This is a genomic window from Scandinavium sp. M-37, from assembly GCF_043558715.1.
Taxonomy (GTDB): Bacteria; Pseudomonadota; Gammaproteobacteria; order Enterobacterales; family Enterobacteriaceae; genus Scandinavium; species Scandinavium vulneris_A.
Genome location: NZ_JBIGIN010000037.1, coordinates 1 through 41,590, shown reverse-complemented (window position 1 = coordinate 41,590; position 41,590 = coordinate 1). Strand labels below are relative to the sequence as shown.

Annotated in this window: 40 protein-coding genes and 3 tRNA genes; 25 read left to right on the top strand and 18 right to left on the bottom strand. The window is 51.0% G+C overall.

The annotated features are described in order from the left end of the window. On the top strand, positions 1-1,625 hold a 1,625-nt coding region (locus tag ACG0Z5_RS20370), incomplete at its 5' end, for an Ig-like domain-containing protein (protein ID WP_394450643.1). Positions 1,626-1,872: 247 nt separating this feature from the next. Here ACG0Z5_RS20370 and ACG0Z5_RS20365 read toward each other — a convergent pair. The 6 genes from ACG0Z5_RS20365 to aspA all read right to left on the bottom strand — a co-directional run bounded on the left by ACG0Z5_RS20365 (position 1,873) and on the right by aspA (position 7,662). Continuing rightward, a tRNA-Phe gene (locus tag ACG0Z5_RS20365) sits at positions 1,873-1,948 on the bottom strand. A gap of 124 nt (positions 1,949-2,072) precedes the next feature. Further along, positions 2,073-2,648, bottom strand: a complete 576-nt coding sequence (locus tag ACG0Z5_RS20360; RefSeq protein WP_394450641.1) for a transcriptional regulator — start codon at positions 2,646-2,648, stop codon at positions 2,073-2,075. Positions 2,649-2,684: 36 nt separating this feature from the next. Then, on the bottom strand, positions 2,685-4,397 hold the full coding sequence (locus ACG0Z5_RS20355) for a protein-disulfide reductase DsbD (protein WP_394450639.1): 1,713 nt from the start codon (positions 4,395-4,397) through the stop codon (positions 2,685-2,687). Further along, positions 4,373-4,696 (bottom strand): divalent cation tolerance protein CutA, encoded by a 324-nt coding sequence (gene cutA / locus ACG0Z5_RS20350; protein WP_394450637.1) that lies wholly within the window; start codon positions 4,694-4,696, stop codon positions 4,373-4,375. Before cutA ends, ACG0Z5_RS20355 begins: the two co-directional genes overlap by 25 nt. A gap of 112 nt (positions 4,697-4,808) precedes the next feature. Then, entirely contained in the window at positions 4,809-6,110 is a 1,302-nt protein-coding gene (locus ACG0Z5_RS20345) for an anaerobic C4-dicarboxylate transporter (RefSeq protein ID WP_394450635.1), read from the bottom strand. 115 nt (positions 6,111-6,225) lie between these two features. Beyond that, positions 6,226-7,662 carry an aspartate ammonia-lyase gene (gene aspA, locus ACG0Z5_RS20340; RefSeq protein ID WP_394450634.1) on the bottom strand — a complete coding sequence of 479 codons (1,437 nt, stop codon included), beginning with the start codon at positions 7,660-7,662 and terminating at the stop codon, positions 6,226-6,228. A gap of 336 nt (positions 7,663-7,998) precedes the next feature. Here aspA and ACG0Z5_RS20335 point away from each other — a divergent pair, with 336 nt between their 5' ends. After that, complete coding sequence (locus tag ACG0Z5_RS20335; RefSeq protein ID WP_394450633.1) at positions 7,999-8,469, top strand: FxsA family protein; 471 nt, start codon at positions 7,999-8,001, stop codon at positions 8,467-8,469. 40 nt (positions 8,470-8,509) lie between these two features. Here the strand turns inward: ACG0Z5_RS20335 and yjeH are convergent, their stop codons facing one another. Next, positions 8,510-9,754 carry an L-methionine/branched-chain amino acid transporter gene (gene yjeH / locus ACG0Z5_RS20330; RefSeq protein ID WP_394450632.1) on the bottom strand — a complete coding sequence of 415 codons (1,245 nt, stop codon included), beginning with the start codon at positions 9,752-9,754 and terminating at the stop codon, positions 8,510-8,512. Between the two features lie 207 nt (positions 9,755-9,961). Between yjeH and ACG0Z5_RS20325 the strand changes: the two genes are divergently transcribed. The 15 genes from ACG0Z5_RS20325 (at position 9,962) to ACG0Z5_RS20255 (ending at position 25,302) form a co-directional block, all read left to right on the top strand. Then, complete coding sequence (locus ACG0Z5_RS20325) at positions 9,962-10,255, top strand: co-chaperone GroES (protein ID WP_013367964.1); 294 nt, start codon at positions 9,962-9,964, stop codon at positions 10,253-10,255. A 38-nt stretch (positions 10,256-10,293) separates the two neighbouring features. Continuing rightward, positions 10,294-11,937 carry a chaperonin GroEL gene (gene groL / locus ACG0Z5_RS20320; protein WP_319629185.1) on the top strand — a complete coding sequence of 548 codons (1,644 nt, stop codon included), beginning with the start codon at positions 10,294-10,296 and terminating at the stop codon, positions 11,935-11,937. A gap of 522 nt (positions 11,938-12,459) precedes the next feature. Then, on the top strand, positions 12,460-13,191 hold the full coding sequence (locus tag ACG0Z5_RS20315) for a type IV pilus major pilin (RefSeq protein ID WP_394450627.1): 732 nt from the start codon (positions 12,460-12,462) through the stop codon (positions 13,189-13,191). A gap of 75 nt (positions 13,192-13,266) precedes the next feature. Beyond that, positions 13,267-14,997, top strand: a complete 1,731-nt coding sequence (locus ACG0Z5_RS20310; RefSeq protein ID WP_394450625.1) for a prepilin-type N-terminal cleavage/methylation domain-containing protein — start codon at positions 13,267-13,269, stop codon at positions 14,995-14,997. A gap of 48 nt (positions 14,998-15,045) precedes the next feature. Next, positions 15,046-15,837: a TcpQ domain-containing protein gene (locus ACG0Z5_RS20305; RefSeq protein WP_394450623.1), complete on the top strand. Its 792-nt coding sequence runs from the start codon at positions 15,046-15,048 to the stop codon at positions 15,835-15,837. Between the two features lie 24 nt (positions 15,838-15,861). Next, on the top strand, positions 15,862-17,307 hold the full coding sequence (locus ACG0Z5_RS20300; protein ID WP_394450620.1) for a type II and III secretion system protein: 1,446 nt from the start codon (positions 15,862-15,864) through the stop codon (positions 17,305-17,307). Positions 17,308-17,323: 16 nt separating this feature from the next. After that, a complete protein-coding gene (locus tag ACG0Z5_RS20295; protein WP_394450618.1) occupies positions 17,324-17,890 on the top strand; it encodes a pilus assembly protein in 567 nt (188 codons plus the stop codon). 3 nt (positions 17,891-17,893) lie between these two features. Then, positions 17,894-18,748: a hypothetical protein gene (locus ACG0Z5_RS20290; protein ID WP_394450616.1), complete on the top strand. Its 855-nt coding sequence runs from the start codon at positions 17,894-17,896 to the stop codon at positions 18,746-18,748. Beyond that, complete coding sequence (locus ACG0Z5_RS20285; protein ID WP_394450614.1) at positions 18,730-19,245, top strand: hypothetical protein; 516 nt, start codon at positions 18,730-18,732, stop codon at positions 19,243-19,245. The genes ACG0Z5_RS20290 and ACG0Z5_RS20285 overlap by 19 nt, the downstream gene beginning before the upstream one ends. Beyond that, entirely contained in the window at positions 19,242-20,771 is a 1,530-nt protein-coding gene (locus tag ACG0Z5_RS20280; protein ID WP_394450612.1) for an ATPase, T2SS/T4P/T4SS family, read from the top strand. Before ACG0Z5_RS20285 ends, ACG0Z5_RS20280 begins: the two co-directional genes overlap by 4 nt. Then, complete coding sequence (locus tag ACG0Z5_RS20275; RefSeq protein WP_394450610.1) at positions 20,755-21,801, top strand: type II secretion system F family protein; 1,047 nt, start codon at positions 20,755-20,757, stop codon at positions 21,799-21,801. Before ACG0Z5_RS20280 ends, ACG0Z5_RS20275 begins: the two co-directional genes overlap by 17 nt. Before the next feature lie 12 nt (positions 21,802-21,813). Beyond that, a complete protein-coding gene (locus ACG0Z5_RS20270) occupies positions 21,814-23,178 on the top strand; it encodes a hypothetical protein (RefSeq protein ID WP_394450608.1) in 1,365 nt (454 codons plus the stop codon). A gap of 49 nt (positions 23,179-23,227) precedes the next feature. Continuing rightward, entirely contained in the window at positions 23,228-24,052 is an 825-nt protein-coding gene (locus tag ACG0Z5_RS20265; RefSeq protein WP_394450606.1) for a prepilin peptidase, read from the top strand. A gap of 3 nt (positions 24,053-24,055) precedes the next feature. Beyond that, complete coding sequence (locus ACG0Z5_RS20260) at positions 24,056-24,871, top strand: M23 family metallopeptidase (RefSeq protein ID WP_394450604.1); 816 nt, start codon at positions 24,056-24,058, stop codon at positions 24,869-24,871. Positions 24,872-24,930: 59 nt separating this feature from the next. After that, positions 24,931-25,302, top strand: a complete 372-nt coding sequence (locus ACG0Z5_RS20255; RefSeq protein ID WP_374941308.1) for a DUF4156 domain-containing protein — start codon at positions 24,931-24,933, stop codon at positions 25,300-25,302. A gap of 42 nt (positions 25,303-25,344) precedes the next feature. Here the strand turns inward: ACG0Z5_RS20255 and yjeJ are convergent, their stop codons facing one another. Together yjeJ and epmB are read right to left on the bottom strand one after the other, a co-directional pair. Continuing rightward, positions 25,345-26,178 carry a YjeJ family protein gene (gene yjeJ, locus ACG0Z5_RS20250; RefSeq protein ID WP_394450601.1) on the bottom strand — a complete coding sequence of 278 codons (834 nt, stop codon included), beginning with the start codon at positions 26,176-26,178 and terminating at the stop codon, positions 25,345-25,347. 115 nt (positions 26,179-26,293) lie between these two features. Then, complete coding sequence (epmB, locus tag ACG0Z5_RS20245) at positions 26,294-27,322, bottom strand: EF-P beta-lysylation protein EpmB (protein ID WP_394450599.1); 1,029 nt, start codon at positions 27,320-27,322, stop codon at positions 26,294-26,296. A 40-nt stretch (positions 27,323-27,362) separates the two neighbouring features. On the opposite strand from epmB, the gene efp reads away from it, so the two are divergent. The 3 genes from efp (at position 27,363) to ecnB (ending at position 28,381) form a co-directional block, all read left to right on the top strand. Continuing rightward, positions 27,363-27,929: an elongation factor P gene (gene efp, locus ACG0Z5_RS20240; RefSeq protein ID WP_319629202.1), complete on the top strand. Its 567-nt coding sequence runs from the start codon at positions 27,363-27,365 to the stop codon at positions 27,927-27,929. 65 nt (positions 27,930-27,994) lie between these two features. Then, the gene (locus ACG0Z5_RS20235) at positions 27,995-28,126 is read left to right on the top strand and encodes an entericidin A/B family lipoprotein (protein WP_373422901.1); all 132 of its coding nucleotides are present in this window, start codon (positions 27,995-27,997) and stop codon (positions 28,124-28,126) included. A gap of 108 nt (positions 28,127-28,234) precedes the next feature. Continuing rightward, complete coding sequence (ecnB, locus tag ACG0Z5_RS20230) at positions 28,235-28,381, top strand: lipoprotein toxin entericidin B (protein ID WP_319785788.1); 147 nt, start codon at positions 28,235-28,237, stop codon at positions 28,379-28,381. Positions 28,382-28,412: 31 nt separating this feature from the next. On the opposite strand, the gene ACG0Z5_RS20225 is transcribed toward ecnB, so the two are convergent. Next, positions 28,413-29,003 carry a LuxR C-terminal-related transcriptional regulator gene (locus ACG0Z5_RS20225; protein WP_394450596.1) on the bottom strand — a complete coding sequence of 197 codons (591 nt, stop codon included), beginning with the start codon at positions 29,001-29,003 and terminating at the stop codon, positions 28,413-28,415. A gap of 257 nt (positions 29,004-29,260) precedes the next feature. Between ACG0Z5_RS20225 and sugE the strand changes: the two genes are divergently transcribed. Beyond that, a complete protein-coding gene (gene sugE, locus ACG0Z5_RS20220) occupies positions 29,261-29,578 on the top strand; it encodes a quaternary ammonium compound efflux SMR transporter SugE (RefSeq protein ID WP_319629206.1) in 318 nt (105 codons plus the stop codon). Here sugE and blc read toward each other — a convergent pair. The 5 genes from blc to frdA form a co-directional block, all read right to left on the bottom strand. Continuing rightward, positions 29,575-30,105 (bottom strand): outer membrane lipoprotein Blc, encoded by a 531-nt coding sequence (gene blc / locus ACG0Z5_RS20215; protein ID WP_394450594.1) that lies wholly within the window; start codon positions 30,103-30,105, stop codon positions 29,575-29,577. The genes sugE and blc overlap by 4 nt on opposite strands. Positions 30,106-30,206: 101 nt before the next feature. Then, positions 30,207-30,566, bottom strand: coding sequence for a fumarate reductase subunit FrdD (gene frdD, locus ACG0Z5_RS20210; protein ID WP_319785790.1), 360 nt, complete (start codon positions 30,564-30,566; stop codon positions 30,207-30,209). Positions 30,567-30,579: 13 nt separating this feature from the next. After that, positions 30,580-30,975, bottom strand: a complete 396-nt coding sequence (frdC, locus tag ACG0Z5_RS20205) for a fumarate reductase subunit FrdC (protein ID WP_394450591.1) — start codon at positions 30,973-30,975, stop codon at positions 30,580-30,582. A gap of 10 nt (positions 30,976-30,985) precedes the next feature. Further along, positions 30,986-31,720, bottom strand: coding sequence for a succinate dehydrogenase/fumarate reductase iron-sulfur subunit (locus tag ACG0Z5_RS20200; RefSeq protein ID WP_394450589.1), 735 nt, complete (start codon positions 31,718-31,720; stop codon positions 30,986-30,988). Further along, entirely contained in the window at positions 31,713-33,503 is a 1,791-nt protein-coding gene (gene frdA / locus ACG0Z5_RS20195; RefSeq protein ID WP_394450587.1) for a fumarate reductase (quinol) flavoprotein subunit, read from the bottom strand. The genes ACG0Z5_RS20200 and frdA overlap by 8 nt, the downstream gene beginning before the upstream one ends. Before the next feature lie 312 nt (positions 33,504-33,815). Between frdA and epmA the strand changes: the two genes are divergently transcribed. After that, a complete protein-coding gene (gene epmA / locus ACG0Z5_RS20190) occupies positions 33,816-34,793 on the top strand; it encodes an elongation factor P--(R)-beta-lysine ligase (protein ID WP_319785792.1) in 978 nt (325 codons plus the stop codon). 58 nt (positions 34,794-34,851) lie between these two features. On the opposite strand, the gene mscM is transcribed toward epmA, so the two are convergent. The 3 genes from mscM to rsgA form a co-directional block, all read right to left on the bottom strand. Then, positions 34,852-38,166 (bottom strand): miniconductance mechanosensitive channel MscM, encoded by a 3,315-nt coding sequence (gene mscM / locus ACG0Z5_RS20185; protein WP_394450585.1) that lies wholly within the window; start codon positions 38,164-38,166, stop codon positions 34,852-34,854. 19 nt (positions 38,167-38,185) lie between these two features. Then, a complete protein-coding gene (gene asd / locus ACG0Z5_RS20180) occupies positions 38,186-39,154 on the bottom strand; it encodes an archaetidylserine decarboxylase (RefSeq protein ID WP_394450583.1) in 969 nt (322 codons plus the stop codon). A gap of 89 nt (positions 39,155-39,243) precedes the next feature. Continuing rightward, positions 39,244-40,296, bottom strand: coding sequence for a small ribosomal subunit biogenesis GTPase RsgA (gene rsgA / locus ACG0Z5_RS20175; RefSeq protein ID WP_394450581.1), 1,053 nt, complete (start codon positions 40,294-40,296; stop codon positions 39,244-39,246). A 106-nt stretch (positions 40,297-40,402) separates the two neighbouring features. Here rsgA and orn point away from each other — a divergent pair, with 106 nt between their 5' ends. The 3 genes from orn to ACG0Z5_RS20160 all read left to right on the top strand — a co-directional run bounded on the left by orn (position 40,403) and on the right by ACG0Z5_RS20160 (position 41,581). Further along, entirely contained in the window at positions 40,403-40,948 is a 546-nt protein-coding gene (orn, locus tag ACG0Z5_RS20170; RefSeq protein ID WP_394450579.1) for an oligoribonuclease, read from the top strand. Between the two features lie 322 nt (positions 40,949-41,270). Next, a tRNA-Gly gene (locus ACG0Z5_RS20165) sits at positions 41,271-41,346 on the top strand. Between the two features lie 159 nt (positions 41,347-41,505). Then, positions 41,506-41,581, top strand: a tRNA-Gly gene (locus ACG0Z5_RS20160). The last annotated feature ends 9 nt before the right edge of the window (positions 41,582-41,590 follow it).

Here is a 41,590-nt window from a genome sequence, read left to right as displayed (position 1 = left end):
CGGTAAAACGTGCTTTTTTCATAGAAATCTCCCCGATTCAGATTACGAGAAATTCTACTTATAAACACACCGTTTTTTCGGGGGGATTACCGCACCATATAACGGTAACTGAGGTCGTCAACGGCATTGAAAGCGCACCTTCGGATCCGTTTATCGTCAACATTGATACCAAGTTTGCCAGACCGATTCTGGACAGTGTCATCGTGCATCAGGGCGGTGACGAAATCGCACTGCTAGACGACGGGAAAACGTATGACAGTCGCCCGGTGCTGCACGGTCATGCCGAAGCCAATAGCATGGTAACTATTCGCCTCGCGACAATGGGTTCCAATGAGACTATCTATACTGGAAGTGTCATTGCCGGAGAGGATGGAAACTGGGTTTATCAGTTGAATACCCTGGAAGCCCAGAATAGCTATTCAATTACTCTCGGTGGTAAGGATGCTGCCGGGAATACTCTCGGCACCAACTCGGGGGACGAATATCATTTTCAATTCCTTTCGGGTGAACCAGTAATCTACTATTGCATTGATAATGACGCCGCAACTATACATGTTGATAATGGCGGCACTACTGATGACCGCACGCCTAAACTGGGTGGCGGCGGTATTCCCGATGCCACGGTAACTATCTACGACGGAAATAACGTTATTGGCACGACAAAGTCGGGAAGCGATGGATCGTGGTCTTTCACTCCTCCTTCCCGGCTTGGGCTGGGTGAGCATGATTTCACCATCACAATGACCGACGCCTCGGGTCACACCAGCGCGCATTCTGGTATATATGAAATTAATGTTGTGCAGGGAGGAACCCCAACACCTGAGCCAACACCTGACCCAACACCAGACCCGACGCCGAACCCGGCACCCTCAGTGCCATTGGTTATCACAACCGAAAACGGTCAGGCTTTAAGCGGTAATATAGATATTTATAATGGTGCGGTAACGTTGGCCGGAACCGGCAACCCTTCATACCCTGGTAATTCTTCCTGGCAGGCTAATGTATACTTTAATATTAATGGGCAAGAAGTACGCTACTCAACGCCAATTGATGCAAATGGTCACTGGTCAATGAGTATTACGGGCCTCAATCTCCCTAATGATGCGATACAGAGCGTTCACTTAACAGCAAGTACAGACAATGCAGGAGTGGACGGTGGTTTTTACAGCCTGACTGTTCATGAGGGGGGCCTACAGACTTTACTCGCAGTAGAGGACCTTTCTTCAACACATCACGTTATTGACGAGCACTCAGTTTCCTTACATTCAGATGCTAATCATGACGCTGCACCTTCAGCAGATACTCTGGCGCAGCCTGAACCCGGTGAGACGCAGCCTGGTCAATCTATTCACGATGCTGGGCAGGAGCCTGTTACTCTGACACTGGATCAGATCCTGAGTGAAGCGCATGACAACCTGTTTATTCAGGATGGTCATAAGCAGTTGGCGGTGACGGGTGATGCGGGTGACGTGGTTGAACTGAAAGTTGAAGATCTTGCGCATAACGCCTGGCAGGATGTTGGCCAGGTTACGGCGGGTGGTGTTCAGTATGAGGTTTACCAGCATACTGGCAGCCATGTTGAGTTACTGGTACAGCACGGTGTAGAGCTTCATCAGGTTTCATAATCTGCTGATACTCTTCAGAGACCGTCTCATTCCCGGCTCCGGTCGGAGTTAATGAAATCAATCCACACCCTGAAGGCGTAAGCTGACAGGGTGTTTTTACTTGTCGTGGATCAGTATGTCGGAAGGTCTCTAAAAGTGAATGGTTCGGTTAAGCAGGATACTTACACATCAGCGAGCATCTCGACCAGAAATCTACCGGAACCCCAGAAAGCAAAAAACCAGCCCTTAGGCTGGTTTCTTTAAATAGTGGTGCCCGGACTCGGAATCGAACCAAGGACACGGGGATTTTCAATCCCCTGCTCTACCGACTGAGCTATCCGGGCAACGGGGCGAATTAAACCCTAATCAGCGATTGGCGTCAACCCAAATCACGGAAAACTGACGCGTTTGCTTAACTTTACGGCAGTTTGCGCAGTTTCGCTGCGATTAGTCTCAGGGGGTCGCCTGTCAGGTTAATGCACCACCCGAACGGCACTGGGCAAAGCGCAAAATATCTTCAGCCAGACGCTGCGCGGTGTCCACATCCTGTTGACTGCGCTTGACCAGCAAACGGCTAAGACAGCCTTCCAGCACCAGCTCCATCTGCTTTGCAACCATCGTTGGGTCATCAATTTCAAGCTGGGTCAGCAGGTCATGAGTGAATTCATGAGCGGCACGTTTTTGCCGTTCCGCCATCTGATGAATCGGGTGCTCAGGATCCGGATAAAAGGTACAGGCAGCGATAAACAGACAGCCGGGATAGCGATGGTTGCTCACACATTCGGTTAGCGCGTTATAGCGGGCCATCAGCTTTTGTTCGCTGCTCAGTTCCTCATTCAGCATAAGCTGACGACGCCAGATATCGACTTGCTGACTCAGATAGCGCAGGACGTCATACAGAAGCGCTTCTTTATCGGGCCAGAAACGCTTCAGGGCATCGAGCTGCGTGTCGGTCGCATCGGCAACCATCTCCAGCGTTGTGTCAGCAATCCCTTTGAGTTCAAGTAATTGCAGGGCTTTTCCCAATACTTCTTCGCGTTGCACGGCTTTGTCCTCCGTTAATCCCTTTAAAAGTGTCGTTTACCGGGCCAGTTTCTGCAAATGCGCGTGAAACGCGGCGGCATCCATAAACCCGGCAACCCGCATGGCTGGGATCTCTTTTCCTGCGGGATCAAAAAACAGAATGGTCGGCAGGCCAGGAACTTGCAACTCTTTAAGCAGGGCAGCATCCTGGGCTGTGTTGCGCGTCACGTCGGCTTGCAGCAAAACGCTGTTTTTCAGCGCCTGCTGGACCTGCGGATCGCTAAAGGTGTATTTCTCAAATTCTTTACAGGCCACGCACCAGTCGGCGTACAGGTCGAGCATTACCGGTTTACCGTTCGCCCTGGCCAGCGCCTGGTTCAGCTCATCGACATTGGCGATGCGTGTGAAATTTAAGTGTGCTTGTTGCTGGGTTTGCACCCCGCCAAAAGCCCAATCCTGCAATGGGCGCACGCTAACCAGCGCCGCTGCCAGCAGAATGATTTGCACCACTCGCATCCACGGTTTGCTGGCCGTCAGACTGGTGATAAATGCCCAGCCAAAGAAGGCGATGCCGAGCATCGACCACAGCCGTAGCCCCCACACATCGCCAATAATCCGCTCAAGCAGGAACACTGGCAGGGCGAGGATCACAAAGCCAAAGGCAATTTTAACCTGCGCCATCCACGGGCCGCTTTTCGGCAACAGGCGGTTACCGAAGACGGTGACCAGAATCAGCGGTAAACCCATGCCCAGCGCGTACAAATAGAGCGTGCCGCCACCGAGCCAGAGGTTACCACTTTGCGCGATATACAGCAGGATGGCGCTGAGCGGGGCGGTGGTGCAGGGCGAGCAGATCAATCCGGCGATCGCCCCCATCACAAATACACCGCCCGCCGAACCGCCTTGCTGACGGTTGCTCATCAACGTCAGACGCGTTTGCAGCGATGAAGGCAGTTGCAGGCTGAACAAACCAAACATCGACAGCGCCAGCAGGATAAATACCGCAGAGAGGCCAATCAGCACGTAAGGATGCTGGAGCGCAGCCTGGAATTTTAGCCCAGCCGCCGCCACCACCAAACCCAGCGCGGTATAGGTCAGCGCCATGCCCTGAACATAGATAAACGCCAGCAGCAGTGCACGTCCGGTAGAAAGGCGCTGTTGACCACCGAGGACAATCCCGGAAATCAGCGGATACATCGGCAACACGCAGGGCGTAAAGGCGATGCCGATGCCGATCAGCAGTGCCCATAATGCTGAAAATGGCAGGGATGTGGTCTCAGCGGCGGTGTCGTCTTTCACCTCGGTTTGCTGTTGTGCAGCAGGCGCAGGAATGGCCTCTGAGGCTACTACTTCGCTCAGTGGCACCACTTTGGTTTCCGGCGGATAGCAGAATCCAGCCTCGGCGCAGCCTTGATAGGTAACGGTCAGGGTTGCCCCTTTGCTGGCTTCGGTAACCGTGACCGGCAGTGTGAGCTGATGGCGATAAATTTCACTTTTGCCAAAGAACTCGTCTTCATGCCACTCGCCGTCAGGCAGCTGTAAGGGGGCGACTGAGGCCTGTGCCGGGGTTACCGCTATCTGTTTGCGATAAAGATAGTAGCCGTCTTTAATTTGCCAGCTGAGGTTCAGGTCATGCGCATTCTGCTGAAAATCAAAAGCAAATGCCTGGTCGGCAGGAATAAAATTGGAGCGGCCGGGCGCGTCAAACAGCCCGGCAAAGGCCGATGTGCTGCACAGCAGCAGGATCAGCGTAATGAATCGTTGAGCCATGAGAGGTATGTGTTGTCTCCGTGGGTAACGGGTAAAACCAGCAGTTCTGGCGTTTGATACGGGTGATGTGACTTCAGGCACTCCAGCAGCTTCTGCTGATGTTCCGTGTCGGATTTCAGCAGCATCTGCACTTCATACTCTTGCTCCAGCTTGCCCTCCCAGTAGTAGAGCGACGTGGCACCCGGCAGGAGAGTGACGCAGGCGGCAAGCTTTTCAGCCAGCACTTTGGCGGCCAGATCCTGGGCCGTAGCTTCATCCGGGGCGGTACAGAGTACAACAACTGCATCAGGCAGGGTCATCTTCAACCTCGTATCGGCGAAAAAAGGCACTATAGCATGATGCGGGGGAGGGGGATGAATGCGTCGGGCCGCTGAGCAGCCCGACTTTAACTAATTTTACACCCTGGAGGGTTTAGAGGATGAAGCTGCCCAGCAGGAAGCCGAAACAGACGGCGAAGACCACGCCCATGGTGCCCGGAATAAAGAACGGATGGTTAAACACGAAGCGGCCAATGCGCGTGGTGCCGGTGTCGTCCATCTGTACCGCGGCGACAAGCGTTGGGTAGGTCGGCAGAATAAACAGGCCCGAGACGGCAGCAAACGAGGCCACGGCGGTCAGCGGCGTGACGTTCAGTGCCAATGCCATCGGCATCAATGCTTTCGCGGTGGCGGCCTGGGAATAGAGCAGCGCGGATGCGAAGAAGAAAATGACCGCCAGCAGCCACGGATGGCCCTGAATCACGGTGCCCGCGGTCTCTTTGATCCAATCGATGTTTGCCGAAACGAAGGTATCGCCCAGCCAGGCCACGCCCAAAATACAGATACAGGCGCTCATCCCGGCCTTAAAGGTGCTGGAACTGAGGATGCTGTCGGTTTCCACGTCACACAGAATGGTGGTCAGGGTGGCGACGCTGAGCATGATAATCAGGATGGCGTTGGTGGTGTTCATTAGCGGTGTGGCGACCAGCCCCAGGCTTGGGCTGTTGATGATGGCATACGCCACCACGCAGAGTACTCCGAGCAGGAACATCAGCACCGACAGTTTTGCCCGCGGTTTGATTTCCATCTGGCGTTCGCCACGCAGTTCAACCAGGCCTTCTTCCAGACGCTTGAGGTACACCGGGTCATCGGAAAGCTTAGAGTTAAACAGCATGGTAACGAGGAACGACATCAGCAACACCGCCAGCAGCGTCGATGGGATAACCACCGACAGCAGATGAATGTAGCTCACGCCGTGGCCTTCCAGCACCGAAGACATGTACACCACCGCAGCGGAGATCGGGGATGCGGTAATGGCAATCTGGGCTGCCACGACGGCGGTGGAGAGTGGACGGCAGGGCTTAATACCCTGTTCTTTTGCCACTTCGGCAATCACGGGCAGCGTCGCCAGCGAAATGTTACCGGTGCCAGCAAAAATGGTCAGGAAGTAGGTGACGACAGGCGCAAGGATGGTGATGTATTTCGGGTTCTTACGCAGCAGTTTTTCCGTTTGATTGACGAGATAGTCCAGGCCACCGGCAATTTGCATCGCCGAGATAGCCGCGATGACCGCCATGATGATGGAAATAACGTCAAACGGGATATGTCCCGGCTTGACGCCAATGATGGCCAGTACCAATACGCCTAATCCACCGGCGTAACCGATGCCAATCCCTCCGAGTCGGGCGCCAAGAAAAATCGCCGCTAATACAATGATAAGTTCGATGACTATCATGATCGCTTCCCTTGATTGTTAGATGTTGGATACTTAAATGTTATTTTTTTGATGTTCTATATAAAAAAAAGGCACGTCACTGCTGACGTGCCTCGCATGATTTTAACCTGAATTATTACTGTTCGCTTTCATCGGTAAAACGCTTCGCTTTATAGGCCGGGTGCATCAGGTTTTGTGGAGAGAAGATATCGTCCAGCTCTGCTTCGGTCAGCAGACCACGCTCCAGGACGACTTCACGCACGCTCTTCCCGGTTTCCGCACAAATTTTGCCGACGATATCGCCGTTGTGGTGACCAATAAACGGGTTGAGGTAGGTGACGATGCCGATGGAGTTATAGACGTAGCTCTCGCACACTTCTTTGTTGGCGGTAATGCCGTTGATGCATTTTTCCAGCAGGTTGTAGCAGGCGTTGGTCAGGATGTGGATAGATTCAAACATCGCCTGGCCAATCACTGGCTCCATCACGTTCAGCTGCAGCTGTCCCGCTTCAGAAGCCATGGTCACGGTGGTGTCGTTACCGATCACTTTAAAGCACACCTGGTTGACGACTTCCGGCACGACCGGGTTCACTTTGGCTGGCATGATAGACGAACCGGCCTGCAGTTCTGGCAGGTTGATTTCGTTCAGGCCAGCGCGCGGGCCGGAGGAGAGCAGGCGCAGGTCGTTACAGATTTTCGACAGTTTCACCGCCAGACGTTTCAGGGCACTGTGAACCATCACGTATGCGCCACAGTCGGAGGTGGCTTCAATCAGGTCTTCGGCAGGCACTACCGGCATGTTGGCTACTTCAGCCAGTTTCTGCACCGCCAACTGCTGATAGCCATCCGGCGTGTTCAGACGCGTCCCGATGGCGGTTGCGCCCAGGTTCACTTCGAGCAGCAGTTCGGCAGTGCGCAGCAGGTTTTTGGTTTCCTCATTCAACAGCACGTTAAACGCGTGGAATTCCTGACCGAGGGTCATCGGCACCGCGTCCTGAAGCTGGGTGCGACCCATTTTCAGTATGTCCTGGAATTCAATGGATTTCCGCTGGAAGCCATCACCTAACTGATTGATAGCGTCAATTAATTTCACCACGGAGGCATATACCGCGATACGGAAACCAGTGGGGTAAGCGTCGTTGGTCGACTGGCATCTGTTGACGTGATCGTTAGGGTTCAGATACTGATATTCCCCTTTCTGGTGTCCCATCAGCTCCAGGCCAATGTTCGCCAGCACTTCATTGGTGTTCATGTTCACCGAGGTGCCCGCGCCGCCCTGATAGACGTCGACCGGGAACTGGTCCATGCATTTACCGTTGTTCAGCACTTCATCACAGGCGGCAATAATGGCGTCGGCAACCCCTTTCGGGATGGTGTGCAGCTCTTTATTCGCCAGTGCGGCGGCTTTCTTCACCATGACCATCCCGCGGACAAATTCCGGGATGTCGCTGATTTTGCTGTTGCTAATGTAGAAGTTTTCAATCGCTCTCAGAGTATGGACACCATAGTAAGCGTCCGCTGGAACTTCCCTGGTACCCAACAAATCTTCTTCGATACGAATGTTGTTTAACATGTGAACCTTCTTGATTAAGCTGCTAATGAATTCACCCTACACACAGGATGAGTGGGGTCATGTGTGTTTTTTGGCCGACGATTATTTCCTTAATCGACCCGGTGCCCATGATCATATGCTGATAATAGCGAATTGCCGTAATCTGGATCACTTATTATGCGCCGATCCGCATCAGATTTATTAATCTGTGAAATGAATCACCGCATTAACCGTGCGGGGAAAAAGAGCGCTGACGCCGATTGAAAACGGCAATTTTGCCTCCATCTCCAGATCACGCGAATCGCAAACTCATTCAAACAGGCGCCGGGAGCGGCTGTTGCTCAACAGGAGAAACCAGTGCGCTGGATACCTTTTATTGCCTTTTTTTTATACGTTTATATTGAGATCTCGATATTCATTCAGGTCGCGCATGTATTGGGCGTACTGCTGACTCTGATTCTGGTGATCTTCACCTCGATTATCGGGATGTCGCTGGTACGTAACCAGGGCTTCAAAAACCTCGTGATGATGCAGCAGAAGATGCAGGCAGGTGAAAGCCCGGCGGCAGAGATGATCAAAAGCGTGTCGCTGATTATCTCCGGTCTGTTGTTGATTTTACCGGGCTTCTTTACCGATTTCCTCGGTCTGTTACTGCTGTTGCCGCCGGTGCAAAAACACCTGACGCTCAAACTGATGCCGCATCTGCGCTTCGTGCGTACGCCTGGCGGCGGGTTTACCGCCGGTAATACAGGTGGGGATACTTTCGAAGGGGAATACCAGCGCAAGGACCAGGAGCGCGACCGTCTGGAAGACAAAGACGATCGCTAATGAATTGTGCCCGGCGACATTGCGTTCGCCGGGTGTCAAATTAAGCGTGGACTCTGCCGCGCTTGGGCAAAAACAGCCACAGTGCCGCCAGCATAATAATGGCGTACAGACTTTTCAGGCCAAGCATTGCCATTAAAAGCACGCACAACACCCCGCCAATCACCGCCAAAACTCTATATCGCCCTTTCAACAGACGGCAACCGGCCAGCATACACAGCAAATAAATCATGATGAAAATGCCGTTGGCATAGACGATCAGCGCTTGCAGATTAATGCTCAATGTATAAATGCCCAGGGTACTCAGCACGCAGCAGCCCAGTACCGCATTGAGTGCATTAATCGGCAATCGGCGGGGCGAAAGCTGCGCCAGCCGGCTGTCAGGCCGATACTGTGCCTGCGACCACACCATGCTGGCGAAGCTCTGAATATAGATATTCAGGCTCGCGAAGCAGGCCAGAAAACCCACCACGCTAGCAATCCATAATGCTTTCACGCCGAACAACGTCACCACGATGGACGGCAATGACGCCGCGGCGGCTTTCTCTGCCCCGAAGGCGTGGAAATGAAGCACCAGCACGGTACAGGCCCAGTAAACCGCACCCGCTAAAAGTAGGCCAATCATCAACGCTCGCGGGAAATCACGTTCCGGTTGTTTGAATTCGGACGCCATGTGGGCGAATGCTTCCAGGCCCACGAAGCACCAGAACATCACCGACAGCGCGGCGAAAAGCTGCGAGTGGTCGACGCTGGCAATTGGCGGGAACGGAATGGCGGACAGCGTAATATCACCCGCCCACCATAGGGCCACAATCAGTGCGACAATCGCAGCTGCGACCAGCGTTTGCAGATTCGCGCTGGTGCTGGCTCCGCGAGAACCCACCCACCAGATGATGCCGAGCGTACCGAGTTCCGCCAGCAGCAGCTGTTCATCGTGCCAGCCAAACAGTGCCTGGCTAAAACCGGTGGCAATGTGCAGCGCCGCAGGCAGGCCGACCGGGATAACCGACAGAAACAGCCAGCCGGTCACCCGCTCAAGGCGCGGGCCAAACGCCATGCCGACAAAATGCGCCACGCCACCGGCGCTGGGGAAATGACGGCCTAACACTGCAAAGACAACCGCAATAGGGAAGACCAGAAGAATAAGCGCGGGCCACGCCCACAGACTGTTGTCGCCCGCGACCAGCGCACCCAGCGCCGGAACGGCAAAAACGGCGGTGCCGAGCAGCGAAGTAGACAACAGCCCCACGCCCTGCGCCAGCCCCAGCTCTTGTTTCAAACCACTCATCACATCAACCTGTTGCAAGAAAGTGAGCATCGTAGCACTTCAGGGACGAGTGGCGTTTTGTGAGAACAGCACAATCAAAAAATTTTTTTAGATTTGCCCCTTGAAGGGATACAAGGCGGCCCCCATCTCTCAGGTCACTAGCCGGTAAACCACTGCGGCCCGGCGTCACCCATAACTGATAAAGACTTTCTCAAAGGAGAGCTATCAATGAGTATTCGTCCGTTACATGATCGTGTGATCGTCAAACGTAAAGAAGTTGAATCCAAATCTGCGGGCGGCATCGTTCTGACCGGTTCAGCAGCAGGCAAATCAACTCGTGGCGAAATCATCGCTGTCGGTAAAGGCCGCATCCTGGAAAACGGTACAGTGCAGCCACTGGACGTGAAAGTGGGCGACATCGTTATTTTCAACGATGGCTACGGCGTGAAGTCCGAGAAGATCGACAACGAAGAAGTCCTGATCATGTCCGAAAGCGACATTCTGGCAATTGTTGAAGCGTAATCCACGCGCACACTGAACGAATTTGAGGAATAAAGAACATGGCAGCTAAAGACGTAAAATTCGGTAACGACGCTCGTGTGAAAATGCTGCGCGGCGTGAACGTACTGGCAGATGCAGTGAAAGTTACCCTCGGTCCTAAAGGCCGTAACGTGGTTCTGGATAAATCTTTCGGTGCACCGACCATCACCAAAGACGGTGTTTCCGTAGCACGTGAAATCGAACTGGAAGACAAGTTCGAAAACATGGGCGCGCAGATGGTTAAAGAAGTTGCCTCTAAAGCGAACGACGCTGCAGGCGACGGTACCACTACCGCAACCGTATTGGCTCAGTCCATCATCACCGAAGGTCTGAAAGCCGTTGCTGCGGGCATGAACCCAATGGATCTGAAACGCGGTATCGACAAAGCTGTTGCTGCGGCCGTTGAAGAACTGAAAACCCTGTCCGTACCGTGCTCTGACTCTAAAGCTATCGCTCAGGTAGGCACCATCTCCGCTAACTCCGACGAAACCGTGGGTAAACTCATCGCAGAAGCGATGGATAAAGTGGGCAAAGAAGGCGTTATCACCGTTGAAGACGGTACCGGTCTGCAGGACGAACTGGACGTGGTTGAAGGTATGCAGTTCGACCGTGGCTACCTGTCCCCGTACTTCATCAACAAGCCAGAAACTGGCGCGGTAGAGCTGGAAAGCCCGTTCATTCTGCTGGCTGACAAAAAAATCTCCAACATCCGCGAAATGCTGCCAGTGCTGGAAGCCGTTGCGAAAGCAGGCAAGCCGCTGGTTATCATTGCTGAAGACGTTGAAGGCGAAGCACTGGCAACGCTGGTGGTTAACACCATGCGTGGCATCGTGAAAGTGGCTGCGGTTAAAGCACCTGGCTTCGGCGACCGTCGTAAAGCTATGCTGCAGGACATCGCCACCCTGACCGGCGGTACCGTCATCTCTGAAGAGATCGGTATGGAGCTGGAAAAAGCGACTCTGGAAGACCTGGGTCAGGCGAAACGCGTTGTTATCAACAAAGACACCACCACCATCATCGATGGCGTGGGTGAAGAAGCGGCAATTCAGGGTCGTGTGACTCAGATTCGCCAGCAGATTGAAGAAGCAACCTCTGACTACGATCGTGAAAAACTGCAGGAACGTGTAGCGAAACTGGCTGGCGGCGTTGCCGTTATCAAAGTTGGCGCCGCGACTGAAGTTGAAATGAAAGAGAAGAAAGCGCGCGTTGAAGATGCCCTGCACGCAACCCGTGCTGCGGTAGAAGAAGGCGTGGTTGCTGGCGGTGGCGTTGCGCTGATCCGTGTAGCAAGCAAGCTGGGCGAACTGCGTGGCCTGAACGAAGACCAGAACGTGGGTATCAAAGTTGCGCTGCGCGCAATGGAAGCTCCACTGCGTCAGATCGTGCTGAACTGCGGTGAAGAGCCATCTGTAGTGGCTAACACCGTGAAAGCGGGCGACGGTAACTACGGTTATAACGCAGCGACCGAAGAATACGGCAACATGATCGACATGGGTATCCTGGACCCAACCAAAGTGACCCGTTCTGCACTGCAGTACGCAGCCTCTGTTGCTGGCCTGATGATCACCACCGAATGTATGGTGACTGACATGCCTAAAGGCGACGCGCCTGACTTAGGTGCTGGCGGTATGGGTGGCATGGGCGGCATGGGCGGCATGATGTAATAGCCCATTTCTTATCCTTTATTAAAGGGTAAGGATGCTCAAAAAGGACAAGCCGAAAGGCTTGTCCTTTTTTTATTTCTGTATTCATACGAAATATAGAATCAAATAATTACCGCAACATTTAACGCTGTCCATTAAATATTAATTAAAGAGCCTCGTGTTTTCTGACAATATCCGATTTTTTTAGACTATTTATGAATGATCATTCAAACTGATCATTAATTTATGAATGATCTGATTTAAAAATATTATTAGCGGGGGTGATCAGTTACTACAGATTATGCCTGTTTGTATATTGATATATTCCTAATTTTTCGATGATGCTCACTTTCAACGAGCAAAAAGATGTTTTTTTGTTCTACCATGCAATCGCTGGTTTTGAATGGGTGAAAGCAGGGAATTGAGCAACGGTTCTATTTCGTTCATTGCTGCACTTTTCTTTAGATTTTACTATGTATATAGCCAGCGGAGTCGTTTCACGACGTATGGCAAGGTAGACTTTAAATCAAAGGATAGATTGTAATGAAAAATGCTATTTCCGCGTTAAAGCGCAAAGCAAATCAATATCAAGAACTAAAAAAACAACGTGGTGTGACCTTATTGGAAATCATCATCGTTCTGGGGATTATCGGTATTATCGCAGCAGGTGTGGTAGTTCTGGCGCAACGAGCGTTCTTCACTCAAGATATTAGCGATCTTGCGGACAGTGCTAACACGATCGATGTCTCCACCGTTGACGGTTTTGGTAAGGATGGCGGATATCCTGCTGGCGGTGAAGCCGCACTTGGATTTGCTGATGAAACAGCGCTGAAAACGGATGCGTCTGGCGATATTCTGGCAACCTTGTACAAGATGGGAAAAATTTCCAATTCTGAAGCCCGAAACAGTATCTCTGGTGACTACTTTGTCATCCAGGGGGTACCGACTGTCGCCGACGCAACAGACCTGAAAGGGTTTGTTCTCAGTGTTAATGGCCTGGATATGGAACAATGTCGTGCATTACTTGGACAGGTTGCAGGTGACTGGGAATATGTTGAAGTGACCACAGCTGCTTCCGGCGCAGCCCCTACGCTGCCAACATCTCTCGATGTGGAAACAGCCGCAATCCCTGCCGCGGGTACCATTTTACCGCTTAACACCGTGGGTGTTCTGAAAAGTCTGGCGGTATCAACAAACCGCGATCTGAATAGTGCAGACTATGCAATGGCCTGTGCTGATTCCAGCACAAACGCCATTAACTTAGGTAGCCGTTAATATTTTACCGTAAGCCTGATACAAACGCCTCCTTTTGGGGGCGTTATTTGTATGCCGAATAGCATGGTAAGTGAAATGTCGCTAACGAAAAAGAGTAAGGGTTTTACGTTGCTCGAAATGATTATCGTCATGGGCATCATGGGGATTATTCTTGCCACGATAACGGTATACAAAAAAAGACAAATAGAGGCCGTAGGTAGGCAAAATCTGGCGAATGTGGTCGTTGGGGATATCTATGGTTTGCTAACCTTTGCTAATGAGGATGTCATTGGTGTCGATGAAAATGGTGATGGCCATGCTGACGTTCTTAGTCTTGATAATCCGCTTTATGATAAAAAGTATGTTCCCAATGGTGACCTTAAAAACAAAACCTACAGCCAGCGCGTATCCAACATCGCCCTTACGGATGAGATAGATAATTCAGGTAATTATATTCAGTGGGATAATAGTAAGGCGCGTGGATATTTCACCAGCAAATCCTGTAAGAATGGGAATAACAGTGTCGCGGAAGGAACATTTTTCAAAGAGTATCTCTCCTGCAACCAACCCACGAACAGTAGTCAACGGGCTCTGGTATTAGAGCGTGTGGACATGGTAGGCGATGAACAGACGCACTCCATCGATCGTATCGATTTTATTGTTGCTTATAATCCTGGCCCCACCAAAAGCAGCGACGTGCAGAAATTTTCTATTGAAAACTACACCACTGCGTTTAGTGAAGCTTTTGCTCACTATGGCCTGGTCTATTCTCGTGCCGACATGATTTATCGTTCTACGGCGATGAGTAGTACAGCCAACAATTATGGTAAGAACTGGACGTTGCTCAAACTAAAAGGGGCTGCATCTGAAGATGATGCGATTGCCTTTGGTAGCATGGCTTCGCATATGGATGAAGTTGCATTGAACATGCAGCAACTCGGTATTCGCTTCAGCTTTGCTGCGGGGGTGGGGAAATACCTGAAGTCTGATGGTTCCGTGGGCGCTGATAATCTCTGCTGGAATTCAACGGCAGGCACGATGACTCACTGCCTCAAAGTCAATGAAGGCACTAGCGGTGCGGATAGCAAAGGGCGAAATGATGAAGATGGCGTAATGCATTTAACCGCTGAAACGACGGATCCCGCAGATAAAGACCATACGGTGACCGGTACGTTAATGGCAAATGTGGTCTTCGAAGGCGAGGTATTTAACGCCCAAACGGGTAAGTTTGAACAAGCGTTAATGACTAACCCTGTGATCACCTACGAATCTTTTGGCAACACTAAGGGTAGCAACAGTGTAGTGATTGACGATCCCGAAAGCTATACAGCAGATGTGGCTGATGAACCGGGGAGCATTCAATTACCCGTACAGCCTTGCCCAACGCTACCTCCCGATCCTGATAACCCCAATCTATCAACTAAGAAAGCGTTAATGCCAAGAATGGTCGCCGCTATATCTTCTATCGTCGCAGATGCAGGGAAGAGTGAGAGCAGTGACGGATCGACGGCGAATGATAGTGATTTTGCCGATTTTATTAACAGTGGTGAAAACAGAACTGCCGCAAAAGGATTATTAGATCATCTCAGCGGCGTGGCAATTCAAGTAAACCTCGAGAAACCGAGCACGATTCAAGATGATTATAAAGGTGCTTATTGGATCATCAGCGCGACGACGGGTGTCTACGATAATGCTAGTGGTCAAGCAGTAAGCGTGATTAACCCCAGCTCACTTTCAGTCGTGTTGACCTCATGGTGTAGTTCAATTCCACAACCTGACTGGGAGGATGGTGGGAAGGGAGCGAGGCCACCAAAGATAAGTCCTTAATCAGGTATTTGGAGAGTTATTTTTCGTTAAATTTTAGGATGAAATTAAATGAAGGTTAAAATAATGCCCCTCGTGTGGGCTATTACCCTGGTAATGATTCCGACGGCGCAGGCGTTGGTCAATGCCGAACCACAATTGAAAGGTGAGTCAACATCGGTCTTGGTTGCCCAGCAGGAGTCCAAACCTGTAGCGATAGCCGCAACCCCGTCAGCTGATGCGGTAACGTCGGGCAATAAACCCTCTACGTCCTATCTCACTCAGCCCCTACCGGGTGCAATGTCTTTAGCGCGTCCGGAGCAAGGGGCCAGCTCAACAATACCGGTTACATCGGCTAAGCCTGAGCATAAAGCTATAACGACAACAACCGTGAAGGTTCCTGTAGCCGATGCAGTAAAACCTGTCAGTCAGACTTCAACTTCATCCCTCGCTAAACCGGTTGCCAAAAAAGTCGTCATTGCTGCGGTACCTGTACCAGTGGCCATTAAGCCCTCATCTGCTACAACACCTGTTACCTATGCACCCGCCAGTGGCAAAAAATCGCAGAATCCATTTACGAATACTTCGCCCATTTATTCCGCTCCACCCCCTGCCTCTGTCACGCTGGTGCTAAATAGCGGGAATTTACTTAGCCAGGATATCAAGACGTGGGCAGAAAGGTCAGGATTTAAACTGCTGTGGAGAAGCAAGAGTGATTACCTTATATACAGCCCAATTGTTTTAACGGGCAAAGATAATGATGAAGTGTTAGCTGCGTTAGGCAAACTTTTTGCTTCTGAGAATTATGGCTTGATCATAAAAAACTATCAGAAGAATCATGTTTTACTTATTGATGATATGTAACGGATAATTTTCAGGGAGGGTGGTATGAAAATAAAAATAGTTGTCTGTCTATTACTTTTATTGCTGCAGGGGTGTACTCAGGAATTTGAGAAAGAGTATGGTCGCTCGCAGGTTAAGGAATCATTGCCTGGGGCTAAAAGTGCGGATCAGATGAAAGCGCAGCCCTATATTAAATATGATGAGGCCTATTTAGGTAAGCGGGTTGACTATAGCGCTAAGCGACAGAGTCTGCTGGCAAAGAATGTGACAATCAACTCTTATGAGCCCGCTGATATTAATACCGTCCTTGATGTTGTTCTTGCCCAAACTGGTGTTAGCCATCGGGTTAATAATAGGGTGCCCGGAGGGAAAAATGATGAAACGATAAGCCTGGGTAATCATAGCGTCAGTTTCAATGGTACATTTGATGAGTTTATGCGTTACATTTCCGCATTATATGATGTCAATACCGTTTTAGATGAGAATGATATTCTCACCGTCAGCGCCTATGGCGTTTACGCCATTAAACTTGATTATTATGGTGAGGATAGCAAATATGAGGCCAAGCTAGAACTCTCTAATGACGGAGTAGAGGGCGGTGGATTGACCGGAAAATCGGAAACCAAATTTGAGTCATCTTTTTGGGATGACGTGGAGGATATGGCGAAGAATTATGTCTCCAGTGGATTGTATAGCATTTTTAAAGATGCTTCGACAATTACTATGACTGGCAGGCCGTCTGAATATAACGCGTTAAATAATGTATTAAAAAGATATCAAGGTGATAACAATCGCCAGTTTGTTGTTTCATATAAGATATTCACCCTCGATAACAATAAAATGAAAGAATACGGGGCTGGGTTGAATATGAACTACACGGATGGGGGCAGCAGTGTCGTCATTGATAGCCAAGAATTGATGGGGATGTTAGGAGGCGGGGCCAGCGTGGCCTTAGGCACCGATCGTGCATTTAGTGTGGATGCAAAGCTCAATGCCCTCTATCAGCTTACCGGCAGTAAAGTTTTACAAAGCGGTTCGTTTGTAACGCGTAATAACACACCTATTCCTTTGAATATGACCAACTCCCAATACTATGTCTCAGGTCGTACCCGTACAGTAAATAACGATACCGGTGAAGAAGATATTGAAGTTGAAACTTCGGAAATTGTTACTGGTACTAGTTTTATTATTACGCCGAGAGTGATGACTGATGGACGGGTAGAGGTCACAAGTGGATTTACCAAAAGCCAGCTTAATTCGATTGATACTTTTGATACCGTCCAGCTGCCCAATGTGACAACGACAGAAATGTTTAACTCTGCTGCGATTGATGCCGGGAATTTATTGATGGTAGCGAGATATGAAGCACAAATCTCAACCGAAGATTCCCAGTATCAGGTTTTAGGGTATGGCGATAATAAAGCCGATGGCGAAATCACTATCGTCATGGTTGTGGGTATCGACTACTACCGTGCACCGTTGAATCGTTAGTGGATGAGGTAAGCTGATGCTCAATACGCTATCGAAGAAAAATATCCTGACGGAACTTATTTGGGAATCATCGTCCCATAATGAGCGAGATGCCGGGTATGCAAAATGGATGGCCGCTATCCGTCGTAGCCATCGAATGTATGTCTACATTGCCAATGATGATGCGAGCCAGGTAGATATACAAAAGCTGGTTGGCTATTCAGACAATACCTCGCCTGGATGTGAGCCTTTTGCAGTACATCTACGTAATTTATTAGGGGATGGTATCTATTATGTCAGGTTGGCAGAGAACCAGTATTATTTCTTGATTGTTTGTAATGGGGTAATTGTCAGCGGGACGGATTGTATCGTCAGTGAGGCGTTCTTTAATGAAATGCTTAACCAGCTGCCTGACTCACGGTTTTCTGCACTTAACATTAGTGAAGTGACTGCTGCGCAATTCGAAAGGATCATTGAATCCTGCGAAGCGAAACAGCTGATTTATAAAAGGAAGCAGCGCCTGTTCTGGGTCGGCGTGGGGGTTGGGGTGTTGGTTTTACTGATCGCTTCAGCTATTTTTCTGTATAGCATAATAGCAGGTTAATTTATGATTAAGGGCTTACAGCTTCGGAAAAATACAAAACCCATGTCAAGAACAAAGATAGTGGGTATTGTTATCCTTATTATATCGTTACTAACGACTGCCGGTTCTGGAGGGTGGTATTACTTTGTCCATAAGCCAGCGTTAGCCGTTGCCGAAATGAAACGTCAGCAAGATGAGCAGCTATCGCGAGATATCAAAGAAGTTGATGATTTTTATTTGACATCTTTGTCGGGAGGTAGCATCCAAAGCCTGATCTCATTATTGACTGAGATAGTTGCGAGTTATGAGTTATTGAATAAGTTTAGTTACACCAATGAAACATTTGTTTGTGACTCACGTACCTGCTCCTTTAATTATCAGCTTGGAAAGAATGGCACTTTTTCTGTAATACAAAAAAGATTTTGGGGAGAGAGTTACAGTTCTAATTTTTCAACTAAAGGGTTTGATTTTACCGGTATTAAATCTGGGCTGAATAATAATGATGTGCTTGTGCAATATAAGAAAAAAAACAATAACGAGTTGAAGTATCCATGCGGAGATGTACTAAGTTACATTTACTCCTGGAATACAATAATGGCGCGCGAATGGGAAATTAAAATAGATTCGCCACCGTCCTCAAAGGTGCTTGCAAAGGAGAAAGCACTTGCTTTAAAAGGTAGAGCTACATTATTTAAATTTAACTTCATAAAATGGTCAATGAAGTTTCCTAAATTAGATCCTAAGGATAATAGTAAATTACTCTATCTGGCAAGTCTCTTTGGGCGTCAGGCATATAGTGATGCTTTTATTGTCCAAAAAATTGATAGTGTGAAAGCAAAAAAAATATCGGGAGTCATTGTATGCAAAAGTGGAATTTAAGAGTAGCTATTATGTTATTGATGGCCGTTTTGTCTTCAGCAGGTATTGCTGATGACAGTACAGTCAGTGGCGAGCCGGAAATTGTACCTGCGCCCATTCAGGATCATATTTCAAAAATCGTTGAGGAAGATTTTTCCTATAATCAGACGCAGCGTCGTCTATCGCAGGAAGTTGAACTGGCGAAGTTGCGTCTTGAAATGGCAAAACTTAAAAGTGAGGCCGCAGAGTTAGTCACGTCACCCTTGTTGACGCCGTACCCCGCACCCGCTGCTACAGATGGTAAGGATAAAAAAATTCCTGCAGTGACGCAATTTAGTGGTGAGCCTAAAATTCTGATGCTTTCACAACTGGCAGGTATTACACGTGCCGCGATCTCAATTGGTGATAAAACGATCTTTGTTCGCCCCGGTGAAATATTTCTGGCAAATGGGAAGGAGTATACCGTTCAACAAGGGAGTGGCATCAAGAATGCCATTGTCAAGGAAGTGCTGCGGTGAGCGTCGATTTTGTTCGGTTAACGGAAGAGGCCATCCATAATGGCGAGTGGACTTTTTCCGAAATAGAAGAGCGCATGCTCATTGGACGACTGGGTGAGCAGGATTATCTCGTTTCACAACGTTCGTTGATTGATGAATTACATATTCTTCAGTATGAGCTTCGCAAGCTAAGCGATGTTTATCGACATAATGTGGTGGGGGTCGCTGGTGTTAATGAGGCTGTTTATTTTAAGGTTTTTGAGCTTGTCTCACTGCAAAAGCAACGGCGGGTTGCTCTGGACATTAGCGAAACGCAAAAAGAGTTGGAGTCGATTTTACTGGATGCAGTGAAAATGGGGGCAAGTGACCTGCATATCACGCGTAATGATATCGTTGCTCAGTTTGAAGTTCGGGTGAATGGGCTATTGATACCGATGATGCAAATGCCTTCCAGCAAGTGTGATGAGCTGGTGTTTGTACTGTATAACGTGCAGGCCACCACGCGGGACACCACCTGGAACCGGACCATTCCCCAAAGTGCAAACATCCTCTATACCTTAAATAAACGCAGTTTTCGTTTTCGCTACGCTCATTTCCCTGTTTTTGGCGAAACCGCGGATTGCTACCACGCAGTATTGCGTATCATCCCGGCCGGGATGGCGAAAGGTTCTGTTGCCAATCTGGATAAGCTGGGTATCTCTTCAGAAGAATTAGACGACCTGAAGAAAATTCTTAGTAACCCTTATGGCGCTTATATTATTGCTGGCACTACCGGTTCAGGAAAATCAACGACCCTGAAAAATCTGATGGAGTGGTTGCAGATTAATCGCTACGGGGACAGAGGTTGTTTTTTAACCGTTGAAGACCCGGTTGAATATCAAATCTACGGTGCTAAACAGAGTTCAGTCTTAAGCACCGATGGCGGTGGTTTCCACTCAGCGATCAAATCCGCGTTGCGTCGTGATCCTGATGTCCTGATGGTTGGGGAAATTCGCGATAACATATCCGCTAATGCTCTGGCAGGGGCCGTTGAAAGTGGTCACTACTGCTTTACCACCGTGCACGCCGGGAATATTGTCTCATTGCTTCAGCGTTTATCGGCGATGGGGATCACCAAAGACAAATTATCCACACCGGGTTTTGTTGCAGGGCTTCAGTGCCAGAAACTGGTGCCTGTTATCTGCGTGCACTGCCGTAAGCCTATCGAGATAAGCTTTGGTGGGCAGTCCGTGAATCTGTATGAACAAAATGAGTCGGGTTGCGATAGTTGTAAACGTACAGGAATTAGCGGTAGGCAACTGGTTATGGAATATATGCGCCCTACCTATGATGAAATGGAAGCCATCTCCAGAGAAGCCTGGCTGCAGGTTTATACGTTCTGGCGAAAAAAACGCATCACTGCACCGGGCATTAGTGAAGGGTTTGAAATCAAAGAAAAAGTCTTTGCTGAAGTCTTACGTGGACGCGTTTGTGCCACGTGGTTTTCCATGGAATTTGGCGATATAGAACAGGGCGATATGGAGGTGATCCTTGGCAAAATTCAGTAAAAAACAACGACTTTATTTATATAAATTCTGTGCCGATATGATTGCAACCGACCTGCCACTTTATGATTCATTAATTAAATTGCAGCATGAAGGCAAGAGTTTATTAGGGAGTGGTTTTGCCCAGAAAGTGGGACTTCTCACTAAAAACATGGAGGCCGGACTGACCGGGGCTTCCATTGCCATTATCTTCGAAGGATTGGTCCCACAAAGTGAGCTCAGCGTGATTAATGCCGCTGAGCAAAGTGGGAGCCTGGCAGATGGATTTATGACGCTTGTGAATGTTATAACTTACAATAGCGAGCTCAAAAGTAAAATACTGTCCTCGGTCACATTCCCTATTATAATGTTTATTATTTCTCTGGTTGTAATTTCAGGCTATGCGCTAAAAGTCTTCCCCGCGTTTGAAAGTGTGGTTCCTGTGAGTAAATGGCCAAAAGTAACACAGGTCTTGTATACTTTCGGACAAGCGCTGGCGGCTGGATTATGGATGTATATATTAGCGTGGGTTGTTTTTGCGGTGATAATTATAAAGTTATTGCTGACGAATCTTTGTGGTCCTTTAAGAAATAAAGTTGTTGATCGCATTCTCCCCTTCTCGACATATAAGCAAATCGCAGCGTCAATTTTTCTTAATAACCTGGCGTTAATGTTGAAAAATAACATTCCACTTAATGATGGTTTGGCTATTATCTTATTGAACTCAAATAAATGGTTAAGATCGCATATTAATGCTATGCGTGAGAACATGGCGACAGGAATGGGTTATGGGGATGCGCTTAATACTGGGTTGTTTGGTGCGGAAACATTGCTGAATATCAGTCTCTATGCCGGACTTCCTTCGTTTAATGAGGTGCTAAACTCAGTTTCCAACAAGTCGAGGGAAAATGTGAGGTCATATATCCTCAAGCTATCTGGTGTATTGAAGTCGCTGTCGACTTTAGTGCTCGGTGGGAGCGTTATTTGGGTTTTCGCCGCGCTATTTTCGCTTTCAGATACGCTTGGGAAAATGGGGTCGAGTGGATCGTTTTAAAAAGGAAACAGGATGAATAGGTTAAGCGCGAATAGATTTTTCTTTTTGCTAATCCTCAGTTCGTTGCCGTTCAGCACGCTTCATGCCAGTAGCCCGAAAGGAGGCGTATTTAACTTCGCCGAAATTGATAATAGCGGAGGTAGTACGGACCCGTTAGATATGCCATTGGCTTTACCCATTGCTAATTTTTTTGGCTATACCCGAGATGGCAATAAATACTCTTACACAGCAAAAAACTCTCTGCCTATTGCGATAAATATTATGTATATTGAGTCCTCATTGGGCCATATACCTGATTCACAGCTACCGCCGATCACAGATGATAATTTCGATTTTTCAGAGCATTATATGCATTACGACGCTGACGAAAGGTACAGTTGGGTGAGCGGCGGTAGAGAAGGCGACTGGAGTTTACCCATTATCAACGCAAAACCCCATGTTCCAGGGGATGCTGTCCCGGTTATCACTGCATGTTCTGGCTCGTATGAAACAGCCAAAGAATCGCTTTATAACTGCCGCCCCACATCAACGACTTCAACACAGAAACTTTCTGCCTATAATAACCTGTTAAACCTTGCAACCAGTCAGAATAAACCATTGTGGGTCGGGTCTATTGTTTTTCCGACTGCTTCTGACGGGCCTGAAGGCAATACCAGTAACACAGCTATCGGGGGGGAAGGCCAGGAATTAGTTGTTTACCTCCCGCATCGCCATATGTCGTTAATCCATCTCGAAGCTATTCTTCTGGGTGATGCAAAAGGGAGCGACCAACGTCTTGCTGCCTGGACGCTTAAAAGTGATGACGGTGAACATTTTATACCCTATATGTCGTCGTTTGATGATGTTGGTGGACCCGCATTTGTCTCGACGGGGAAAGATACGGCTAATAATTCCAAGACAGCCGGTGTATATATAATTCCCTATTACATGAACGACCGCATGCGTATTCTTGATATTGCGGCAATTCATACGCGGTTGGTTGGTGGCGTTGAATGGTCGGGAATGTGGAACGGGCGTAATGCGACGGGTTCTGGTCAGGGTATATGGGGGAGTAATGTATTTACCTGTTTCAATGGGCAAAAAGGTTCGGTGGATGATTACACCGATTTGGAGCATTTCCAGGAACCTTCCATAAAAGGGATTAGCCCTTCTAAAGGGGTAGATATATATGTTCCTGAAGGGCAGAAAGGTTTTACGATTGCGCAGTTTTTTAGCATTATGGGCTACCCGCCACCAACCGAAGATAATGCTTATATCTGTGACACGAAAGGCACGCAATTATTTTCTGCTCAAGTTGAGTATGGACTTGTTGGACCTGAAGTTAATGATTTTTCATATTTTATGGAACTCAAAAAGGACATTACGCTTAAACAGTAATCGTTCAAGTGATATGAACTGTTTCAGGACGTCGTCAAGGGACTGAATTATGTATACATTTTATTTGTGGTTTTACCCGGTAATGGCAGCAATATTGGGTTTATTTATCGGTAGTTTCCTTAACGTGCTGATCTATCGTCTGCCACTCATGCTATACGCACAAAGCAACGCTGATGCTGATGGCGTGAACCTATGGTGGCCACCTTCGCACTGCCCCGAGTGTGGAGTACCGGTGTGGCGTCGCGATAATATCCCGGTCTTAAGTTGGCTTTGGCTTAAAGGGAAGTGCCGTCACTGCCATTGCGCTATTTCTGCACGCTATCTTATCTCGGAGTTAGTGTGTGGCCTTGTTTTCACCTTACTGACAATCCTGGCGTGGCCGCAATACAACGAAATTCAGATCGCGAGCTTTTGCCTCTTTTTTTGCTTGCTTTATAGCCTGTCAGCGATCGACTTCCAGCACCTGTTGCTGCCAGATACCCTGGTCTTTTTACTGTTGTGGAGCGGCCTGGCTTGCTCGGTTACGGGAATAATTGATATCAAACCGAGATCGGCTATTTATGGCGTTATTGTGGCGTGGCTGTTGATTTACAGCGTGATGGCGTTGTATGCGAAAATACGTGGACGAGAAGGATTAGGCAACGGCGATGTCAAACTCATTGCGGCTATCTCCGCATGGCTGGGGGTTGAACAACTTCCGGCATTAATCATTCTCTCATCGGTCTTCGGTATTATTCTGTATCTGTTTTTCCTGCGATCCAATATGCGTCGTTCAATTGATGAGGATAATTCAGACTCGCCAACATCTTACATCCCCTTTGGCCCCGCGATTTCACTTTCAGCGATGGTGATATTTTATACGGGATTGTACTGAACCATGCGCCGTCTAATCTATGGAGCCTGTTTACTGTCACCGCTCACAGCATGGGCAAGTAATCAGGCGGGCTTTACCCTGGCGCTGGTGAGTATTGGCCAACTGTCAGTGGTCGCTACCGAGGCGATTTTTACCCGTACACTGTTGATGAGAGAAAAAGAAGAGACGCCTCAACTGACACAGACGGCCGGAGCGACTTATCCTCGTTTTCTCGCACCATTAGCTATCCCGCTGCGTGTGACTTCGTCCTTTAGTTTTCGATATCACCCTGTAACGCATCGCTTTGCTCAGCATGAGGGAACTGATTATGCTGCCCCGCGTTTGACACCAGTATTGGCGAGTGAAGTGGGAATAGTGGTGGAGGCGGACGCCCATCCGTTCGCGGGTAATTATGTGGTTCTACAGCATCCTGGCGGTTGGCGTAGCCGCTATCTACATCTGGATAAAATTATTGTCACTGTGGGGCAGAAGGTGGCGAGAGGCAATTTGATTGCGTTGTCGGGCAATACCGGCCGCAGCACCGGCCCGCATCTGCATTTTGAACTCTCCTGGCGGGGACATCTGGTCGATGGGGAAAAATACCTCTCATCTTCAGCCCATTATGCAAATATTCCCTCACAGCAAGCCATCCTTCCTGAGCCGAAACCCGCCCTGCCTAAAGTGATTATGATCGCGGAAATAGCGGGAAAGAAAAAAGTTATCATTAAGTATCAAGGTAAAACGGTATTTGCCAGCCCGAATCAGACCGTGTTCGGCACCTATAAAGTGGTCATGCAAAGCGGACGTTATCGGTTACAGAATATGACGCCTACGGGTTAATGTTTTCGTTCCCTGGATAACTCTGGTATAAGATTTGTCAGGACTAAAAGGTCAACTTTATGATCACGAGGAACAACATGCGTATCAACGTTTCAACAGGAATGGTTGCCGTTGCCCTGCTGCTGGCTGGCTGCAGTTCCAGCAATGATTTGACCGCAGGCGGGCAGAATGTTCGCTTTGTTGAAGATAAACCGGGCGCTGAATGCCAGCTGGTTGGCACCGCAACGGGCAAGCAGAGTAACTGGCTCTCTGGTCAGCACGGCGAAGAGGGCGGCTCTATGCGTGGTGCGGCCAATGCGCTGCGCAATCAGGCAGCAGAATTGGGCGGGAACGTTATTTACGGCGTAAGCAGCCCGACTCAAGGGATGCTCTCCAGCTTTGTTCCGACCGATAGCGAAATGATCGGCCAGGTTTATAAGTGCCCTAACTGATTTCTCAGTGGCTAATACGCCCTCATTGTTGAGGGCGTTTTGTTATTTTGCAGTCTTTTGCCATAGCGCATGAATTGCGCGTAAGCAGTGCTCGCGTGGCAGGTGATCCGCCCCGGATGCCAGCGTGCTCACTGAAACCTGACACGAAATTCCTTCCAGCTTTTTCAGCCGTGGGCTAAACGCCAGTAGCCGTTGGGCAATCGCTTTATTATCTTCACGATTCCGTGATTTCACCACCGTGCCGTATGCCTGCTGTTCACCCTGCTCATCCGTATAGTGATAAACCAGTACCAGCGTTTCGCTAAACAGTGCGAGCTTCCATGCTGGATGCTGATACGTATCATATTCCAGTTCGCCACCCGGCTTTATCTGCGCATCGTATAGCGGTAAAAAATCCAATAAAGAGGCCAGACGCAGCGATAGCGGATGCATTCCCGCATTATTGATAGCGTGGGTAATCGCATTAATGATTAAGGCGATTTGTGCATCCTCAATTATCAGCAACACGGTATTGCCGCCCTGAAGCGTCAACGTCAGCTGCAATTCATTTTTACGCTTATTAAGCGGTTCAATTTTCTCAACGCGTTGACGTACGTCCGCCTGCAGCAGTTCACTTTGGGTCAAGGCGGGAATATTCGTTTGCAGCGCTGCCGTGGCGGCGTCCTGCTGCTGTTTGAAGCGGGCTTTTTGTTTGCTGCTACCCAAATGCTGCAGGTGCAGGCGATATTCGAAACAGATCAACAAATCGCGGAGTGCTAACGCGGGAAGTAGCAGCAACTGCTGCTCGTTATGCTGGTTTATTTTTAGCGCCAGCGCCAAAAATTGTTCGCCGTGGCGAATGACGCCGGTATTCATGCCGGTGAGGATTGCGCTCATGATGTTCTCCCTGTTTTTGCGGGGGCTAAAATAGCACTCACAGGGCGCAGGGAAGAGTCGGTTTCCGGACTTGCCACCTGCGCGAAGGGCTTCGCGCAGGTGATGTTGAAAGGTCTTAGCTCTGACGCAGCTGCAAATCGAGTGGCGTTTTGCTCGGCTCGCCGCCAATCTCACGTGCCAGTTTCGGCACCATATATCCGGAGACCCGTGTCAGCAGGTCGCGCATAATCGCCCGAGCCTCATCATCGCTCACCATAAAGTGCGCCGCACCTTGCACCTTATCGAGCACGTGCAGGTAATACGGCATCACACCTGCATCAAACAACGCATTACTGAGGTCTGCCAACGTCTGCGCATTATCGTTCACCCCGCGCAGCAGGACGCTCTGGTTAAGCAGCGTTACGCCCGCCATTTTAAGCTTGCGCATCGCCAGCCGAAATTCATTATCAATTTCCTGAGCGTGATTAACGTGATTCACCAGCAGAATTTGCAGCGATGAATGAGCGAAACGTTCCGTCAGCCCATCGGTAATACGTGCCGGGATGACAATCGGTAAACGGCTGTGGATACGTAGGCGTTTGATATGCGGGATCGCTTCCAGGGCGTCCAGCAGCCAGGTCAGCTCATGATCTTTGGCCATCAGAGGATCGCCCCCAGAGAAGATTATCTCATCGAGTTCCGGATGGGCTGCGATGTAATCCAGCGCCACCTGCCAGTTACGCTTATTGCCCTGGTTATCGGCATACGGGAAATGACGACGGAAGCAGTAACGGCAGTTCACCGCACAGCCACCTTTGACCAACAGCAGCGCCCGGTTACGGTATTTGTGCAGCAGGCCGGGCACCACGCTGTGCTGTTCCTCCAGCGGGTCAGTACTGAAACCCGGGGCGGCAACGAACTCCTGCTGCGAGGTCAGAACCTGCAGCAGCAATGGATCGCGGGGGTTACCTTTTTCCATGCGCGCGGCAAACGCCCGCGGAACTCGCAGCGGGAATAAACGTCTTGCTTCACGTCCGGCGAGCAAATTTTCATCAGCGTCTACATTTAATAGACGCAACAGTTCATCAGGATCGGTGATTACATCGGCAAGTTGCGATAACCAATCTTCTCTGGATGGGGTGTTTAGGGTTACAATATGCGCCATTTTGTGGCTTAGCTACCAGTTAACAAATTTAGAGGGCCTTATGGCGACTTATTCTAGCAACGATTTCCGTGCCGGTCTTAAAATCATGATGGACGGAGAACCGTACTCCGTTGAATCCAGCGAATTCGTAAAACCAGGCAAAGGCCAGGCGTTCGCACGCGTTAAGCTGCGTCGTCTGCTGACCGGTACTCGCGTTGAGAAAACCTTCAAATCTACCGACTCCGCTGAAGGCGCAGACGTTGTAGATATGAACCTGACTTACCTGTACAACGACGGTGAGTTCTATCACTTTATGAACAACGAAACCTTCGAGCAGCTGGCTGCCGATGAGAAAGCGGTTGGCGAAAATGCTAAATGGCTGCTGGATCAGGCTGAGTGCATCGTGACGCTGTGGGATGGCCGTCCAATCGCCGTTACCCCACCGAACTTCGTTGAGCTGGAAATCGTTGAAACCGATCCAGGCCTGAAAGGTGATACCGCAGGTACTGGCGGTAAGCCAGCAACTCTGAGCACCGGCGCGGTGGTTAAGGTTCCTCTGTTTGTACAGATCGGCGAGACGATCAAAGTGGATACCCGCTCTGGCGAATACGTTTCTCGCGTGAAGTAATTCATGCTATAAAAAGTCGGCACAGCATTGTGGCTGTGTCGATTTTTCTTCAAGGCGCAGGGATGATGAACCGTTTACTCAAACTCTTCTTTATACTGCTGTTCACCGGTACGCTGCTTTCGGGCTGCAACACTTTCCGCGGCTTCGGTCAGGACGTCCAGCATCTGGGCAACTCAATCTCGCACGCTGCAAGCTAATCCCTTCCCATCATCCTAAAATTTTGCTGTTTTCGTCCACATTGGGCGATTTTGTCTATGCTTATCTTGCTACACAAATAATACTGACTGGCAAAAAAGGATGACATTATGATTAAGAAAACCATTGCTGCGTTCTTTTCTCTCCTGGTGCTCTCTTCTGTACTTTCGGGTTGTAACACCACGAAAGGGGTAGGGCAGGATATTTCTGACGGCGGCGACGCGATTTCAGGTGCAGCGACCAAAGCTCAGAACTAAAGATGTTCGGTACGGCTCTCCGGCCGTACCGTTATTCAACGCACTCGGCTGATACGGCTGTGGGAATAAAAGGCGAAAAGCGATTTTCGACCTTTAATTTCATACGGATATTGCGTTTATAGGTATACACCGTTTTGCCGTTAATCTGCATTTCACTGGCGATCGCGTGATTGCTGGCACCCTCCATCCACAACGACAGCACTTTCTCTTCCTGACGAGTGAGCAGTGGCAGAGCGTTACGTGCCGGATTAACGATTGGTCCGCTATGCAGAATCTCAATAATACGGCGAGAGAGCGTTTCCAGCGGCGCTTTTTTAGAAATAACGTCACCGACATTTTTAAATAAGAAGGGCTCGTTCTGGAGTCGAATCAGGCGCGTACGTTGTTCACAGACGGCCAGCAGCGCGGGCAAAAAATGAGATTGCTTCAGATCGTGCTGAAAATCAGTAAAGTCAGCGATCACTAAATGCGGCTGCCAGCTTTCGACATGAGCTTTCGCCAGTAATAAGCTGTTCAGTTGAGTGACCAAAAATGATAACGAATCACCATTGACCTGCTGCAACCTTTTTTCTAACCCAAGACGGGTGAAACTGCAGCGATCAATAATCAGAATTTTATACATGCTGGGTAAATGAGTGCTTCATAGTGTGCGGATGCAAAGGGATCATGAGGCCATCATAGAGACTATTACGCTCAAATAAAAAGGCGATCTCCGCATTGAAATGCGCTCATTTCACTTAATCATCGCGGAAAATGAACTTAACGCAAATTACTTGCATCCGTGGAATCAGCGGCTAAAATAAACACTCTTCTTAACCTTGCAGGACGACCTGCAAGCGTATCGATAAAACCGGGGACGACCCCAATCTGGAGTCAAAAATGTCCTGGTTAATTCTTGTTGTGGCAGGTCTTCTTGAAGTGGTTTGGGCCGTTGGCCTGAAATATACCCACGGTTTTACCCGATTGGTGCCGAGCGTGATTACCGCGACGGCGATGATCGTCAGTGTCGCTATGCTGTCATGGGCGATGAAAACCCTACCAGTGGGCACCGCCTACGCCATCTGGACCGGGATCGGCGCGGTTGGTGCGGCTGTCACGGGTATTCTGCTGCTCGGTGAATCTGCCAGTGCCGCTCGTATTTTCAGCCTGGTGCTGATCGTCTGCGGCATCATTGGCCTGAAGCTCAGCGCGCACTAATACGTCTGCTTCACCCACACTAACTTCTGTACGGGGAAACCCTGCCGGGTCGCGATATCCAGCATCTGCTGCTTCATTTCTGCGGAAATGGTGGGCATGCGAGCGAGGATCCACAAGTAATCGCGATCCGGCCCACAGACCAACGCATGTTTATACTCTTTATCCACCGCGATAACGTTATAGCTGCCATAGAACGGGCCGATGAAGGACACCTTCAAGGCGGCCCGGTCAGGTGAGCCGGTAAAATACGCCACGCCGTCAACTTTCTGCCACATCCCTCGGTCCGGGTTATAGCCTTTATTGAGCACGTTAATGCCCTTATCGCTGCGCAGGCTATAGGTGGCGGTGACTCTCTCCAGTCCCTTTTCGAAATTATGGTCCAGACGGGCGATTTCATACCACGTGCCGAGATAACGATTGGCGTCAAACGGGGAGACGACGGTCACGCCGGGAGGCGGAACGGGATGACTACAGGCAACAACCAAAAACGCAGCAGCAACAGTCGCAATGATGGGCAGCAGACGCATGGTAATGTCCTTGCATGTTTTTTTGTAAGTGTAGAACCGGGCGGGAAAAAAGTACGAGAAGGACAAAGAAATATGCCCGGCGTGTGCCGGGCATCTCAGCTTTAAATGAAAATGACACCAACCAGAGTGATGACGGTAAGAATTGCTGCTAAACCGTAGAACACCCATTTGCCATTCGGCACATGAATTTTCAGGTCATGCATGGCGTGATGGATACGGTGCAGACCGCACCACAGCGGCAGAACAATCATCAGGAACAGGAACGCGCGGCCAACAAAACTTTGGGCAAAGGCCAGCACACGTTCGTAGCTAAAGGCGTCATGCGGAGCCAGACCGAGCGGCAGCAGAATGCCGACCAGCAGCACCATCACCGGCGCGACAATAGCGCCCCACATACCGCCTGCCCCAAACAGCCCCCAGAATACGGGTTCGTCCGAACGTTTTGGATTTGGATTGATCATCTTGTTGGTCTCCTTACCAGAACAGTGCGACAAACAGGACCACCACGGTGACCACAATCGTCACCGCCCACAGCGCTTTAATCACTGGCTCGGGCCCCATTTTTTCGCCTTTTACGATAACGTTAGCGGCTTTTGGTGCCAGTTCGAACCAGGTTTTGGTGTGCAATAAGGCCGCCGCTAAGGTGATCAGATTGAGGATAACCACAATCGGGTTTTGCAGAAAACCGACGTAACCGGCCCAGGATTCAGCCCCGTGTTTCAGTGCAAACAGCCCGTAAATCAATACGATGCTGAACCACACCGTGGGAACTGCCGTGCCTTCGCGAATCATATAGAAGCGATAGAAGGGCAGTTTTTTCCACCACGTGGAGGTCATCGGCTGTACGTAGGGTTTGCGTTTTGTCGTCATGATGCACTCCTTAGCGTGGTTTCAGGGTTGCGATAAGAAAGTCTTTCGAACTTTCCACTTTGCCCTGCTGAATGGCGGCGGCCGGATCGACATGCTTCGGACAGACTTCCGAGCAGTAGCCAACAAAAGTGCAGCTCCAGACGCCATTTTTGCCGTTCAGTTGCGCCATACGCTCCTTTTTGCCGTGGTCGCGGCTGTCTTCGTTATAACGATGCGCCAGAGTAATCGCCGCCGGGCCAATAAATTCCTTATTGAGACCAAACTGTGGGCAGGCGGCATAACACAGGCCGCAGTTGATACAGCCGGAGAACTGATGGTATTTCGCCATCTGCGCAGGGGTTTGCACGTTCGGCCCCTGATCCGGCGTGCGTGGATTGCCGATAATGTACGGCTTAATCGCTTCCAGACTTTCGATAAAGTGGGTCATGTCGACCACTAAATCACGCTCAATCGGGAAGTTAGCCAGCGCTTCAACTTTGAGGCCGTTTTCGTATTCACGCAGGAAGGTCTTACAGGCCAGCTTCGGCACCTTGTTGACCATCATGCCGCAGGAACCACAAATCGCCATGCGGCAGGACCAGCGATAGCTCAGGTCAGGGGCGAGGTTATCTTTGATATAGCCGAGCGCGTCTAACAGTGACGTTTGTTCGTCATATGGCACGTCGTAAAACGCGCTATGCGGGGCCGTGTCCACTTCCGGGTTGTAGCGCACGATCTCGACTTTCAGGTTTTTCATCTCAGCCATTCGCCTTCTCCTTCTTATCGGCCGCTTCCGCTTCTCCACCGTACATGCGTTTTGCCGGTGGCAGAGTGGTGATTTTCACGTCGCTGTAGTCGAGGCGCGTGGTGCCAGCGGCATCGCGGAAGGCGAGAGTATGCTTGAGGAAGTTCACGTCATCACGTTCGGTACAGCCTTCATCCAGACGCTGATGCGCCCCGCGAGACTCTTTACGTGCGAGTGCGGAATGCGCCATACATTCGGCAACGTTCAGGCCGTGACCCAGCTCAATGGTGTACAGCAGGTCAGTGTTGAACACGCTTGAGGTATCGGTAATGCGCACACGTTTAAAGCGTTCCTGCAGCTCCGCCAGTTTATCGATGGTTTTCTGCATCAGCTCCGGCGTGCGGTAGATGCCGCAGCCTTCTTCCATCGACAGACCCATTTCATCGCGTATTTTCGCCCAGTTTTCGCTGCCTTCCTGATTAACCAGCGCCTTGAGGCGTTTTTCAACATCGACAACTTGCGCATCCAGTGCGGCGCTGTTGGCTTCGCCTGCGGTAGAGGCGCGCTCCATCGCCCGTTCACCGGCCATGCGACCAAACACCACCAGTTCTGCCAGCGAGTTCGAACCCAGACGGTTTGCGCCGTGCAGGCCGACAGAGGAACATTCACCCACCGCAAACAGGCCTTTGATTCGGCTTTCGCACTGCTGGTCGGTTTCAATCCCGCCCATGGTGTAGTGCGCGGTAGGGCGCACCGGAATCGGGTCTTTCACCGGGTCGACACCGACGTAGGCTTTTGCCAGTTCGCAAATGAACGGTAAACGCTCCAGTAGTTTTTTCTCACCGAGGTGGCGCAGGTCCAGATAGACCACGTCGCCGCGAGGCGTGGCAATAGTGTTGCCTTTACGCCATTCGTGCCAGAACGCCTGCGATACTTTGTCGCGCGGGCCCAGCTCCATGTATTTATTTTTCGGCTCGCCGAGCGGAGTTTCCGGGCCCATGCCGTAATCCTGCAAATAGCGATAGCCGTCTTTGTTGACCAGAATACCGCCTTCGCCACGGCAGCCTTCGGTCATCAGAATGCCGGACCCCGGCAGGCCAGTAGGGTGATACTGCACGAATTCCATATCGCGCAGCGGCACGCCGTGGCTTAGCGCCATGCCCATGCCGTCACCGGTGACGATGCCGCCGTTGGTGTTGTAGCGATAAACACGTCCGGCACCGCCGGTCGCCATCACCACCGCGTTGGCGCGAATTTGAATCAGTTCGCCTTCCATCATGTTCATCGCCACGAGGCCGCGAGCCTGACCGTCATCGACCAGAATATCCAGCACGAAATGCTCGTCGAAGCGTTGAATTTGTGGGAACTGAAGCGAGGTCTGGAAGAGGGTGTGCAGCATGTGGAAGCCGGTTTTGTCCGCGGCAAACCAGGTGCGCTCGATTTTCATCCCGCCGAAGCGGCGCACGTTGACAGAACCATCCTCACGGCGACTCCACGGACAACCCCATTGCTCAAGCTGGGCCATCTCGGTAGGGCAGTGGTGAACAAAGTAATCAACAACATCCTGCTCACAGAGCCAGTCACCCCCGGCGACGGTATCGTGAAAATGGTACTCAAAGCTGTCATGGTCCTGAGCGACCGCCGCAGACCCGCCTTCGGCGGCAACGGTGTGGCTACGCATAGGATAGACTTTTGAAATCAGTGCGATTTTAGCGTTGGGATTGGCTTGCGCTGCGGCGATGGCCGCTCGTAATCCCGCTCCGCCTGCGCCTATAACGGCTAGATCGGCATGAAAGGTTTGCACGACATTCCTCCAGAATTGTTGTTATTCCGCAACATGCTTAACCAAAGGTAGTTCACCTGTTCAGCAAAGCCATTGCGAAAGCGATTCCACTGCTCCTTTATGGGTAGTGCAGTATATCCGCAAGGATGTGAGGGAAATTTGACGCGTTCGATTTTTTTGCTGATCCGTGCGGTGAATTATCATTGAAATTGATTGAGTCGGTCACGAAATCGGGCGGGTCGCGGGAAAGCGATTTTTCATCGGCCAAAATTTGTCTCATGCAGCGCTTGCGAGTAGACTTCGGGCCTTTGTTTGAATTCGGAGAGTTTTCCCATGAGCGAAACGGCCACCTGGCAGCCGAGCGCCTCCATCCCCAATCTGTTAAAACGCGCGGCCATTATGGCGGAAATCCGCCGCTTCTTTACCGACCGCGGAGTGCTTGAGGTGGAAACGCCGTGCATGAGTCAGGCGACGGTAACGGATATTCATCTGGTCCCGTTTGAGACACGTTTCGTCGGCCCCGGCCATTCTCAGGGCATCAATCTCTACATGATGACCAGCCCGGAATATCACATGAAGCGCCTGCTGGCGGCAGGATGTGGCCCGGTTTTCCAGTTGTGCAGAAGCTTCCGTAACGAAGAGATGGGGCGTCATCACAACCCGGAATTCACCATGCTGGAGTGGTATCGCCCGCATTACGACATGTACCGCCTGATCAACGAAGTCGACGATCTGCTGCAACAGGTACTGGAATGTCAGCCGGCGGAAAGCCTCTCGTATCAGCAGGCGTTTCAGCGTCATCTGGAAATCGACCCGCTGTCGGCAGATAAAACGCAGCTGCGTGAAGTGGCGGCCAAACTCGATCTCAGCAATATTGCCGATACTGAAGAAGACCGCGATACCCTGCTGCAGCTGCTGTTCATGATGGGTGTAGAGCCGCATATCGGCAAAGACCGTCCAACCTTCATCTATCACTTCCCAGCCAGCCAGGCGTCACTGGCACAGATCAGCACCGAAGATCACCGGGTGGCGGAGCGTTTTGAGGTGTATTACAAAGGTATTGAGCTGGCGAATGGTTTCCATGAACTGACCGACGCGCGCGAACAGCAGCAGCGTTTCGAGCAGGACAACCGTAAGCGTGCCGCCCGTGGTCTGCCGCAACAGCCTATCGACGTCAATCTGCTGGACGCACTGAAAGCCGGGCTGCCGGATAGTTCCGGCGTTGCACTCGGCGTTGATCGTCTGGTGATGCTGGCGCTGGGCGCAGAAAACCTGGCGGATGTGATTGCCTTTACGGTGGACCGCGCCTGAATAAGCAGTGAGTGTTTGCCCCCTCTCCGACGGGGAGAGGGCATCAGGCCGCTAAGGTCTATAAACTTCCCGCCGGGCGACGTCCCGCAGATGACAGCGTTCTCCCCGTTTTCCGACCATCCAGTGTTTCCAGACGCATCTGGAACGGTGGGAACGGCATGTCGATCCCATGCTCGCGGAAGCCCGCCAGGATCAGCTGGTGGATCTCGTGACGCAGTGGCATACGGTGACCCATTTCGGCGGCATAGATACGCAGCTCGAAAATCTGGATGCCTTGTTGCAGGTCAACGAGGAAGACTTCCGGCGCAGGAGTGTCGATAACCAGCGAGCAGCGCTCGGCGGCGGTCATCAGGATCTGCGTCACTTCTTCGCTATTAGCATCCGACGGGGCCGGAACGGTCAACACCACACGGGTGACCGAGTCTGACAGCGACCAGTTGATAAACTGCTCGGTGATAAACGCCTTGTTGGGTACGATTATCTCTTTGCGATCCCAGTCGCTGATCGTTGTCGCACGGGTGTTGATCTTGGTCACGCTGCCGGTCAAATCGCGGATCGTCACGGTATCGCCAATACGGATCGGCTTTTCGAACAGGATGATCAAGCCGGAAATAAAGTTGGCAAAGATCTCCTGCAAACCAAACCCGAGTCCGACACCGAGCGCGGCAACCAGCCATTGTAATTTCGCCCACTCAATCCCAATCATCGAGAAGCCCACCAGGCCACCGACCAGCATCAGCAGATATTTGGTGATGGTGGTGATGGCATAACCGGTGCCCGGCGTCAGGCTAAGATGCTGCAACACCGCCAGTTCAAGCAGGGCAGGGAGATTACGCACCAGCTGCGTAGTGACGATGAACACCAGAATAGCAATCAGCACCGCACCGAGCGTAATCGGCTCCAGGCTTTCCACGCCTTGCACCGTTGAGGTCACATCCCATAGGGAAATGTTCTCGAGGAAGCCAAATGCCGAATGAATTTCTGACCACAGCACAATCACCGACACCAGGGCTATCAGCATCAGAATGGACCGCACCAGCCGTAGCGACTGTGCGCTGAGCGTGTCGAGATCCACTTCACTGATATCCACTTCCGGCGACCCTTCCAGGCTCATGCTGTGGTGCGGATCTTCTTCGCCGCGCGCGCGCTGAGCCAGCATTTCTGCCCGACGATGTTTGGCCCGATCGAAGGCGATACGACGACGCTGGATAAGCATCCAACGGCGGATCACATGATAAATCACCAGCAACAGGAACCAGATCGCAACCGAGGTTTCCAGGCGCGCCAGCAAGGCTTCTGCCGTTGCCAGATAACCGACCAATGCCGCCAGAATGGCGACCAGCGGGGCACCCATTAGCAGGTTCCACAGCATTCGGTTGATCATGTTGTCGCCGTTGCCCTCTTTGTCGAGGAACAGCGGAATGCCTGCGCGTTTAAGGCTAAGGGTCACGATCGCCAGCGCGCCGCAGATCAATACGAAACAGAGCCTGCCGAGAGACGACGAGAACTCCCTGTCATGCAGATTATCAAACATGAACAGCGCCATGATCAGCGGCACGATGAGGCCAATGCTCATCAGGTAGTAGCGCATCGCGCGCGCCACGCGGTTACGTGGCCAGCCGAAGTGGGCGACAAACAGACCGTTCGGGCGGGCAAAGGCGGCGCAAATCATTACCACCCACAGCAGCGGCACGGTGGCGGTTACGCCGTTGCCAATCGCCACTGCCAGCGGATAGGGCCACGCGGCCTGTAATCCGTAGCCCAGCGTCATCCACAGCACGGGTAATGGGGAGGCAACCAGAATCGACCAGAACACGGTCCGGAGCGTGAGCCAGAAGTGATCCTGCGTGACTTTCCCCACCCGGTTGCTGGAACGCTCCAGGAAGCGTGTGAAATGTTTCCGGGAACTGATGCTGAAGCCGACGAGGATCAGCGCGGCAAACAGCGGGATCAGCGTTTCTTTGCTGGTCAGCATCATTACCGACGCTTTACCCAACTGGCTGAACGTATCGAGTGAAATCAGACGACGCAGGTCCTGGACGATTTCCAACGGCCAGGCGAAGGTAATCGGGCTGACGTCGGAGGTCCAGAACAGGTAGCGGTGCGTGGCTTCGTTTATTTCTTTCAGCGCCTCTTCCAACTGACCGTTGGCCACTTTCAGCTTGGTGAGTTCGAGGATCAGCGTATCGCCACCCTGTAACAGCGAATTGAGCAATTCGCGTTGGGTGCGCAGCTGGGCTTCAAGAATGCGTGTTTCGTCGCTGGCCAACGGCTGACCATCAGCCTGTCGAATTTCTCGTAGCTGTGGCTGTTTGCTGAGTAAATCTTCATAGCGCAGACGATGCACGCGCAGCTGCGCCATTTCGGTGTCGAGCTGCTGCGGTTTTGGCATCTCTGGCAGACGCGCAACCTGGGCACGCAGGGCTTCGCCTAACAGATTGGATGAGCCCAGCCATTGAGACTGTTCCCGCAATGTGTTGAGTGCCTGGCGGACCTGTAAGGTCTGATTGGTGGCCTGACGCTGCTGCGACGCCACCAGATCCATCCGTTGTGCCTGTTGGTTCAGCGCCTGCGATAGCTCGCGGTTTACGGCGAATTGCTTCACCAGGCTCGGCGGCAGGTTGGCGCTGTTTTCGGCCAGTAACTCGGTGCTTTCCAACGCCTTTTCCGCTTCACGCTGACGCTGGCTATTGAGTTGATTCCGCAGCGCCTGCAAATACGCATCGAGCTGTTCGCTCTGCTTCTGTGCCAGTTCTGAGCGCATACGCGCCAGTTCCTGACGATTGTTGGCAGACAGCTGTGCCAGCTCCAGTTCATCGACCTGGGCTTTCAGCTTGGCGGATTCCGCCTGCAGGCTGAGATTTTGCGCCTGTGCGGTTTTGCCCGTTGCGGTGCCGACCCGGCGTTCGACGTCGTTCAGCTGACGGCGCGCATCGGTTTGCTGTTGGGGCAGTTGACTCAGTGAATCGGCAATTTCCCGGGCGCGCTCTTGCTCCTGCTGGGCCTGACGGCTCTTCTCCAGTAGCTGGCTGCTAACCTGCAGGATCTCCTGATTCAAGGCATCGCTGGTGAGGTTTTCCGGCGCCTGACGTGGCTCATCGCGCAGATTGGTCAACTGGGAGCGCAGCGTCTGGGAAAGTTTGGGGAAGTTGTCGATGACTTGCTGATATTGCTGCGCGCGCTCAAGCGAACCTTTACGTTCCTCGAGCGCGTTCAGCGCAGACTGGAGTGCCTCAACGGCTTCAGGTTGGGCGGGCTTTGCCGCTTTTGCCTGTTCCAGTTCCTGTGATATTTGATTGGCGTCGGGGGCGCTGGCTGCGTACGCCCCCATGCTGAGGCACCAGGCCATCAGTAAAGTGATAATCAGGCGCACGTCAGCGGTCCTTCTAAAGTTAAACCTGGTCTTTGTTGGCGTCGGTCTGCGGGGCAACATCTTCAACGATAGCCACCTCATCTTCCACGATGACAACCGGCTCTGCTTCTGGTGCGGCGAACGTCTCAGTCGATACCGCCAGCGGCATACCGATTTTGGTTGCCGACAGGCTGGCGAGCTGTTCTACCAGCTGAACTTTACCTGGTGCAAACAGGTTGATCACGGTGGAACCCAGTTTGAAGCGACCCATTTCCTGACCTTTCAGCAGGGCAACAGAGCCTTCGCTTTCGCCTGTAGGCCAGGTCCAGCGTTTGATCACCCCTTCACGTGGTGGCGTAATGGTGCCAGCCCAGACGGTTTCAATGCTGCCGACGATCGTTGCGCCGACCAGAATCTGTGCCATTGGGCCAAATTCAGTATCAAACAGACAGATAACGCGTTCGTTACGGGCAAACAGGTTCGGCACGTTTTGCGCCGTCAGATGGTTGACGGAGAACAGATCGCCCGGCACATAAATCATTTCACGCAGGATACCGTTACACGGCATGTGTACACGATGATAGTCGCGTGGCGACAGATAGGTCGTCGCGAAAGAACCATTCCGGAACAGGTCTGCCATCAGGTAGTTGCCTGCCAGCAGCGCTTCCAGGCTGTAATTATGGCCTTTCGCTTGCAGGATTTTGTCGTCTTCAATTTTACCCAGCTGGCTAATAACGCCGTCTGCTGGCATCACCAGTACGCACGGATCGGTATCAATCGGGCGCACTTCATCGCGTAGCGGACGTACAAAGAAATCGTTAAAGGTGCGATAGCTGGCGGTGTCAGGCTTCTGTGCCTCTTTCATGTCCACCTTGTAGAATTTCACGAACATATCGATGACCAGTTTCGTCAACCAACCTGCTCGTTTGCTTGCGCCCCAGCCTGCGAGGCGGGTGAGCCACAGTTTAGGCAAAAGATATTGAAGCGAAAGTTTAAATGAATTTAGCAAGGTAGCCTCCAGGCCAATGGTTGTAACAGGCCCCGGGTTTCTGAGCCTTTTAAAAAAGGGGCTGATTCTATCGGCGATCAGCTTAAATGTCAGTCGTCGGTTTCAGAAAAGCTTTTACGCGATTTTACCTGCGACATACTTTCCAGAATGCGGTGATAATTTTCAAAACGCGTTTGCGCTATCTCACCTTTGGCGACCGCTTCACGAATGGCGCAGCCAGGATCGTTATCATGTTTGCAGTCGCGGTATTTGCAGTCGCCTAAGTAATTCTGGAATTCGACAAAACCGTTGAAGATTTGTTCCGGCTCAAGGTGCCAGAGACCAAACTCACGCACCCCTGGGGAGTCGATAACATCGCCGCCGTGCGGGAAATGGTATAAACGGGAAGCGGTGGTGGTGTGTTGGCCAAGCCCCGAGTTGTCAGAAACATCGTTGGTCAGAATTTCTTTTTGCAGGCCCAGCAGGTTGTTCAGCAGGCTGGATTTACCCACGCCAGACTGGCCCGCAAAGATGCTAATACGCCCGGTCAGCGCTTCTTCAAGCGGCTTCAGGCCATCTTTCTTGTGGCTGGACACCATCAGCACGGGATAGCCAATCTTGCGATAGATGTCCATCTGCGCATCAACAAACGCTCTGCCTTTGTCATCAAGAAGATCGATTTTATTCAGCACAAGCAGCGGCTCAACGTCGAGCGTCTCGCAGGCGACAAGATAGCGGTCGATAATATTAAGGGATAGCTCTGGCAAGATTGCAGACACGACGACGATCTGGTCGATATTCGCGGCAATCGGTTTTACGCCGTCGTAAAAGTCCGGACGTGTCAGGACCGACGTGCGTTCATGTACCGCTTCTACGATGCCTTTGACGTTCACGCCTTCTGCGGCGGTTTTACCCGGACGCCAGACCACGCGGTCGCCAGTCACCAGAGAACGAATGGTGCGGCGGATATTGCAGCGGTGAACGCTGCCTTCGGTGTCTTCGACGTCGGCATGCATACCGAAACGGCTTATCACAATGCCTTCAGCTTTTTCGCCAAACAGGTTGTCATCGAAATCGGGCTTCTCCGAAGTCGTTTTAAGACGGCGCTCGTGGTTGGCGTTAACCCGACGCTGCTGACCTTTGGAGAGTTTATTTTTACTCAATCGTGCTGACTCCTGGTCGCCCCTGAGGGGCAAAACCTCTATGATACACGCTATTTTAGATGAATATAGTCACTGTCGTTGTGACGCGAGAAGGGTGGAAAATAGCATGAGTGCAAATGAAAACAACCTCATTTGGATCGATCTTGAGATGACGGGCCTCGATCCCGAGCGCGATCGCATTATTGAAATCGCAACGCTAGTGACCGATGCGAACCTTAACATTTTGGCAGAAGGCCCAACCATCGCGGTGCATCAGTCCGATGCGCAGTTAGCGCTGATGGATGACTGGAACGTGCGCACCCATACCGGCAGCGGTCTGGTTGAGCGGGTACAAGCCAGCACCCAGGACGATCGTGCTGCAGAACTGGCCACTATTGAATTCCTCAAGCAGTGGGTACCGGAAGGGAAATCGCCTATTTGCGGCAACAGCATTGGCCAGGACCGTCGCTTCTTGTTCAAGTATATGCCTGAGCTGGAAGCCTACTTCCATTACCGCTACCTGGATGTCAGCACCCTGAAAGAGCTGGCGCGTCGTTGGAAACCGGAAATTCTCGACGGCTTCAAGAAACAGGGCACCCATCAGGCGATGGACGATATTCGTGAGTCAGTGGCTGAGCTGGCGTATTACCGCGAACACTTTATCAATCTGTAAGCGTTTTGCCCGGCGGCACAGGCCTGCCGGGCGCATGAGTGGGGCATTTGGTCTAAAAATCGGCTATATGATGAATATTCCATCACTTGAACTGAATTTCAAAAAAATCGCTTACAAGGGGGTTGCAGCTAAAAGGATTTCTCGTATAATGCGCCTCCCGTAACGACAGGATTTTCCGTGTTACGGCAGCACCAAATTTAATCGCAGGATTTCAGGTTGCAACAAGGCGGCGACTGAGCGAGTCCTTAGGAGCTTACTTAAGTAAGTGACTGAGGTGAGTGAAGAAAGCCAACGCAGTCGCAGCGTGAAAGACAATGATTATGCGGGAATAGCTCAGTTGGTAGAGCACGACCTTGCCAAGGTCGGGGTCGCGAGTTCGAGTCTCGTTTCCCGCTCCAAAATTTGAAAGGTATCGCAAGATACATGCACCACCCAATCGCAGGATTTCAGGTTGCGACAAGGCGGCAAGTGAACGCATCCTTATGAGCTTACTTATGTAAGTGACTAAGGTGAGTGAAAGCAGCCAACGCAGTAGCAGCATGAAAGACGAAGATTATGCGGGAATAGCTCAGTTGGTAGAGCACGACCTTGCCAAGGTCGGGGTCGCGAGTTCGAGTCTCGTTTCCCGCTCCAAAATTTGAA

What these genes read in the sequence shown, in the direction of transcription:
- ACG0Z5_RS20235 (WP_373422901.1), top strand. Translation starts at nt 27,995, where the DNA reads ATGAACCGTTTACTCAAACTCTTCTTTATACTGCTGTTCACCGGTACG.
- ACG0Z5_RS20345 (WP_394450635.1), bottom strand. Translation starts at nt 6,110, where the DNA reads ATGATAGTCATCGAACTTATCATTGTATTAGCGGCGATTTTTCTTGGC.
- ACG0Z5_RS20310 (WP_394450625.1), top strand. Translation starts at nt 13,267, where the DNA reads ATGTCGCTAACGAAAAAGAGTAAGGGTTTTACGTTGCTCGAAATGATT.
- ACG0Z5_RS20325 (WP_013367964.1), top strand. Translation starts at nt 9,962, where the DNA reads ATGAGTATTCGTCCGTTACATGATCGTGTGATCGTCAAACGTAAAGAA.
- frdD (WP_319785790.1), bottom strand. Translation starts at nt 30,566, where the DNA reads ATGATCAATCCAAATCCAAAACGTTCGGACGAACCCGTATTCTGGGGG.
- sugE (WP_319629206.1), top strand. Translation starts at nt 29,261, where the DNA reads ATGTCCTGGTTAATTCTTGTTGTGGCAGGTCTTCTTGAAGTGGTTTGG.
- yjeH (WP_394450632.1), bottom strand. Translation starts at nt 9,754, where the DNA reads ATGAGTGGTTTGAAACAAGAGCTGGGGCTGGCGCAGGGCGTGGGGCTG.
- ecnB (WP_319785788.1), top strand. Translation starts at nt 28,235, where the DNA reads ATGATTAAGAAAACCATTGCTGCGTTCTTTTCTCTCCTGGTGCTCTCT.
- ACG0Z5_RS20265 (WP_394450606.1), top strand. Translation starts at nt 23,228, where the DNA reads ATGTATACATTTTATTTGTGGTTTTACCCGGTAATGGCAGCAATATTG.
- ACG0Z5_RS20355 (WP_394450639.1), bottom strand. Translation starts at nt 4,397, where the DNA reads ATGGCTCAACGATTCATTACGCTGATCCTGCTGCTGTGCAGCACATCG.
- epmA (WP_319785792.1), top strand. Translation starts at nt 33,816, where the DNA reads ATGAGCGAAACGGCCACCTGGCAGCCGAGCGCCTCCATCCCCAATCTG.
- cutA (WP_394450637.1), bottom strand. Translation starts at nt 4,696, where the DNA reads ATGACCCTGCCTGATGCAGTTGTTGTACTCTGTACCGCCCCGGATGAA.
- blc (WP_394450594.1), bottom strand. Translation starts at nt 30,105, where the DNA reads ATGCGTCTGCTGCCCATCATTGCGACTGTTGCTGCTGCGTTTTTGGTT.
- ACG0Z5_RS20285 (WP_394450614.1), top strand. Translation starts at nt 18,730, where the DNA reads ATGCAAAAGTGGAATTTAAGAGTAGCTATTATGTTATTGATGGCCGTT.
- yjeJ (WP_394450601.1), bottom strand. Translation starts at nt 26,178, where the DNA reads ATGAGCGCAATCCTCACCGGCATGAATACCGGCGTCATTCGCCACGGC.
- ACG0Z5_RS20305 (WP_394450623.1), top strand. Translation starts at nt 15,046, where the DNA reads ATGAAGGTTAAAATAATGCCCCTCGTGTGGGCTATTACCCTGGTAATG.
- ACG0Z5_RS20200 (WP_394450589.1), bottom strand. Translation starts at nt 31,720, where the DNA reads ATGGCTGAGATGAAAAACCTGAAAGTCGAGATCGTGCGCTACAACCCG.
- ACG0Z5_RS20315 (WP_394450627.1), top strand. Translation starts at nt 12,460, where the DNA reads ATGAAAAATGCTATTTCCGCGTTAAAGCGCAAAGCAAATCAATATCAA.
- ACG0Z5_RS20270 (WP_394450608.1), top strand. Translation starts at nt 21,814, where the DNA reads ATGAATAGGTTAAGCGCGAATAGATTTTTCTTTTTGCTAATCCTCAGT.
- ACG0Z5_RS20260 (WP_394450604.1), top strand. Translation starts at nt 24,056, where the DNA reads ATGCGCCGTCTAATCTATGGAGCCTGTTTACTGTCACCGCTCACAGCA.
- ACG0Z5_RS20300 (WP_394450620.1), top strand. Translation starts at nt 15,862, where the DNA reads ATGAAAATAAAAATAGTTGTCTGTCTATTACTTTTATTGCTGCAGGGG.
- orn (WP_394450579.1), top strand. Translation starts at nt 40,403, where the DNA reads ATGAGTGCAAATGAAAACAACCTCATTTGGATCGATCTTGAGATGACG.
- ACG0Z5_RS20225 (WP_394450596.1), bottom strand. Translation starts at nt 29,003, where the DNA reads ATGTATAAAATTCTGATTATTGATCGCTGCAGTTTCACCCGTCTTGGG.
- efp (WP_319629202.1), top strand. Translation starts at nt 27,363, where the DNA reads ATGGCGACTTATTCTAGCAACGATTTCCGTGCCGGTCTTAAAATCATG.
- frdC (WP_394450591.1), bottom strand. Translation starts at nt 30,975, where the DNA reads ATGACGACAAAACGCAAACCCTACGTACAGCCGATGACCTCCACGTGG.
- aspA (WP_394450634.1), bottom strand. Translation starts at nt 7,662, where the DNA reads ATGTTAAACAACATTCGTATCGAAGAAGATTTGTTGGGTACCAGGGAA.
- ACG0Z5_RS20290 (WP_394450616.1), top strand. Translation starts at nt 17,894, where the DNA reads ATGATTAAGGGCTTACAGCTTCGGAAAAATACAAAACCCATGTCAAGA.
- groL (WP_319629185.1), top strand. Translation starts at nt 10,294, where the DNA reads ATGGCAGCTAAAGACGTAAAATTCGGTAACGACGCTCGTGTGAAAATG.
- ACG0Z5_RS20295 (WP_394450618.1), top strand. Translation starts at nt 17,324, where the DNA reads ATGCTCAATACGCTATCGAAGAAAAATATCCTGACGGAACTTATTTGG.
- epmB (WP_394450599.1), bottom strand. Translation starts at nt 27,322, where the DNA reads ATGGCGCATATTGTAACCCTAAACACCCCATCCAGAGAAGATTGGTTA.
- ACG0Z5_RS20255 (WP_374941308.1), top strand. Translation starts at nt 24,931, where the DNA reads ATGATCACGAGGAACAACATGCGTATCAACGTTTCAACAGGAATGGTT.